Origin of the sequence: Prevotella sp. TCVGH, from assembly GCF_023522295.1 — a bacterium.
Taxonomy (GTDB): Bacteria; Bacteroidota; Bacteroidia; order Bacteroidales; family Bacteroidaceae; genus Prevotella; species Prevotella timonensis.
On record NZ_QFFX01000022.1, the window covers coordinates 1 to 46,214 of the forward strand.

Annotated in this window: 33 protein-coding genes; 14 read left to right on the forward strand and 19 right to left on the reverse strand. The window is 42.2% G+C overall.

Annotated elements, in window-relative coordinates:
* Positions 1–376: 376 nt before the first annotated feature.
* Positions 377–4,393: a glycoside hydrolase family 2 TIM barrel-domain containing protein gene (locus DEM91_RS05815; RefSeq protein WP_249858298.1), complete on the reverse strand. Its 4,017-nt coding sequence runs from the start codon at positions 4,391–4,393 to the stop codon at positions 377–379.
* Between the two features lie 250 nt (positions 4,394–4,643).
* Between DEM91_RS05815 and DEM91_RS05820 the strand changes: the two genes are divergently transcribed.
* The 3 genes from DEM91_RS05820 (at position 4,644) to DEM91_RS05830 (ending at position 10,544) form a co-directional block, all read left to right on the forward strand.
* Positions 4,644–5,504: an urea transporter gene (locus DEM91_RS05820; RefSeq protein ID WP_249858299.1), complete on the forward strand. Its 861-nt coding sequence runs from the start codon at positions 4,644–4,646 to the stop codon at positions 5,502–5,504.
* A gap of 4 nt (positions 5,505–5,508) precedes the next feature.
* Positions 5,509–8,127 (forward strand): C10 family peptidase, encoded by a 2,619-nt coding sequence (locus DEM91_RS05825; protein WP_249858300.1) that lies wholly within the window; start codon positions 5,509–5,511, stop codon positions 8,125–8,127.
* A gap of 197 nt (positions 8,128–8,324) precedes the next feature.
* Positions 8,325–10,544: a BamA/TamA family outer membrane protein gene (locus DEM91_RS05830; RefSeq protein ID WP_249858301.1), complete on the forward strand. Its 2,220-nt coding sequence runs from the start codon at positions 8,325–8,327 to the stop codon at positions 10,542–10,544.
* 145 nt (positions 10,545–10,689) lie between these two features.
* Here DEM91_RS05830 and greA read toward each other — a convergent pair whose 3' ends face one another.
* Positions 10,690–11,154: a transcription elongation factor GreA gene (gene greA, locus DEM91_RS05835; RefSeq protein ID WP_008125714.1), complete on the reverse strand. Its 465-nt coding sequence runs from the start codon at positions 11,152–11,154 to the stop codon at positions 10,690–10,692.
* Between the two features lie 399 nt (positions 11,155–11,553).
* On the opposite strand from greA, the gene DEM91_RS05840 reads away from it, so the two are divergent.
* The 3 genes from DEM91_RS05840 to DEM91_RS05850 are packed head-to-tail and all read left to right on the forward strand — an operon-like array spanning position 11,554 to position 12,463.
* Complete coding sequence (locus tag DEM91_RS05840) at positions 11,554–11,778, forward strand: DUF3791 domain-containing protein (RefSeq protein WP_249858302.1); 225 nt, start codon at positions 11,554–11,556, stop codon at positions 11,776–11,778.
* Positions 11,775–12,245, forward strand: a complete 471-nt coding sequence (locus DEM91_RS05845) for a DUF3990 domain-containing protein (protein WP_249858303.1) — start codon at positions 11,775–11,777, stop codon at positions 12,243–12,245. Before DEM91_RS05840 ends, DEM91_RS05845 begins: the two co-directional genes overlap by 4 nt.
* Complete coding sequence (locus DEM91_RS05850; RefSeq protein WP_249858304.1) at positions 12,242–12,463, forward strand: hypothetical protein; 222 nt, start codon at positions 12,242–12,244, stop codon at positions 12,461–12,463. The genes DEM91_RS05845 and DEM91_RS05850 overlap by 4 nt, the downstream gene beginning before the upstream one ends.
* A gap of 941 nt (positions 12,464–13,404) precedes the next feature.
* On the opposite strand, the gene DEM91_RS05855 is transcribed toward DEM91_RS05850, so the two are convergent.
* Genes DEM91_RS05855 through DEM91_RS05865 form a run of 3 tightly spaced genes read right to left on the reverse strand, consistent with a single transcriptional unit; the run spans position 13,405 to position 15,819 of the window.
* Entirely contained in the window at positions 13,405–14,709 is a 1,305-nt protein-coding gene (locus DEM91_RS05855) for an outer membrane beta-barrel protein (RefSeq protein ID WP_249858305.1), read from the reverse strand.
* Positions 14,706–15,257 carry an RNA polymerase sigma factor gene (locus DEM91_RS05860; protein ID WP_249858306.1) on the reverse strand — a complete coding sequence of 184 codons (552 nt, stop codon included), beginning with the start codon at positions 15,255–15,257 and terminating at the stop codon, positions 14,706–14,708. The genes DEM91_RS05855 and DEM91_RS05860 overlap by 4 nt, the downstream gene beginning before the upstream one ends.
* Entirely contained in the window at positions 15,247–15,819 is a 573-nt protein-coding gene (locus DEM91_RS05865) for a hypothetical protein (RefSeq protein WP_249858307.1), read from the reverse strand. Before DEM91_RS05865 ends, DEM91_RS05860 begins: the two co-directional genes overlap by 11 nt.
* 131 nt (positions 15,820–15,950) lie before the next feature.
* On the opposite strand from DEM91_RS05865, the gene DEM91_RS05870 reads away from it, so the two are divergent.
* Together DEM91_RS05870 and DEM91_RS05875 are read left to right on the forward strand one after the other, a co-directional pair.
* The gene (locus DEM91_RS05870; RefSeq protein WP_249858308.1) at positions 15,951–16,580 is read left to right on the forward strand and encodes a hypothetical protein; all 630 of its coding nucleotides are present in this window, start codon (positions 15,951–15,953) and stop codon (positions 16,578–16,580) included.
* Between the two features lie 98 nt (positions 16,581–16,678).
* Complete coding sequence (locus DEM91_RS05875) at positions 16,679–17,575, forward strand: hypothetical protein (protein WP_249858309.1); 897 nt, start codon at positions 16,679–16,681, stop codon at positions 17,573–17,575.
* 19 nt (positions 17,576–17,594) lie between these two features.
* Here the strand turns inward: DEM91_RS05875 and DEM91_RS05880 are convergent, their stop codons facing one another.
* The 3 genes from DEM91_RS05880 to DEM91_RS05890 form a co-directional block, all read right to left on the reverse strand.
* On the reverse strand, positions 17,595–17,978 hold the full coding sequence (locus tag DEM91_RS05880) for a hypothetical protein (RefSeq protein ID WP_036928646.1): 384 nt from the start codon (positions 17,976–17,978) through the stop codon (positions 17,595–17,597).
* Between the two features lie 93 nt (positions 17,979–18,071).
* Positions 18,072–18,548: a 6,7-dimethyl-8-ribityllumazine synthase gene (ribH, locus tag DEM91_RS05885; protein ID WP_249858310.1), complete on the reverse strand. Its 477-nt coding sequence runs from the start codon at positions 18,546–18,548 to the stop codon at positions 18,072–18,074.
* A gap of 4 nt (positions 18,549–18,552) precedes the next feature.
* Positions 18,553–19,254, reverse strand: coding sequence for a tetratricopeptide repeat protein (locus DEM91_RS05890; RefSeq protein WP_249858311.1), 702 nt, complete (start codon positions 19,252–19,254; stop codon positions 18,553–18,555).
* Positions 19,255–19,467: 213 nt separating this feature from the next.
* Here DEM91_RS05890 and recF point away from each other — a divergent pair, with 213 nt between their 5' ends.
* Together recF and DEM91_RS05900 are read left to right on the forward strand one after the other, a co-directional pair.
* Positions 19,468–20,580, forward strand: a complete 1,113-nt coding sequence (gene recF, locus DEM91_RS05895) for a DNA replication/repair protein RecF (RefSeq protein WP_249858312.1) — start codon at positions 19,468–19,470, stop codon at positions 20,578–20,580.
* A gap of 113 nt (positions 20,581–20,693) precedes the next feature.
* Complete coding sequence (locus DEM91_RS05900; RefSeq protein WP_025072251.1) at positions 20,694–20,984, forward strand: DciA family protein; 291 nt, start codon at positions 20,694–20,696, stop codon at positions 20,982–20,984.
* A 127-nt stretch (positions 20,985–21,111) separates the two neighbouring features.
* Here DEM91_RS05900 and DEM91_RS05905 read toward each other — a convergent pair whose 3' ends face one another.
* The 6 genes from DEM91_RS05905 to DEM91_RS05930 all read right to left on the reverse strand — a co-directional run bounded on the left by DEM91_RS05905 (position 21,112) and on the right by DEM91_RS05930 (position 32,918).
* Positions 21,112–25,002: a TIM-barrel domain-containing protein gene (locus DEM91_RS05905; RefSeq protein WP_249858313.1), complete on the reverse strand. Its 3,891-nt coding sequence runs from the start codon at positions 25,000–25,002 to the stop codon at positions 21,112–21,114.
* 31 nt (positions 25,003–25,033) lie between these two features.
* Positions 25,034–25,582: a 5-formyltetrahydrofolate cyclo-ligase gene (locus DEM91_RS05910; protein WP_249858314.1), complete on the reverse strand. Its 549-nt coding sequence runs from the start codon at positions 25,580–25,582 to the stop codon at positions 25,034–25,036.
* Between the two features lie 56 nt (positions 25,583–25,638).
* Positions 25,639–27,336 carry a S41 family peptidase gene (locus DEM91_RS05915; protein WP_249858315.1) on the reverse strand — a complete coding sequence of 566 codons (1,698 nt, stop codon included), beginning with the start codon at positions 27,334–27,336 and terminating at the stop codon, positions 25,639–25,641.
* Between the two features lie 108 nt (positions 27,337–27,444).
* Positions 27,445–27,867 carry a deoxycytidylate deaminase gene (locus tag DEM91_RS05920; RefSeq protein ID WP_008125741.1) on the reverse strand — a complete coding sequence of 141 codons (423 nt, stop codon included), beginning with the start codon at positions 27,865–27,867 and terminating at the stop codon, positions 27,445–27,447.
* A 73-nt stretch (positions 27,868–27,940) separates the two neighbouring features.
* Complete coding sequence (locus DEM91_RS05925; RefSeq protein ID WP_249858316.1) at positions 27,941–30,019, reverse strand: M3 family metallopeptidase; 2,079 nt, start codon at positions 30,017–30,019, stop codon at positions 27,941–27,943.
* A 1,726-nt stretch (positions 30,020–31,745) separates the two neighbouring features.
* The gene (locus DEM91_RS05930; protein ID WP_249858317.1) at positions 31,746–32,918 is read right to left on the reverse strand and encodes a porin; all 1,173 of its coding nucleotides are present in this window, start codon (positions 32,916–32,918) and stop codon (positions 31,746–31,748) included.
* A gap of 271 nt (positions 32,919–33,189) precedes the next feature.
* On the opposite strand from DEM91_RS05930, the gene DEM91_RS05935 reads away from it, so the two are divergent.
* The 4 genes from DEM91_RS05935 (at position 33,190) to carB (ending at position 40,420) form a co-directional block, all read left to right on the forward strand.
* The gene (locus tag DEM91_RS05935) at positions 33,190–33,987 is read left to right on the forward strand and encodes a polysaccharide biosynthesis/export family protein (RefSeq protein ID WP_249858318.1); all 798 of its coding nucleotides are present in this window, start codon (positions 33,190–33,192) and stop codon (positions 33,985–33,987) included.
* Positions 33,988–34,138: 151 nt separating this feature from the next.
* Positions 34,139–36,025 carry an amidophosphoribosyltransferase gene (locus tag DEM91_RS05940; protein WP_249858319.1) on the forward strand — a complete coding sequence of 629 codons (1,887 nt, stop codon included), beginning with the start codon at positions 34,139–34,141 and terminating at the stop codon, positions 36,023–36,025.
* Between the two features lie 82 nt (positions 36,026–36,107).
* Complete coding sequence (gene carA, locus DEM91_RS05945; RefSeq protein WP_249858320.1) at positions 36,108–37,184, forward strand: glutamine-hydrolyzing carbamoyl-phosphate synthase small subunit; 1,077 nt, start codon at positions 36,108–36,110, stop codon at positions 37,182–37,184.
* A 5-nt stretch (positions 37,185–37,189) separates the two neighbouring features.
* Positions 37,190–40,420, forward strand: coding sequence for a carbamoyl-phosphate synthase (glutamine-hydrolyzing) large subunit (gene carB / locus DEM91_RS05950; protein ID WP_249858321.1), 3,231 nt, complete (start codon positions 37,190–37,192; stop codon positions 40,418–40,420).
* 256 nt (positions 40,421–40,676) lie between these two features.
* Here the strand turns inward: carB and DEM91_RS05955 are convergent, their stop codons facing one another.
* From DEM91_RS05955 to DEM91_RS05975, 5 genes are all read right to left on the reverse strand, one after another.
* Positions 40,677–40,889, reverse strand: a complete 213-nt coding sequence (locus DEM91_RS05955) for a hypothetical protein (RefSeq protein WP_025072260.1) — start codon at positions 40,887–40,889, stop codon at positions 40,677–40,679.
* Positions 40,890–41,260: 371 nt separating this feature from the next.
* A complete protein-coding gene (locus DEM91_RS05960; protein WP_249858322.1) occupies positions 41,261–42,136 on the reverse strand; it encodes a neutral zinc metallopeptidase in 876 nt (291 codons plus the stop codon).
* A 966-nt stretch (positions 42,137–43,102) separates the two neighbouring features.
* Positions 43,103–43,618, reverse strand: coding sequence for a hypothetical protein (locus DEM91_RS05965; RefSeq protein ID WP_025072835.1), 516 nt, complete (start codon positions 43,616–43,618; stop codon positions 43,103–43,105).
* Between the two features lie 810 nt (positions 43,619–44,428).
* Positions 44,429–44,872 carry a hypothetical protein gene (locus DEM91_RS05970; RefSeq protein ID WP_249858323.1) on the reverse strand — a complete coding sequence of 148 codons (444 nt, stop codon included), beginning with the start codon at positions 44,870–44,872 and terminating at the stop codon, positions 44,429–44,431.
* Positions 44,850–45,977, reverse strand: coding sequence for an RHS repeat domain-containing protein (locus DEM91_RS05975; protein WP_249858324.1), 1,128 nt, complete (start codon positions 45,975–45,977; stop codon positions 44,850–44,852). Before DEM91_RS05975 ends, DEM91_RS05970 begins: the two co-directional genes overlap by 23 nt.
* Positions 45,978–46,214 lie beyond the last annotated feature (237 nt).

The window sequence follows — 46,214 nt, forward strand, 5'->3', positions numbered from 1 at the left end:
GTTGTTTCATACTATAAAGGTACAAAAATATGATGAAATGAGCAAACTTTGAACAATGAGTTTTGCAGAGGTCTCAAAGTGAGATTTTGAGGTTGTAAACAGCGTTGAAGAAATGCACAACGAAATCAACAGAAAAACGAAAATATGCGTGCGATATCAAGAAACCAAAGAACGTAGCCGTGCTGTTGAAAAGAAAGGGTCTTTGCATAGCTTGAAACTAATGAACGCTAACGTTCACCGAACGAAACGGATTTGGCAGCGACACACAGCGTGTTGATGTCGGCAGAGCTGTTTCTTTCGAAGAACGTTAGCGTTCATAGATTCCAACTGTCGGATTCGTATTCGATGTTCAGTTGGTTAGGGCATTGCCTGCAACTTAGTTGAGAATTGTAAATTCTGCACAAGTAGCAAAGTCTTGTCCATCGTGTGAATGAAGTGCGGTGAAGCGGAGATAACGTGCTTTGACGGGCTTGTTAAACATTACTCGCTGTAGTGCTTTTGTTTTTGGGAATGTTCCGTCACTTCCTATTTGCGTCCACGTCTTTCCGTCTTGGCTAACTTCGACACGATAGTCCTTTACCAGTCCATTCCATGAATCTTGGCGAGGCAGGTAAGTAAAGCCGGTCATTGTCTTGACGGCTCCTCCATCCAATTCAAACCAGTGCGGATAGTTTGCCACAGTAACGCTGTACATGGTGTGCCAATACGTATTTGGATTACCATCAATGAGGTGTTCTGCGTCTCCCTCACCGCTTTCTACGCTGGATGCAAACTTCAACGTCACAGGAACGTTTTTCATTTTCTCGAACTTCTGTGTATATCGAAGTGCAGAACCGCTTTGCCATGCAGTGACTTGTCCTCCTTGGGGTAGGGCAAAGGCGTTTGTATATTTTAGGGCTTTTCCCTTTCCGTTGAGTTGGTAATAGATAGTAGTGGGGTGTTGACTACTAATAGTTACCATTCCCGTATTGTTGCGCACCATGGTTAGCGGCAATTCTGATGATGAACGGATGAGTCCCATGGCATTTAAGTGTTCCTTGCTCATATCTTGGATAGGACGTATCACGTAACCAAATGTGTGCGTACCAGCCTTCACTCTGTCTTTCTCTAATGGTCCACCTTGTCCACAGCTATTTCCTCCCAGTCCTGTGATAGCGACATCGAGGTGTAGATAGATACCGTCAGAAGTGGGTAGTTCGTGTGGATGATTTGCCATTGCCAATTGTTGAGCAGAGTAGGGAAGGGCAGAGAAGACCATTCCTTGCTCGTTGGTACTTGCAAAGAGTACACCTTGTCCGTCTTCGCTCTGCAGTGCAACCCAGCGAGTATCTAAGTGGTTCGCCATATCCTGTGGTTTCGGGAAGCTAACCATTTCGTTGTTTACATCCGGTTGGGTATAGATACCGATGTGCTGTGAAGTCTTGCGGTCGGGATAATTGCCCACAGGTCCACGCCCATTGTACATCATTTTGCGGAAACTTGAAGGCAGTTTTAGCACATATCCCAATCGTGGAAGTGTGAGTTGTGGGCGATTGGAAGAGATGCTGCTTTGACTTTCAATGCTTCCGTCTGGATAGATGGTATAAATGACATCAGTCGTAAATTTGAAATCAGGTCGTTTATCCTGTTCCACGAGCTTCTTCCAGTTCTTATCAGCACCCTCCAGTTTTGCACAATGTGCGCCTTGGCTCTCTATATTGAAATAGAGGGATATGGTAGCATCTTTATGTTTTACCATCTTATAGCTTAACGCCTTGTGCTGTAAGTCGTGGAGTCCATTCTCATACCATGCCTGATAAGCCCAGTTGTCATTGTTCACCCATGCACGGAACGCATCCAATTGAGGTCCGTTGTCCTCTTTGATAATGGGCTTGCCTTGGTAGGACAAACGGCAAATAGAGCCTTTGGCTTTGTCGAATGCTACAGAGAAGTTCTTGCCTGTGACGGTAATTTGGGTAGCTTGTTCGTTTACTTTTGGTGCTTGTTGAGACACACCAATGGTAGAAGTTAAGAGCGGACGTTGTTGTGCTTTCTGAACTTCTAACTGTTGGTCGGCTTGAATATATCCCGCCTTAGCCCATGGCATGTCTTCTTTCAATTGGAAGCGCACGATGAGTTGATAATTCTTGTTGGCGTCCAACGACTCTCGAAGTCCTGTGAGCTGTACCAGTTGATGGTGACGTGGCTGTACCTTGCCCAAGTTGATGACACCATGTTTTACTTCTATGCCGTCCTCATATAGCGTCCAACCAACATTGTAGGAAGACAAATCATCGGAATAATAATTCTTGTTGAAGATATCCAGCACGTCTGTCTGACCCTCTGCCCATGTAATTCCTACATTTTGGTAAACCTTTTTAACCTCAAAATATTGTGGTTTAGGTTTCATATCTCCAAAGATGATGCCATTCATCACAAATTGTCCATCGTTGGGCGTGTCTCCAAAGTCGCCACCATAAGCCAAATAGCGTTGACCGTCCTTGGTATAGTTGTACATACTTTGGTCAATCCAGTCCCAGATAGCACCTCCCATGAAGTAATTAGACGATTCGATAGCGTCCCAATAATCTTGCAAATTGCCCACTGCATTACCCATGGAGTGTGCATATTCAGAGATATGGAAGGGGTATTTGATGTTCATCTTCCCCTTCACAGCTGTTCGAACCCAGTCTATAGAGGGGTATTGATTCGACCCCATGTCTACAATGTCATTATTGCGCTCGTATTGGACCGGTCGAGTAGTGTCGAATGCCTTCAGTGCTTGGTATGCTGCCACAAAGTTTTTCCCCGGTCCTGCTTCGTTCCCTAAGCTCCAAATAGCAATGCTGGGTTCGTTGATAAACGATTGTATCATCTCCATCACCCTTGCCACATGCGCCTTGCGCCATTCCTTTGGATGAGAAAGCGACTCTTTTCCATAAAAATACTCATGGCTTTCGATGTTCGCTTCGCTTTCGAGAACGATACCATATTTATTGCATAGATAATAAAAATAAGGGTCGTTGGGATAGTGCGATGTTCTCACGTGGTTGATGTTGGCTCGCTTCATCATCATGATTTCCTGAAACATCTGTTCGCGTGAAATAGCATGACCTGTTGTAGGGTTGGTGTCATGGCGATTTACCCCCTTCAACTTCAGCGGTTGGTCATTGATATAAAAGTATCGCCCAGCCATGTTAAATTCGTCTGCACTGGCGGGTGTGTCCTTGATTTCTACGGTGCGGAAGCCTGTTTGAACACTCACAACCTCTGCTACCTTATTTTTCTTATCCTTCAGTAACGCCACCAAAACATAGACATTGGGTTCTTCGGGTGTCCATGGCTTGATATTATTGAACTCAAAATCATCGTTCACCGACATACAAGCGCCACTCTTTAGGTTCATTGGCTGGCTCGCCAACATGGTGGAAACCAATTTGTTTTCGTCACCAAACAATTTGTTTTCGTACAATTGATACGAAATGTTGTAGTTCTTGGCAGCTTTCTTGTTCAAGTTTTCTACCGTTGTTACAATGTTTAATACTCCCTTGCCATTTTTGAAAGTTGGCTTCACTACTAAGTTCTGGATGTGAACTTTTGGCGTTGCATATACGGCGACACTGCGGAAGATGCCCGGTAAACGAAACATGTCTTGAGCCTCAAGGAACGATCCATCACTGGAGCGATATACTTCGACGGCAATATCGTTCTTTCCAGCATGTACATAAGGTGAGATGTCAAAGCGAGCTGCATCACGTGAGTTCTTTGAGAACCCGACATATTGCCCATTTATCCAGAGATAAAAGAAGCTGTCAACACCGTCAAACGACACAAACACCTCGCACCCATCCCATTGGTTGGGAATGGTAAATGTGCGCTTATACGAGCCCACTTCATTGCGATATTTGTACGTGGTATAGTTCTTGGGCGGCTCTCGCATCACTCCAAGGCGCCAGTCGTCAACAGCTATATTGTATTTGAAAATCACCCACTGGTTCACATAAATGGGCACACCGTATTTCAAACTTCCATCTTTTTGGAGACCTTGCAAATTCCAAGAGCTTGGAACTTTGATATTATCCCAGTTTTGAGTAGAATAACTCGTTTTATAAAAGTCGACTGGGCGTTCGTCTGGGTTTTTAGAAAAATGAAATTTCCATTCCCCATCCAAGCTCATTCTATAAGACGAATTTTCTGGAAGGAACTTACGAGCTTCTTCTACGGTGGCGAAAGATGCAAAATTGGCACGCGGTTGCAACTTATTATAGCTCAATTGCTCTGGCGATTGCCATTCCTTCCCCGTTGGTGAAGACGCATTTCCATATTCAAAGCCTTCAAGCAGCTGGTTGTCTGCCATGGAAGAAAGCCCCAAAGATGCGAATAAACACAAAATGATAGTTCTCAATTTCATCATAAAGTAGGTTTTAATTATCAACGTTTGGTTATTGGAACTACAATATTACAAAGAAAAATTGAGAAAAAGGAAGCGTAATGAAATATTCAACAATAAAATGTACACTTTTACTCCTATTTCGTGAACAAGGAGAGTCATTAAGGATTATATTCCCGTTTTTTAGTTCTCTTTTACGTATATATTGTAACTTTTACGTAATTTTGTGCGCTGAAACGAACAAAAACACTTCTTAAGTGACAACTCAATGCAGATGATGAAAAGTATATTCCGTGGTGTGGGACAAGTGATGTTTCAAGGCAATGCGCTGTCGGGTGCACTGATGCTTGCAGGTATTGCTTGCAACTCCCTCCTCATGTGCTTGTTTGCCTTGGCTGGAAGTGCTATTGGCACATGTACGGCTGTTGCCCTTCGATATGACGGGGGGCGCATCCGCGACGGCTTGTATGGCTTCAACGCTGCGCTGGTAGGTATTGCCGTGCCCTGTTTCATGCCCATCCATGCCGCCTCTGTTTTGCTCATGGTAGTGTCATGTGTGCTGTCTGTGCTGGTGACGCAACTGTTCGAGCGGCAACGGCTTGTCCCTGCGCTCACCGCACCCTTCGTACTCATCACCTGGGCGATGCTGCTGTTGAGTCACGTTTTTCCCCAGTTACAGCTGCCAGCAACGACAGCTGCCGATACTGCGGAAAGTTTCTCGCTGATTAGAGCCGCCTCACTGAGCTTTGGACAAATCATGCTTCAAGGCAACAACCTGCTCACTGGTTTGTTGTTTCTTCTTGCTATTTGTGTCAATTCACGCAAGATGGGCGTGGAGTCGCTTGTCGCCTGTGCGCTGTGTCTCGCCGTGGTGTGTGTGCCGGGTGTCGGTACCACCTCGGTGAACAACGGTATGTATGGCTACAATGCCATACTTGCGGTTTTGGCAGTCGCCAACATTCTTGGCGTTGGCTCGTGTACTTACGTCAAAGCATTGATAGCCCTGCTACTCTCGTTGCTGATGCAGTATGCAGGTTTGCACATGGGGTTTGTCACGCTCACCGTACCTTTTGTATTGTCGGTGTGGTTAGTGGCTTTGTATCATACTTTCGTAGTTCAAACCAAACAAGACTAACAAAATGAAAATTAAAAGATGGTTAAGCCCCACCTTATGGGGCATTGTGCTTGCTGCGACGGTGAGCATTCCCACCTTGGGCAAGATAGTAACAGTGGACAAGTCGATAAGCATTGCCCGCAAATATGTCAATGTGAACCTTTCGGAACGTCCTGCAACGAGGGCTTCGCATGGTACCCCACCTTATTATATTTACAACGACCGTCACGGACGAGGTTTCGTAGTAGTGGCAGGCGATGATGACATGGGACAAGTGTTGGGTTACTCGCACACAGGAACGCTCGACACGTTGCGTGCAAGCGAGGAACTTAAATTCTTGCTGAGTGCCTATCGTGACGCCTTTCACCAAATACAAAGACAACCCAGCACAAGAGCTACCGTTACCACTACGCCTCCTTACCGAAAGGAGGTGGCTCCGTTGCTCACAACGGAATGGAATCAAGACGACCCTTACAGTCGTCTTACGGGGTACAACTACACAGGATGCGTGGCTACGGCAGTGGCACAAATCATGTATTATCACCGCTGGCCGGAGCGTGGAAAGGGCAGCTACTCGTATGTAGTGCGCTCTGACAACCGCACGATGAACGTGGACTTCAGTCAGTCGGTATACCAATGGGACAAGATGTTGCCCAAATACAACACACACATGGCACTTGCCGATGCGAAGGCTTGCGATGCCGTGGCGCTGCTCATGCGTGATGTGGGCGTGTCGGTGAACATGCAGTACACCTCTACATCCAGCGGTGCACAAACCTTTATGGCTGCCAAGGCACTGCAAACGTATTTCAATTATTCCACCTCCATGCTCAACAAGTCTGATGAGGGTGCAGCTGCTTTCACCCAGATATTGCGCAAAGAGATAGAAAACGGCTTCCCCGTGTACATTAGCGGCAGTGTGAAGTCGGGCGGTAGCGGACACGCATGGGTGGTAGACGGTGTGGATAAGGACAACCTGTTTCACATGAACTTTGGTTGGGGAGGCGGTGGCGATGGCTACTTCTCCGTCACAGCACTCAATCTTTCCACTACAGGGCAGGAGTTTGGCGGTAAACCGCTCTCCTTCAACAAGCAGGTGCAGATTGTCTTGGTGCATCCCAATAAGCCTGAAAGCGCACCCATTGATGCCGAACTTGCTGACGATGCCCCCAATTTATGTTTCAACTCGGAGGGCAACATGACCGTAGTTGGCAACATGCCCACCAACAAACAGCAGCCTGTGACGGTTAGCTATCAATACTTTAAGAACCAAGCCGACGGAACGTTTGCCGGAGATATTGGTTTGGGCGTGTACAACGAGCAGGGCGAACAACTAAAAGTAGTGCCATCGGAATGGCACGACAAAGGCGGATACACCGCAGAGCGCGGCAAGTACAATGGTGGCGTGCTGCAATCGGGACAGCTGATTGATGATGCTTGCACGTTTACGATGAATCTTAAAGACCTTGTCGATGGACGCTACTATTTGCAGGCTGTATGCGCCAGTATTAAAAATAATGCCACCTATGGGGCATGGTGCAAGATGAAAACGGCACCACGCATAGCCTTTCAGGTGCAAGGCAACGATGTGCGCCTATTTGAGAAACCCGATGACAAGGCACCTTTCGCATTGGCATCACATCCCTATACGCTCAAACCGTGTACTGCCGGCAACAAAACTATGCTGTGTTTGAGCATACGCAAACTCACAGGTACGCCTTTCGATGGTACGGTGAAGGTGTCGCTCGTAGATGATGACACTCATGTGGTTGCTATGGGACAAACTGTAGAGGCTGTGGATTTTGAGATGTTTGCCGAGACCGAGGTAAGGGTGGACATGCACTTGCCCGACCATCTGCAGTCCAAGGAATACAAACTGAGGGTGGAGGTAATCAAGCAATATGATGCCGGCAACATTGCCACGGTGGGCATGGTGCATGGCAACGAGCCGTCTACGTTGCAAGTGGAGGCCGCTAAGCCCAGCGACAAGCTTTTCGTAAAACTCCAAGGAATGGTGCAAGACAACAGTGGCTCTTCCATACCGCCCACGAACGTAGACCTCAGTGGCAATCCATTGCTCAAGATAGGAGTGGTGATGACGCTCGCACCTCAAGCCACCTACAACGGCACATTGACGCTTTGCTTGATTGATACGAAAACTCAGCGACGCATATCCTTGGGCAGCAATGCTCAAAAGCAATACAACTTGTTAGGTGGAGGGGATGATGAAATATTTGTTACAGGATGGTTGAAGAACAATGATAACTTATGCGTCATCAACAACCGTACCTACCGATTGGCGTTGATGGGCATGGTAGACGGTGTGGAGTGTGATTTGTGGAACGAGAATTGCGCTCCCTTTGAAGTGTCGTTTACGAACAGTATTTACAATAATTATCCTGGCGAGACCGCACATATAGACGCAACACAAAGCTCGCTACGCATGGTGAGAGGTGGTAACTGGATTGACGTGCAGGGTGAGGACTTGGCACATGTGCAGGTGTTCGCACTCGACGGAACCCTGATTGCCGCCTCCGATGCCCACGGACAACATACGGTGAGGTTGCACGTTCCTTCTAAGCAAGTGGTTGTAGTGCGGGTGAAAACCCTTCATGGCAGCACCTTGACGAAGAAGTTAAGATAAGAGCATTGAAAATGCTGCTTCAGTATCAGTCTATTCTGTTCAAACTCAACGAGGTTGCCGTCAAAGTTATACATACTTTTTGTTCCAACTGACTTATAATTCGGGAATTTTATCTACATTTGCATTCATTCTCTACACGTGGCTTCTTTCCCTCATGTTTAGAAAACCTGATTTGAAAGCGAACAAGAACATCAATCATGCAACTCTTGAAACAGATTAGATTAGCGATATATTTTGCTATATTCATTTTGATAACCAGTTGTTCCTCAACACGTTTTGTGCCACAAAATGAATATTTGCTGGAAGAGGTGCAAATCAAGTCCGATCAAAAAGGATTTGATGCAGCTTCATTGGAGCCATACATTCGCCAGAAAGCCAACTCCAAGTGGTTCTCTCTTTTCAAAATTCCAATGGGAACTTATGCGCTTTCGGGTCGAGATACCACGAAATGGGTGAACAGGACGTTACAAAAGATTGGTGAAAAACCTGTTATTTTTGACACGTTACAGGCACGTCTGTCCCAAAAAGATTTGAAGACGGCACTGCAAAATGCGGGTTATATGCATGCAGAAGTGTCTTTTGATGTGAAAACCAAGGGCAAGTCGCTAACGGCTATTTACACGCTTCACCCTGGAAAACCTTATTATATCAACAGTGTAACCTACGACATTCAAGACCAACAAATTCAGCGAGTTTTGGCATTGGATAGACCCCAGAATGCTGCGTTGGGTCTAAAAGCTGGTTCGCGCTTTACTGTCGATCGTTTAGACGAAGAACGTGAGCGAATCACCAAACTATTATTGGATAGTGGGTTCTATAAATTTCATAAGGACTTTATCGTATTTGAGGCAGATTCCACTCGTCAGCGAACGGGAGTGAATCTGATAGTCAAGCTGTTAAAATATCGTGCCAATAGTGATGCCCCTATCACCAATCATCCACGCTACACCATTAGAGCGATTTACTATACCTCGAAAGACAGCACAAAAATCAATCTGCGCCCTTCTGTTTTAATGTATAATACTGCCCTCATTGAAGGGGAACCGTTCTCTGCGAGCAAACTTCAGCAAACCTATCTTAACTTTGCAAAACTACAAGCTATCCAATATACCAATATAAGATTTCGGGAATTACCCGATACTACCTTGCTTGACTGTGACATTCAGTTAAGTCAACAAAAGCCAAGAACCATCTCTTTTCAGCCTAAAGGTACCAACACGGCAGGTGATTTGGGAGCCGCTGTGCTGTTCACTTACGAGAATAGAAACCTTTTTCGAGGGAGTGAGGTGTTGAGTCTCCAGTTACGAGGAGCCTTTGAGGCCATCACGGGGTTAGAAGGTTACAATGATCAAGATTATCAAGAATATAATGCAGAGGCAAAAATTCTGTTTCCACGATTTTTGGCACCTTTCCTTTCCCATTCTTTTCGTCGGCAACGGAGTGCTTCTTCCGAAATTTCGTTGAGTTATAACTTGCAGAACCGACCAGAGTTTCATCGGCGTGTCTTTTCTTCTGCCTTTAGGTATCGCTGGAGTGAGCCTCATCATCACTTGTCCTATCGTTTAGATTTGATAGATTTGAACTATGTCCACATGCCTTGGATTTCGGAAACTTTCAAGCGAGACTATTTGGACAGTGTGAGTAATCGAAATGCCATTTTGAGATATAATTATGAAAATCTGCTTCTCATGAAGATAGGTTTTGGGGTCACCTATAATGATGGTCAGCATGCTGTCATTGCCAATATTGAGACGGTGGGCAACATCTTAGGTGGAGTGGCAAAGCCCTTGGGGTTCAAAAAGAATGAGGAGGGACAATACAAGCTGTTTAATACCGCCTTTGCGCAATTTGTCAAAGGCGACATTGCTTATACTCGTTTGATAGCATTCGACCCCAATAATTCGTTAGCATTGCATGTAGGTCTCGGCATTGCTTATCCTTATGGCAATTCAAAAGTGTTGCCTTTCGAGAAGCGATATTTTTCTGGAGGTGCCAACTCGGTGAGAGGGTGGAGTGTTCGCGAGCTTGGGCCGGGAAGTTTTAGAGGAACAGATGGACGCATTGATTTCATCAACCAGACTGGTGACATGAAGTTGGATATGAATGCAGAGTTTCGCACCAAGCTGTTTTGGAAACTGAATGGCGCTGCCTTTATCGATGCAGGCAATATTTGGACTTTGCGAGCCTATGAGGAGCAGCCTGGGGGGCAGTTCAAATTAGACCAATTTTATAAACAGATAGCAGTGGCTTATGGTTTGGGACTTCGATTGAATTTCGGTTATTTCATCCTTCGATTTGACATGGGCATGAAAGCCATCAATCCAGCTTATACAAGCAATGAGGAGCATTATGCTTTTTTGCACCCTAATCTTAAACACGACTTCGCTTTCCACTTTGCGGTGGGTTTACCTTTCTAATCGTGTTCTTGTGTTTTCTCAAGTGGCTATCAGTTTAATTGCTATTTCTACACAAGATAAATCCATTTATCCAAGCTGTAAAAGCTAACCGAAAAAGTAGTCATGAGTGCAGAAAGTAGAAAAGACTCCAACCGCATCAATTCTTTTATAGTTCTACCTCGTCAATGTGAAGAGTGATAGTACCAGCTGGCACACGTACCGTTACCTCATCTCCTTGCTTCTTGTCTAACAAAGCTTGGGCAATGGGAGAGTGAATAGATATCTTTCCTTCTCGCATATTAGCTTCGTGTGCGCTTACAATGCGATAGGTCATCTTGGCTTTGTTTCCTAAATTTGTTATCGTCACTTTGCTTAGCAATCCTACTTTATCGGCTGACAAACGAGAGGTGTCAATCACACGAGCAAACTCCAAGACTTTCTGCTTAAATCTTATTCGGCTCAGCAAGCGACCTTGTTCGCGTTTGGCAGCATGATATTCGAAGTTTTCGCTCAAGTCGCCTTTGTCTCGCGCCTCCGCTATGGCGTCTCTAACTCGTGGTAGTTCTATCGTTTCAAGTTGTTTTAATTCAGCCACTAACTTGTCGTAGCCTTCTTGCGACATATATTCCATGATGTACTTTCGTTTTAATTTTTCATCTTTATTTAATAGTAAGACGCCCCTGCATGAGGTTGAATATAAAACGCAGGAAAGCATTTTTTAGTATTATTGCTGTCCGCTAAAACTTATCTATAGCCTTCTTTGTAAGAAAAGAATCCTTCCTGGGACTGTCAACACAGTATAAGTCAGTTAATTACTACCTCTTTTTGGACAGAATCAGGTATGCGGAAGATTTTAACAAGTAGAGGAAGTCTGCAAGCTGTTTGTGACTTTTATATAAATTTATCGGCAAAAAAATTGGCATTGTTTACTAATTCGTTATCTTTGTGACAAATAAGATGAGAAATAATGCTCCAACGAGAATATATCAGGCAATTCTTCCCCGAACAATATAAATAAGGAGAACGCACTATGGAATACAGCAAGGAAGAAAAATTGGAATGGACGATGATATTCATTCATGAGTTCAGTAAGAAGTTTGGTCTGACGATGAAACAGGCTTTTGGCTATCTGAGCCGTTTCAAGGGTATTGACTTCATTGACAAGCATTACGGTTTTGTACACACGCAGTCGTTTGAAAGTATGGTGGACGACATCGCTGGATTATGCAAAAGAATGGGAGGGCAATTGGGATGAGACTCTATCATGGCACAAACGTGGATTTTGACAACATCGACCTGACGAAATCAAGACCTAACAAGGACTTTGGGAAGGGCTTCTACTTGTCGGATAACCGAAGGCAGGCAGAAGAACTGGCAGCCGCACGGGTGGAGCTGACAGGAGGTGAAGCTATCGTTCTTGAATATGATTTTGACGAAGCGCTGCTTGATAGTGGTGCGCTACGAGTAAAACGCTTTGACAACTACACGGAGGAATGGGCTAAGTTTATTCTGTCCAATCGAAACGGCAATGAATACGTACACGACTATGATATCGTAGTCGGACCAATAGCCAATGACCGTGTAGGACGCCAACTTTGGCGTTTCCGTAACCACGATATTGATATGAAAACGCTAGTTAAGAATCTGAAATATATGAAAGGTGTTACTATTCAATATTTTTTTGGTACAGAACAAGCTATCAAACATCTAAAGAAGCTATGAGTGAGACAGAAGAGATGAAAAATGAAATGGCGAGAGATCTCGCCAGTCTGCTAATGGACCAGGATTCTACTCTTAGCATGGAGCAGGCATTGAATATGGTTTTTAACTCGGAGACATACCAGAAGCTGCTCAATGACAAGACGCGGTTGTATTACCAAAGTGTGGGTTACGTATTCTCGTACTTACAGCAGGAGTTGCGGACAGGAAAAATAGAATAAAGCTTATAGCGAGACTTGACAACAATTTTGTGAACTATGGCATGCGGCATGATGACTGATGTATCACAACAGAATTTTTGTCATTTTTAATCAAGGCATTTGTAGTTTTTGTCCTATTATTTTACCAAAAAACGACCATCTAAAATCTTCAAAATAGAAAAATTTAATAGGCAGGTGATGGACAAAAATACGCTGATTTTAACAAAAGAGACGTCTCTTGAGGCTGGAACATTGAGTTTATGGTCTTGGAAACATGTTTTAGAGGTGTTATTCACATGCTTCAACCCCATTAAAGCATGCAAATAACAGGCTTATCTCAATGCTTTAGCTGTCAAAAGACGGTAAAAATAGGAAAGAAGAGTGGTGGCAAAAGCGTAACAATCTAAATAACAATGGATTACAAACCTTGCTCATAATTCGCGTATTTGCGACCCACTTTGCTGTTGGTGATTTACACGCGAGTTATCAGAGGCACTTTGTAAAGAAAATTCAGCATTGATAATCCTCCCATATCGTGTGCCACTCATTCTACCTATGTTGCCTTTTAAATGTGTTTTGTGGTGCAAATACACAGCTCATTCGTTTAAGGGAAAAATTGTTGAACAACAAATCAAACCAATAAAACAAATAAACTCAGCAAGGCAATGAACGCAAGCGTTCTTCGAATGGCACAAATTTGCCAACAATAATATGTTGTGTGTTTTACTAAATTTGTTTCATTGGGTGAACGCTGGCGTTCATTGAATCCAACAATAGGATTCGTTTTATTGGTTAAATTCGTTGTTGGTACAAAATATCATGATTGTTTTTGGCATCAAACGACCATGTTAATGAAACACTTGTGGTGCAAATATCTTTCTTCACTAAATGACTCGTGGGCAATAGCAGGCAGCTGTGCAATTGATAGCGTGTAGTGGGGGAGAGGGATTTGCGGTTGAAGACTAATATTGCCAACGCACTCCTATTTGCAAGTTGAATTGTAGTGGCTTGTCTTTCCAGTACGTGTTGAGTGGTTGATGTTGCGGAATGTAATATTTAAGTCCCGGCTCCAAGTAGGCTCCAAGATGAGGCGTAACGTTGTATTGTATGCCAAGAGCCGCTTGCGTTGACCATTGCTGGGCGGTTTTCTTTATGTCTTGTGTCACTCCCTCTTTGGTGTTTTGTGCCTTCACGTTGAAGTCAACCTGCCCACCAGCCATGACATAAGTGCGAAGATGCTTGTTTTGCCAAAACGAGTAGCTGATATTCAGGGGCACGCCTATGTAATGGAGCGTCTGTTGCGTCGTGAAGCAAGTTGTGCCCATTGTCTGAATAAAGTCAGATTGCAGTTTGGTATATACCACTCCTGTAGAGATAGATAAACGAGAGTGCAACGGAATGCTGAATGAAAGTCCTAACGAAATGGGTTGATGATGTACTACTTCCTCATGCGTTTGGTTCAGGATGGGCGATACATCATCCGCAAAAAGCGTGTAGGCTTTTGACATGAAATAGTCATTGTACATCATTACGGGTTGGGCTGCATGAATGGGATTACTGGTAGAATAGCTCATGAGCGCATTGCTGGCATACAAATTCATGGATAAGGTGGAGTTGTGTCCTGAAGTTGTTGTATGGTGATGCGTTGCGTACGTGTGTGAACGCTGTGCTGCTTGCTTGTCCGTTGCTTGGGCAGTTGGCGTTGTTGTGACGCTCTGTGCCTCCGTATTTGGCTGCTGCGTGGCAGGTTCAGCAGTGGAAAATGTCTCGATAGAGGGTTGGGAGGTGCCACTATTGTCAGCCGAGGCAACATCTTTTGAGACGTTGGCGAGTAAGGTTTCCTCGCATTGTGCTTGCTGCTTGGCTTGTGATGCAGCAACAGAAGACTGGCTTGTGCTTGTGCCGGTCGTTGCTATCAATGGCGTTAAAGCAGTTGTGGGTTGCTGTTCTTGTGCCATAGAAGTCGCTTTAGACTCCATGTAGGTTTGTTGATTGGCATTTGCGGACGGTTGTCGAGACGTTTGTACCGCGAGCGAAGGTGTGGAGGTTTGCTGATGAAACAGCACATAAGCGGCTCCACCCAATAAGGCAATACAGATGACAGCTGCGGCAGCATATCGACGCCACAGCCTGATGTGGGTTGTGTGTTTGGTATATGGAGGGTTGGTGAGCTGTTTTTCGATGCCAGTCCACAAGTCGGTCTCAACAGGTTCTTGGTGTTGAGCCATGCGCTTTTGTAAGTCGTCAATCCAATTATCGTGTTTCATAAGTTACTCTTTCTCTTGTAATCGTTAATCATGCGAGCCAACATGTTTTTTGCTCGAAAAAACTGTGAGGCTGACGAATTTTCCTTGATACCCAAGGTATGGGCTATTTCTTGATGACTTTTTTGTTCAAAGACAAATAAGTTGAATACCGTTCGATACCCATCGGGCAATTGTTGTATCATTTTTAGCAGCACATCTATGGGAAGCTGTCGTGTATCTACCTCATCTTCGCGTTCATCATCGGGCACGTCTATCAAGTCGTTGGTAAGCTGTAGCCGCTGGTTCTCACGCAGATAGGTCAGCGACTGGTTTGCCACAATGCGCATGAGCCACGCTTTGAGAGAGCCCTCGCCCCGATACTTAAACCGCTGGATGGCAGAAAAGGCTTTGACAAAACTGTCTTGCAGCACATCTTGCACCGCATCACGATCGGGGATGTATCTTAGTGCAACGGTCATGGCATAGCCACAATAGCGCTCGTACAACTGTCGCATGGCTTGCTGGTTGCCGTTGAGAATGGCTGTCAGAAGTTGTTTTTCAGTTTCCACCAGTGGCACTTTTCTTGAGAGTATGAAATTGAACGGCTTGAGGTTCTTTGTAGTTAACGATGGTACTGTTGTCCACTTTGACCGCCTCTATGTAAAATACCGATGAGAAAGTCTCGTTTTGTTCGTTATAGGCACTTGCTGCATTCCCTTTTTGAATGATGATTTGAATGAAGTGGCTCTTGCCATTCGCCGTGAAGGAATAAGTGAAATCGCTGGGTAGTGCCACCATATAAATGGTGGTTGCCGAATAGCCTGTCTCTTGATAGAGTACATGGTAGGTGTTAGTTGGTACGACTTGAAACGAGGTGAGTCCCAATTTGCGCATGATAGCCACTTTGGCATCAGGCAGAAGAGGAATGTAGTCGTAGCTTTGTTGTACACCTAATTCTAATTGGGCTGAGCCTATTTGCTTCCCTTGATAAGTCCAAATGCCCTGATATTTCCCGAAATAGGACGGTACTTGTCTGTTTGAGCTATATAAGGATTCGCTTAACGGGTCGTCGTTGTATGAGGTACATGCCGTCAACAATATCCCTATGAAAAGATAGAAGAGTGGTCTCATTTGCAAAATCGTTTTATACTCTAATAACGTTAAAATAAAAAAATCTTGCATGCGAAATGCAAGATTTTTACTTTTTCTTCATTATAAACACAGTAAGGCATTCAAAATAATAAAAATAAATACCAAAAAAGATGTTTAGATATTTAGTCACGATGTTACTACTCATGGGGATTCGGTTGGGCGTACAAGCGCAGGAGACCCCTCAAAAAGGGTATCCCTACGAGCGTACCGAACTTTCTGTGGGCATCGCTTTGCACAATAGTTATGGAAATGACTATGATAGTAATTATCCCTCATCGTTATTAAATCGAGAAACCCCAATGGACGATTATCATGCAGGAAAATTTTATATCGATGAAATGAAATCGAGTCCAACGGTTTGGGTTAACATTTTTCATCATATCAGCAAACATTGGGCTGTTGGTCTACAGGGGTGTTACGGATATAGTATGTGTCAACGATATCGATCGCTAACAGCGCAAAAAGACGGAAAGTTAGATTTGCATGACTTCATTGCATTGTGGAGTTTGCGCTACTATTATTGCATACACCAAAAATATAGCTTTTATAGCGGCATATCGTTAGGATTCAACAAACAGTTGTATAAGCATTATGATGCTTCCGAGTACACCGCAAAAACATATATGATAGAAGATGCCACCATTTTTGGTTTCTTGGTAGGTACAAAATTTTATGGATTCAGTGAAATAACAACGAATGTCCGTGGATTAGTAAGGGCAGGTGTTGGATATCGCTGGTAATTAGATATACGAAAACAGTACATCCTTGGGAAAAAACAAGAGGCACTTCATGGTTAGGAAAATGTAATACAACCACATACAAAATAAACAATACGCAGATGAAGACAAAACTATTTATAAGCATACTTATGGTAATGGCAACTATCTTGGCAGGATGCCAAAGGGAGGAAGAAGACTATGACCAATGGCATAAGACGAAGGCAGGTAGAACAGCTTATCTATATATGGAAACAAATATGAAAAGTTTGACGAATATCGTTGCCTATACACAAATGTTTAGACAATATATAAGGCAAACCACTGTTGAGGGTCGAGACTCTGTCAATGCTCTTTACTTTAGAAATATTAAAATATTAAGGGAACGTGACCTACAGCACAGTCAGTTTTTTTATAATATGTTGGTAAAAAATGAATATGGACAGATTCTCTATATCATCTCTTTTTTCAACACCTCTTCGACTGATTGGAAAATTGATGCTGCTGTTTCAAGTGGTGATGGTAAACTGTATTATCATTTACAAATAAAGGATGTTGATTCTAATCAGTGGACGATTGAAAAGAGTTGGAGTGATGCGAAGGAGTCAACAGTAGTAAAAAGTGATAGTACAGACGCAACCAATGTTTGTAATCGCCTTTCCCGTACGGCTTTCTTCTTGAAAAACAAGCCGTTGACAGTAACATGGAGTAGTTACTCGGGTTATCCACACTTTGCATTAAAAGGAGAGGGAGAGTTGGAGAGTTGTGCAACTCCTCAACTAAAATTGCTGTATTCTATTACTCAGCCATTCGAAGTTATCACCTTGCCCAAGTATCTTGATGCAAAGAATTTAAGGAGCAGTGATGCAAATCAGACCTATGTATCGAGTTACGAAGGTGATTTGAGGCTTATTGCCATAGACACGATTGACCGAACGACAGACACCTATGATATTACGTTGACATATGACGAGATTTATATCAAGATGAATGATATAAAAGAGAGTTGGCAACGGTAAAGAGGGATAAGGTGTTTTTTCAGCCTTTCAATAGTGTTTGGTGATCCTTTTCGAACACTTTGGGATACTTAGCTTGTAAGCATAAGTTGACCAAGCTATTTGCTACCAATTCAATATCGCTGAGATCCACCCCACGTTCACGAGACACGTCTTTTCCTAAACATACCTCCCACGTGGCATTGAAACAAGTATCTTCGGCTCCAACGTACGAGTGATTGGCAGTGTCGCCCGGTAATATCTTGTAACGAATGGCTTTTTTCGATGCTACTGGCTGCATAGATAGTAGCAAATCGTAAGCGTGTTTGAGTTCGGGACGAAACTTACTGGTGCCAGGAAACATGTCATTGATAACGGGCATGAGTTCGTCAAAATCGTAAGCTTGAAGCAATTGGTATAGTTTCATGATAGGGTAGGGTTGGTAAGAGGTTATTTGTGGGTGGATTGATAAGCCCATGAACACAATCATGGAATGGGCTTATCAAACATAATTTGTGCGTTAAAACTTTGCCATCTTGATAGCCACTACCGCACACTCGTCGCCTTTGTTTCCTAATTTTCCACCACTTCTATCTCTGGCTTGTTGCAAATCGTTAGTGGTGAGCAGACCAAAGATAATAGGAATCTCGCTTTTACTATTTAAGGTAGCTATCCCATTGGTGACTCCTTGGCAGATATAATCAAAGTGGGGCGTTTCGCCTCGAATGACGCATCCTAAGATAATCACGGCATCATAGCCGCCATTGAGTACCATTTGGTGTGCGCCATATACCAGTTCGTAACTGCCTGGCACCGTCTTCACATGGATGTTCTCTGGCAATGCTCCATGCTTTTCGAGCGTGGAAACCGCTCCATCGAGTAATGCTCCTGTGATTTCAGGATTCCACTCGGATACCACGATGCCAATACACATGTTACTGGCATCGGGTACTTTGCTGGCGTCATAGTCGGATAAATGATGTAATGTAGTCGACATAAGCTTATCTGGACGCACGTTCAATGTACTTATCTATCTCGGAACTTTGTACAACTGCCGAGTTGATATACTTTTTCTTGATGTCTTGATAAATCTTGAGTGCCTCTTCTTTTTTGTTTTGACTTTCTAAGATTTCTGCTGCTTGCATCATAAAGGTTGGTGCAAGACTGTAATTTACCTTTCCTTCAGCTTTGCTGTCGGCTTTCTCCGCAGCTTTCTTGAGGGTGCTAACGGCTTTGTCTAATTGGTTGATGTGTGCGTAGGCATTGCCTAATGCAGCTAACGCAGCAGGACTAATCATGGCATCGTCTTTTCCATTGAACTTGTCAAGATACTGTACTGCTTCGTTCCATTTGTCCATATTGGCATAACACAAGCCAGCATATAGGTTGGCTAAGTTTCCTGCATCGGTGCTACTGTAATCGCTTGCGATTTTAAGAAAGCCATTATAATTAACTTTATCACCATTCAATGCCTTTTCAAAATCGCCTGCATTGAAGTATTGTTGTCCTTTTCCCAATTCGGTACTTGCTTTTTCAGCACGTGGCTTCTGTACATAAGCATTGTACAAGAAAATACCAACAATAATAACTACAATTGCTGCAGCAGAAATGATAATAGCTTTTTTGTTCTTAACGAAGAAAGCTTGTGATTTGGTGAGAGCTTCATTCGTTTCTTCTACTCCCTTCACTTGTTTGTTTGCCATTTTATAATAATATTTATATTTATTTTTTCGGTTTTCATTCTTTGACATGAAACGTGCTAAGATGACATCCCAAGCCATGATGCGTTGCAAAATTAAAGTATTTATCCGATATATTGAAATTTATTACTTACTTTTTTCGTTTTTGACTATCAAATAAGGTAACTTTGCAAAACTTATCGATTCATCAGCTTTTCGATTTATAAATGCTTGTTCATGCTTTTAAAGAAGATTTCAATCCTTAATTACAAAAATATAGAAGTGGCAGATTTGGAGTTCTCCTCCAAGTTGAATTGTCTCATAGGGCATAATGGAGAAGGAAAGACTAACTTATTAGATGCTATCTATTATTTATCGTTTTGTCGGAGTGCCTTTAATCCCAATGATTCGCAACTAATTCTTCATGGACGAGATTTCTTTTCTTTGCAGGGAACTTATCTGCGAGACGACGGTGATGAGGAACTGATTCATTGTGGATTGATGCGTGGAACAAGGAAGCGATTTAAGCGAAATGACAAGGATTATAAGCGACTTTCGGAGCATATTGGATTGATACCGCTGATTTTTGTGTCGCCTTCAGACACGATATTGATTGAGGGTGGGAGCGAAGAGCGCAGACGCTTTTTGGATATGGTCATCTCGCAATTAAATCGAACCTATATAGAACATTTGAGCAGATATAATAAAGCTTTAGCTCAACGTAATGCTCTTTTGAAGAAAGAGGATGCTCCCGATGTGTCTCTCTTGGAAATTCTTGAGCAAGAAATGGCTGTTCAAGGCGAAGCAATCTTTGCAATAAGGCAATCGTTTATCGAAGAGTTTATTCCTGTTTTTCAATCTATCTATGACAGCATTTCAGAACATCATGAAGAGGTGTCATTGCAGTATATATCGCACGCACAAAGGGGACCGCTATTGGACGTTATTCAGCGTGATCGTATGAAGGACAGGGCTGTGGGTTATTCGCTGCATGGTGTTCATCGAGATGACCTGCAAATGATGATAGGGGATTATCAGATGAAGCGTGAAGGGAGTCAGGGACAAAACAAAACTTATGTCTTAGCGCTGAAGCTTGCGCAGTTTGATTTCTTGCAGCGTACGTCTTCTGCCACTCAACCATTACTGTTGTTAGATGACATCTTTGATAAGTTAGATGCAGAGAGGGTAGAGCGTATTGTGGATTTAGTGACCGGTACGACTTATGGACAAATTTTCATGACTGATACCAATCGGGCTCATTTAGATAGAATATTAAGCAGTCATTCGTTTGATTATAAATTGTTTGTGGTGAATAATGGGGATATTGTCGAAAATAGAGGGAGTAAGTAGTTTACAGAAATAGATTTTAAGGAACAGTTCGCTGTGATTATTTATTTTCCTCCATATACTCAAGCACAAACTTGTTATGGTTTGATGAAGAAACTTCACTTTTTATGTAAAATATGTTTAAGCGTCAGGTACAATCTTTAGATGAAATATTGCAAAAGGCATTGCGTGAGGGTGGACTTGAAACCCCGCTTCGCCAACGACGACTCATTGATGCGTGGTCTGAAGTTGTTGGACAGACTGTCAATGCTTATACTGGCGAGAAATTTATTCGTAACCAGACGTTGTTTGTAAAAATAAAAAATCCTGCACTAAGGCAGGATCTTTCTATGATGCGCTCGCAGCTGGTGAAGAGACTCAATGCTGCAGTGGGGGCTTTTGTCATCAGCGATGTAAAGGTGTACTGAGGTTAGTTGACGAGTTCACGAGTTTACAAGTTGACGAGTTTTTAAGTTCTTGAGTTCTTAAGTTCATCAGTTGACGAGTTTACAAGTTGACGAGTTGACGAGTTTTTAAGTTCTCAAATTGACATTATCAGAATGATACGCAACCTAAGTTTCTGTCTACCAACATGCCGTCGATGGCTTTTAGATTGAATGTACCCGCTCTCTTTGCTTTCAGCTTGATGATAAATAGTTCTACATCGCCTTCGTCTAATAAGAAGTTGTTGCCACTATTGACGAATGTTGGCGTTAGTTCTTTTTGTCCATTGGTGTGCAGACGGTCGTAGGTAAGGTTTACCATCTCTTTCATGTTCAGTAATTGTGTACCTACGTATTCGTATTCATTGGTGTTGTAGGGTAGGGCAAAGCTCAATGCGTTGACGTAATGTAAGCCTTTACCTACGACTTTAACTTCAATGATATCACCTGCTTGGAATCTTTTCTTGTTGGGAACTAACACCAATTTCCCGTCTACCTTGTCGTTAGAGTTGCGTACTCCTCCGTCCAGTTCCGTAGCTACGCACGAGATATCGTAGGCGTCAATAAGTCCGTTGCCGTTGATGTCACCAATCTTGATGTAGTCGAAATCGCTATCGCCCTTGCGTAGTCCCGTGTAGTTCATGTACGATGTGAGGTCGTTTTCATCAATGAACTTGTCACGATTGATGTCGCCTTGCAATGTACTTTCTGTGCCAGGCACCTTAAACACGTACATTTCTTTTCCTGAAGCGAAGTTGCCAACGGCTTTGGTGAGTTGTAGTTTAAGATATCGAGCCTGCGGTGTTTCTTTGAATGTGAATGTTTTACATTCTCCGTCTTGTTTCCATTCAAAGGCTGTGGGTTTGCTCCAGCTCTGTCGGTTGGTGGCATAAGAGATAGTGCCTTGTAGCAACGTTCCATTGCCTGCATCCTCGCGAGGCAGGTATTCTAATTTGTCAAGGGTGTTCACAGACTTTAAGTCAATGATAAGATCGGCAGGTATGGCTTCGCCCTTTCCCCACTTGGAATGCCATGAAGTTTTCTCATCGAAGTCGAACAATTTATCCGTGCCTTGTCCTGGCTGATTGGCGCAGGTAGCTTGTGCCTTGATGCCCTTGATGGCAAATTGCAGCGGATCGGCTTTTGTTTTCCCCATGAAGTCCTGCCATTCAGATTGATTGTCTTTGTTGATAGCTCTAATTTTGAACGAGTAGGTTTGTTCTGGTTGCAATCCGTTGAAAGTAAACTGGTTTTGACGAATCGTTGAGTAAGTCATTCCATTGAACAATATCTCGTAATAGTCTGCATTGGCTGTCTTTTCCCATGTTGGTGTAAGTGAGAAGGCGCCAATTGACTTTTGTGCTATTTGTGGGAGAGGAGCCTTTAAGGCACCAGTGTGTTGAGCCAGTGCGGGTAAGGTGATGTTAAAATCAAATCCTTTAACTTTCACCACCATCTTATTTTGGCTTACATTAGTCTTGGCAATCTTTACCAATAGTTGTGGATTCTTTGTCATTTGCACGTGTTGCATTTTACTACCCACTGTGGAAAACTGGTTCAGATTGGGTTCTTTTAGGTAGAGACAAGCATTGTCGCTGGCATCGAATTCTTGAAGATTGTTTACCCATTTCAGCTTTATGTTTCTGTTATTCACCTTTGCTGAAACCTTCTTTGGTTGCTGGCTCACATTGATGCGCAACAGTGTTTGTTTATTGGGCTCGTATCCTTTGAATGCGCCCTTGCTGAGGTCCATGGTGATGGTAAGATTTTGTTTACCGTCAGTCTCTGCATGAATGTCGGTGGTGACATATTCACCGTATTTGTATGCCTGTGTATTGCCATCATCATCGTACTCTTCAAAGTGACTTTCGTTGTTGGGCGTTGCATATATTTCATAAATGCGCAAGTCCTTCCTTATTTGTGTAGGATTGTTGTTGGCATTGGTCATGGGAATGATAGCGTTGGCTTTTACAAATACTGGCAGCTTCCAAATGGGTGCTTCAAAGTTATTGATAATGCATCCTCCTTGGTAAGTGTGTCCTGTAAAGTAATCTACCCATTTTCCTTCAGGCAAATAAATTCGATTACGAATGTCATTTCCCTCCTTGTCCATTTGAGTATCTTTATAAATAGGTGCTACAAGCAATGAAGGACCATACATAAATTGGTACTCTGTGCTGGTGCCGAGCGTGTAAGGGTTCGGGTCATCCAAGAACATAGCACGTATCATTGGCTTACCATCAATGGCTTGATGAGCTATAGAATAAGTGTAGGGCATGAGTTGACTTTTCCATTTCAGGTAATGTCTGTTGATGCTTGTCGCTGGTTCACCAAGTGCATCAGGATATTTAGGATTGCTTCCCCAACCGTCCATATTGAGTCCCATAGGATTGAACGTCTTCCATTGAAATTCGCGGATGTTCACAATAGGGTTCTTTCCCCCGAAGATACCGTCGAGGTCGGAGGTAATATTGGGCTGTCCTGACAATCCTGAGCCAATGAAAGTAGGAATGTGAAAACGAATATACTCCCAATCACCTCCTGTTTGGTCACCGCTCCATATCGTAGCGTAACGCTGTGTTCCAGCCCAACCATCGAGTGAGATGATGAAGGGGCGTGCATTATTTCCGTAGTAAGGCATGATGTGAGCGACATCAGCCACACCATTGAGACCAAATGAGTAGCCGTTGCCTACCCATGCTACATCAGTCTTGAGTACACGTACCCCAGCATTTCGCACTTCTTTTACGATGTCACGTTGCAACAAAGGCTCAATGCCAGGTTTTGGATGTAGGTCGCTTTGTGTCCATAGTCCTATCTGTACGCCATTTGCTTTTGCATAGTCGCCAAACTTCTTCAAGTTCTCAATATTTCCATCAAGCGTATTTGTTTGTCCGTAGCCTGCCCCGTAGCCATCGTTGGGTAAGAACCAACCTAAGGGCATATCATTCTTCACATATCTATCTATGGCAGCTCGTGCCGAGAATTGGTAATTTCCTTTTTCTCCGTTGAGACTTTCCTTGATGCCTCCGTTGTCTTTTTGGCTTTCTTTGTATGTTTTCCCATCGGGCATAAGGATTTTTCCCTTGGGGTCGTCTTTCCAATAGTCGCGGTTGTATGCGTTGAGATGACCCTCGTAAAATCCAAACTTAGGCATCAGTACTGGGTGTCCCGTTAGTTGGTAAAAGTCATTGAGCAGTGCCACAGGTGTTTCGTCTACCATGACAAACATATCGAGGTAGGCTTCTTGATGATGTAGTTTCACTTGTTGTGGTTGTGCTGCAGCAAAATCGTATCGCCCAGGTTTGAAGGTATGCCATAGTACGCCATAGCCTTTGTTACTCCAATAGAAAGGTGTCGGTGATGCTACACCTCCGTCAACCCAATTGTTGGTGTTTTCTATGGCGATACTTCGTCCTCTGTGTGAGAAGCGTCCATTTTGAACACCTCCGCCAAAGAAGTATTCATCTGTATGCGCCTTCATCGTAACAGTGGTACCTTGTGCGTTGATATCTGCCACCATGAGGTCTTCGAGTGCATTCTTTCCGTTGAGGTTATTAGTAACGTTCATCTTACCATTTTTTTTGTCAATGCTTAGTGTGACGTTACGTGTAGAGATTATGATGTTGTTTCCCTCGTCTTTTAAGGTAAAGTCAGTAAGAGGCAGACGTGGATTGTTCACCAATATGTCCGCAGGTGGTGTAGCTTGTGGATTACGAACAACAGGGTTCGTGTCGTCTCTAAAAAGACGAAAGATGTTGTTAGCGTAAAAATCAATGGTGATATGCTTGCCGTCGGTGTCATAGACTTCTACCGTCGTTGGATTTATCTGCACGGCTCGAGAAATAACTGCATTTTTGTTGGTAGACACATTTGTTACCGTTTGCAGCGCTGTTAGTGGTTTGTTCCCAGCGCAAATGGTATTGTCTTTACTTCCAGTGATGAGCAACGCTATTGCTAAGGAGTATCCTAATAAGTGCTTCTTGTTTTTTAGAATATTCATATTTTATTTTTAATAAGTCCTTTTTTGGAGGTTAAATATTATTTGTAGATACAACGACTTCGTCCATGCGGATGTCGTTTTCGTCAGCGGGAACTTCCGTTACCTGTTGAAATGGAAAGCATACACCTATTTTATATAGGTGGGGCACGGTACTCAAGAAACGATCGTAGTAGCCTTTTCCACGTCCCAATCGATTTCCTTGCTTGTCGAATGCCATGCCAGGAATGAGTGCCACATCAATTTCATCAAATGCTGTAAAGGCATCTGCCTGCGGTTCCATGATGCCAAACGGTCCTTGAGCAACTTGAGAAGATGGCTTGTAAGGGCATATTTTCAAGTCATGATCACCAACCACAACAGGTAGCAGAATGTTTTTCCCCTGTGCCAGTAGCTGTTCCATCAGGCAATGGGTGTCAACTTCGTCTGGCAAAGATGCATATAGCAGAATGGTGTTGGCTGCCTTTATGCGAGGATGTTCGAGCAAAGTTGCTGTAATGGGTGTCGACATTTCGCGCAGTTGTTCAGGTGTGAATGTGCGTTTCAATTGCCGTATTTGTTTTCTTAGCGTTTGTTTATCCATAACCATCATGATTTTTTTTAGCCAGTTTTACTTACAAGAAGACTCGGTGTCTTCGTTTATGCTTGATATATTTGTGGCATTTGTCTTATCTCAGGCTGGCGTTGCAGCGATGTTGCTTTGGCTACTCGTTTTGCTGGAGCCTTTGGGAAGGCTGCATTGTTTCTGAAAGTCTTGAGTGCCTCACGTATAGTTGCGTCATCTTCATTGACATACTCCAGCCAAGCTTGTTCGTCAAGCATGTTATAGATGATGCGACTATTGATAAATCTGTCGAGCAAATAATGAGATTTGCGTATCATGAGGTTGCGCCGTTTCAGTCCCTTGTCGTTTGCATAGGTGGCAAACTTGTCAACAAGATTTTGTTTTTTAAGATAGTCTGCCAATTCCATCATCTCCTTGAAGTTGTTCAGTTTTGGACGATTATCATCAGTGTAGGTAAATGCGAATTGTAAGATGAGTCCACTCATCGTGGCTTGTTTATAATACGAAGTAAAGCCTGTGGTGTCTTCAGGAACGAAGATGTCAGGCGTGATACCTCCTCCGCCATACACTACACGTCCGTTACTGGTATGATATTTTGGCCCCGTGTGCTTGATAGAGTCTTGTGAGAAGAACTCTCCGTGTTCGTATCGGCTCATCAAATCTTGTGCATAATCATCTGTTTCACCGTGTACATAGGGCTTTTGGATACATCTTCCCGAAGGAGTATAATAGCGTGCAATCGTGAGTCGAACCATACTTCCATCCGAAAACTCTATTTGTTTTTGAACTAATCCTTTGCCAAACGAGCGACGTCCAATGACTGTGGCTCGGTCGTTGTCCTGCATTGCACCTGCAAAAATTTCACTTGCTGAGGCAGAACCTTCATTAATCAGTACTACCAATGGCGTTTGTTTGTAACTGCCACGACCATCCGAACGAAAATCTTGTCGAGGAGATTTGCGTCCTTCGGTGTACACAATCAGTTTGTTTTTAGGTAAAAACTCATTCGCCATTTGTACTGCCGATTGTAAATAGCCGCCCGTGTTATCGCGCAAGTCGATGATTAAGTTCTGAAAGCCTGACTCTCCAAGCTTTGCTAATGCTACCAACAGCTCTGCATAGGTCGTTTCTCCAAAGCTTTTTATGCGGATATAGCCCGTTTTGTCGTCAATCATATAAGTGGCTGATACGCTTTTAATAGGGATGTCGCCACGCGTTACGACAAACGATTGTGGCTTGCTGTGCCCATATCGTAGCACTCCAATCTTTACTTTTGTGTTCTTTGGTCCCTTGAGTCGCTTCATGGCTTCTTGGTTGGTAACCGCTTTTCCAACAAAAGTCTGGTCGTCTACCATTACAATCTTATCGCCAGCCAAAATACCAGCGCGTTCAGCAGGTCCGTTCTGAATGACATTTTGTACATGGATCGTATCTTGTCGTATCACAAACTGAATGCCAACGCCAGAAAAAGAACCTTGCAAGTCTTGATTGGCTGCTTCCACATCTTTCGCACTGATGTACACACTATGTGGGTCGAGTTCGGTTAATATCTTTGGCATTGCGTCCTCTACCAAGGAATCCAGATTAACCTTATCTACATACTGATCGTCGATGATGTGCAGTAAGTTGTTAATACGGTTGGTTCCCGTATTGATGATGCTCAATCGATTGCCAGAAAAATGGTTGGAGTAGAATGAGCCAACGATAATTCCAATGACCACACAGAGTGCCATCATGAGCGGCATAAAACGATTTGACTTCTTATTATTCATTGGTGAGTTGATGAGTTATTGAGTTGAGTTAATGAGTTTATGAGTTACTTAGTTGATGAGTTATTGAGTTGAGTTCTTGAGTTGATGAGTTTTTTAGTTATTGAATCATTATTCCAAATACTCAACTTTAATGTTGGCTTTCTTTAGTAAGTTAAGACCATCATCTAAACGGTATTTCTCTCCATAGACAACTCGTTTGATGCCTGCTTGGATAATGAGCTTTGCACACTCAATGCAGGGAGAGGCAGTGACATAAAGAGTTGCTCCGTCGCTGTTGTTCGAACTGCGTGCCAACTTGGTAATGGCGTTGGCTTCAGCGTGTAGCACATAGGGATGGGTAACGCCTTGTTCGTCTTCACATTGATTTTCGAAACCGCTGGGGGTGCCGTTATATCCGTCGCTGATAATGCGTTGGTCCTTAACTACCAATGCGCCCACTTGTCGTCTCTGACAGTAAGAGTTCTCTGCCCAAATACGTGCCATGCGTAAATAGCGTTGATCTAATTGGTGTTGCTTGTCTTTTGTTATCATCAGATTTTATATCGCCTGTCGCAAGAGTCGTATCTCTATGACGATTCTTGCAAAGATTGTTTTGTTGTTCTGTTTATTTCTTGATACCGTTGCGCTCTAAGAGTGCATCAATGGTCGGTTCTTGTCCTCTAAATCGCTTGTAAAGTGTCATCGGATGTTCCGTGCCTCCTTTTGAAAGGATGTTTTGACGGAAACTTTCTGCCGTCTTGTGGTCAAAGATGCCGTTTTTCTTGAACACGCTGAAAGCGTCTGCATCCAGTACTTCTGCCCATTTATAACTGTAATATCCAGCCGCATAACCGCCTGCCATGATATGCGAGAATTGGGTTGTCATGCAGGTGTTTGGTAACTGCTTGCCAAGTATCGCCTTCTTCCAAGCTTCCTTTTCAAAGGTGATGATATCCTCGTGGAAGTCTTTACGCTGCGTGTAATAAGCCATATCCAACAGCCCAAAGCTCACTTGCCGCAAGCATGCCATGCCTACCATGAAGTTGCGACTCTTTCGTATTCGTTCGATGAGTTCATGGGGTATCACTTCGTCTGTCTCGTAATGGAAAGCAAAGGTCTGTAAAAACTCGGGTTCTACCGCATAATTTTCCATGAATTGCGAGGGAAGTTCTACAAAGTCCCACCACACATTGGTGCCAGACAAGCTTTCAAAGCGTGTGTTGGCAAACATGCCATGCAGTGCATGACCGAACTCGTGCAAGAAAGTCTCTACTTCACCCAAGGTGAGTAGGGCAGGTTTCGTAGCGGTAGGCTTGGTAAGGTTCATGACAATCGAAGCATGTGGCCGCACGTTCTTCCCTTTGCGGTCAATCCACTGACCTTGAAACTCCGTCATCCATGCACCGCTCTGTTTGCCTTTTCGTGGAAAGAAATCCGCATAAAGCACTGCTAAGTACGAACCGTCACGATCGAATACTTCGAAAGCTTTTACATCAGGATGATATACCTTGATGTCTTTGTTCTCCTTGAACGTGATGCCATAGAGTCGGGTAGCCAATCCAAATACACCCTTGATTACATTCTCCAACTGAAAGTAAGGGCGCAACATCTCTGCATCTAAGTTGTATCGCTCCATTTGCAATTTGTGCGAATAGTATGCGGTGTCCCACGGCTGCATCTCAAATTCGTTTCCTTCTAATCGTCTTGCCAACTCTTCTAAGGACTTCTTTTCTTGCATCGCCGTAGGCTTATAGGCTTCTATCAAGTCGTTAAGAAGTTGGTACACACGGTCAGTATCCGACGCCATTCTGTGCTTCAAGATATAATCGGCATAGGTGTCGTAGCCCAAGAGCTGCGCAATCTCTCGTCTCAAGTTTACCAATTGTTGGCAAATCTTTAGGTTGTTCTCTGGGTTATCGTGCGTACCTACCGTGTTGTGTGCCATGTACATTTGGTGTCGCAAATCACGCTGTGTAGAGTAGGTCATGAAAGGCGAATAACTGGGCGCGTCCAACGTAAACACCCAACCTTGCAGGTTGCGCTCTTTGGCAGTGTGGGCAGCGGCGTCACGTGCCGTGTCGGGTAAGCCGTCCAACTGTTTTTCGTCGGTGATATGCAGTGTATAGGCTTTGTTTTCCTTGAGTAAGTTTTGTGAGAATTGCAGTGTTAGCATGCTCGCTTCCTCCGTTAGTTTCCTTAGTTGTGCTTTCTCTTCATCGTTGAGGAGTGCACCGCTGCGTACAAAGCTGTCGTATGTCTTCTCGAGCAGCATTTGTTCTTCGGGCGTCAATTCACGATGATGATGGTACACCTGTTGGACACGTTCAAACAAGCGTTTGTTTAGTTGTACATCGTTGGCGTGCTTTGTCAGTATAGGACTGAGCTTCTGAGCCAGTTCATCCAATTGGTCGTTGGTCTCAGCGGAGAGCATACACGAAAAAACCGTTGAAACTTTGTCTAATAAGTCATAATATTCCTCGCCCTTTGATACGTCTACACGTGCGATAGTGTTTTCAAAGGTAGGTTCTTCGGGGTCGTTAATCGTCTTTTCTATGATTTCATTGTCCCGTCGTATTCCTTCCATGAAAGCTTCTTCGTAATCCTCAAAACGTAGCTTGTCAAAAGGAAAGGTATGGTGTAATGTGTGATAAGTTTCAAAAAAAATATTCTGTCGTTTCGCTTTCTCCGTCATGCTTTCTTTCATAAACATACAATCTTCTAATAATTATTGCAAAAGTACGAAAAATATCACAACACCTAATTATAAAAATAACATTTAACAATCGTTATCACACCCGCTGTTTCGTTGGGGAATAATCTTTCTATTTTTGTATACAGCGCAGAAGAAATCAACAGCGAAATTAACAGGAAAGACGGAAATGGGCGTGCGATATATGGAAAATAAAGAATGGGAGGGTCTTGCGTGAAATATCTTTGGCGGCACCGTATTTTTGTTTCTTTTGTGTTTTTCGTTGTTAAAAAATGGGCTGTTATGCTGTTTTTATGTTGATACACAAGAAGCTCAATAGGATGATAGTTCAAGGAATTGTGTGGCAGTTGCAGTGATGAGCAAAGACGGGGCGAAGCCCCAACAGGAATATAGCCCAGGGCAATCGCCCTGGGTAACCGTTCGTTGTCTCGTTGGCGCGCTGTAAGCGCAACAGGTGTCAGTGAAGTTCCCTTTTCTTCTTCCTTTTGCGCTTACAGCGCGCATATTTGTTGGAATATCTTTACCCAGGGCGATTGCCCTGGGCTGTATTCATCTTGGGCTTTCAGCCCGTCTTTGCTACGTACAAACCCTTCATACAAAAATTGTGAGGATTGATACATCTTTGTGTTGTTGCAGTTCTTTCTTTAAGAATAATCTTTCTATTTTTGTACACAACGCAGAAGAAATCAACAGTGAAATTACCAGAAAAGACGAAAATGGGCGTGCGATATATGGAAAATAAAGAATGGGAGGGTCTTGCGTGAAATATCTTTGGCGGCACCGTATTTTTGCTTTCTTTTGTGTTTTTCGTTGTTAAAAAATGGGCTGTTATGATGTTATTTGATGCAGGTTTCGATGCGTATTTTGTTCGAAAAAATGACAAAAAAAGAGCTGTTTGAAAAAGATGAAATAGAGAAAAAAGATAGGTAGATGATCAACTTTTTTTAGATATTTTGTCTCGTTTATGGTCGTTTTTTGACAAAAGCAATGAATTAAGGCTGCTGAAAACATGACTTTGAGGTGTTATGAACATGTAGTAAGGGGATTAAAGTATGTATCTAACGGTCTTAAAGTAATGCTTTAACACGGAAAAAGGGCGTTTTGCGGTCTTGAATTATCATGCAGTTTTCGTAGTGTATTGATTGATAAAAAGTTACAAAACTTTCGCAAAACTCTCGTATTTGCGAGCTAAAGCAAGGTTGTTTGAAAATATGCGAGTTATGAGACCCTTGTTGTAAAGAAAATTCAGAAATACGAATGGCTTTTTGTCTTGGTGTTAGTCATGAGCTGTCGAACAGATTTTTCGTTTATAAGGTCACTTGTTGCCAACAGCAATTATGTTCTTTTGTTTTAACAACGAATTGAAAAAAAAACAAATCCGATTGCTGGAATCAATGAACGCTGGCGTTCACCGAATTAAACGAATTTGGCAAAGACACACAACATGTTGATGTCGACCGATTTGTTTCATTTGAAGAACGCTTGCGTTCATTGTCTTGTTTGGCTCATTTGTTTTGTTTGTTTCATTTGTTGTTCAATCCTATTACCCTTAAGTGTAAGAGCCGTGTGAGCTGTCGAACAGGCAAACCAACTCGTATTTGTTCAATGACGAAACATTTTCCAGCGTATGCGGTCAGTAAAACAGATGAACGTTGCTAAAAAAACAAATGTTCATAGTTCGTGCGAACTATGAACATTGTAGATAGAGGAGCGTCTATGCTTAGAATCTATAGTCTACCTGTATGTCAACGACAGAATAGTTGTGGCTGTCCTCTTTCAGAGAACGATCGTTGACGAGGGCATATTCTGCGCTAATGAGTAGATTTTTGGTACACCAGTAGTTCATTCCTACTTCGTATTGGGTTTTAGATTGGTTCCATTCTCCTGTAGGACGATACATGTCATAGCGTGCTTTTGCGTGAAGTTTTGATTTTACTATGGGGGCTATCACCAATGCGTAAGCACCGTCAGCTTGGTCGCCAGCCTTGTAATTGATGTTGGCATCGGTAGCCGTGGCAGCCGACTGCTCTGTCTTTGCAAAGCTCCAACCCGTAGAGTGTAAATACTCTGTTCTAAATGTCCAATCGTTAACAAGGTATTCTGCCGAAAAGGCGTAACGATTTTGGCGCAAAGAACGTATGCCAGATTGTGTCTTATGCACAGGGTTACCCTTATCGTCAACCGTCATGATGGGTTGCTGATGCTCATCAACTTCGTTCCATGTTCCTTTTCTTGCGTATGTTCCCGTCCAACCAAAGGCTCCTATTCTCAGTCCAGCAACAGGCATTACCCACATACCTCCAATGATATCTTTCTTCTGGTCGACATCTTTCATGTTGATGCCCTGTCCGTTGAATACACCTATTTGATAATGTAAGAGGTTGCGTCCATGACTATTGCGCAAGAAGTCGCCCTGAACTTGCAGTCCTATGTCTCGTCCATTAGAGGCATGTCCGCCAGCCCTGTCGTTAAATCCTGTTAGTTTTAAGATGCTTTGGGCATAGCTCATAAAACCTTGAGCCATAGGGTGCATTGGGTTCTCAAAGCTGATAGGACGCTTGAACTGTCCGATTTTTACTCGAAAGCAATCGTATTTCTGCCACTCGGCAAATGCGTCAACAATGCGAGGACTGCTCCCTAAGGAATTGGTATTGCCATTGAACTGGAGTTGTGTCTTCCAATAAAAGTCGTTCTTAATTCTTCCGTCTAAAGATAAGCGTACCATTCGGATATTAAAGGAATTGGATTCCGCATTTTCTTGTGACCGGTATTGGTATTGAGTCATACCATATCCAGAAAGTTTAACATTGTTGAGCCATGTTGGCATTTTGGTCTGAGCACCTGACGAGATAGCAGTCGCTACAATCAGGGTTGTGATAAAACCTCTTTTCATAGATTGAAATCGTTAGATATTAAAATTTACAGTTTGCAAAACTAATATATTTTTTCGATTCGTGACATTTTTTTTGTTAAAATATACACTTTCCATCATTTTTGTGTTGAATAGGAAGGAATGAACTGACTGAATTTTTTGTAGAGAAAGGATAGCTTCGTTGAAATTCTGAAGTAAGTATATTTTAATAGCAATTATTATTTAAATTATTTGTCAAATTCAAAAAATAGAGCTATTTTTGCCGTTGTTTACAAACATATAATCAAACCGTATGAAGAATTTCTTGGTCTCGGTGATTACACTTTGTGTAATTCTACTTTTGGGAAGTTGTGCCAGTGGAAAGAAAGTTCCCTATTTCCAAAATATCGATGAAATTAGTTTAGCAGGGTCTAAAGGCCTCTATGATGCCAAAATTATGCCAAAAGACATGCTTACCATTACTGTAAGTACTACCGATCCGGCTGCTGCGGCACCCTTTAATCTATCGGTTGGTTCTTCGGTAGGGGGACAAGGACAGTTGTCTTCTGGTGCAGGAAATCTCCAAGGATATTTGGTTGACAATGACGGCAACATCAATTTTCCCGTCATAGGCAGACTTCATGTGCAGGGACTGACGAAGACTCAATGTCAGGACTTGGTGCATAAAAAGTTGTTACCTTATATGGCTGCAACAGAAAATCCTATTGTTACGGTAAGAATGTCAAGCTACCGAGTGACTGTCACGGGAGAGGTAAACAGACCAGGAGTTATCCCTGTGTCTACAGAAAAGATGAGTGTCATCGAGGCATTGGCGCAAGCAGGAGATTTAACCGTTTACGGTAAGCGCGATAACATTATGTTGATACGTGAGGATGAGACAGGACAAAAAAGCATGGTCCGGCTGAATTTGAATGATGCTAACTTGCTTAACTCTCCTTATTATTATTTACAACAAAACGATATTCTATACGTTGAACCCAACAACGTGAAAGCCAGAAACTCAGGTATCGGTCCTTCAACCTCTTTATGGTTCTCCTTTGTGGGCATAGTTACTTCAGTAGCATCACTCCTGTTCAATGTATTAAGATAATTGGTGAAACGAGAAAAATGTTGAAATATAAGAATGAAGAATAGCAGAATATAATTTTGGTATTCTTCATTTTTTTACTTTATATATATTACCCAACTTCGTTGAAAGAGGTGAAAATACGAACTTTAGGGAAAAAAACGACAAACGATAGATGGAACCTTTAAAGCATGAGTGTGGTGTTGCAATGATTCGATTGCTCAAACCCTTAGAATATTATCAAAAGAAATATGGTACATGGCAATATGCGCTCAACAAATTGTATCTCATGATGGAGAAACAGCACAATCGAGGACAAGAGGGTGCAGGTATGGCATGTATTAAATTGGGTTCAGAGCCTGGCTATGAACACATGTTTAGAGAGCGAGCAGAAGGGAAAAATGCTATCACCGAGATTTTTGGACATGTTAGAAAGCAGTTTAAGGATGCTTCTGCAGCGCAATTGTCAGACATGGATTACATCAAGAAAGAGCTCCCTTTCGCCGGTGAATTGTATATGGGGCACCTCCGTTATTCGACAACAGGCAAAAAAGGATTGTCTTATGTTCATCCTTTCATGCGTCGCAATAATTGGCGAGCCAAGAATCTATGTCTATGCGGCAACTTTAATATGACCAATATTGATGTCATTTTCGAGAAACTAAAGCAGCAAGGACAGTGTCCACGTATCTATAGTGACAGCTATTTGATGTTGGAGTACATGGGCCATCGATTGGACAGAGAGGTGGAACGCAATTATGCCAATGCGAAAGCGCAAGGACTTGAAAACATGGATATAACGCATTACATTGAAAATAATGTGAAGATGAGTAATGTGTTGAAAACAACTATGGCAGATTTTGACGGAGGATATGTGGTTTGTGGCATTACAGGCTCTGGCGAAATGTTCTCCATGCGTGACCCTTGGGGCATTAGACCCGCCTTTTATTATAAGAATGAAGAGGTAGTTGTATTGGCAAGCGAACGCCCTGTATTGCAGACAACTTTCGATTTGAGCTGTGATGATATACAAGAGTTGCAGCCAGGACAAGCCTTGTTGGTGAAGAGAAACGGTGATTGTTCTATCGAAAAGATTCTTGACCAGTGTGGAAATTCGCCCTGTTCTTTTGAACGAATATATTTCAGTCGTGGTTCTGACCGCGACATCTATAAGGAGCGTAAAAAGTTAGGCGAACAGTTGACGCCGGCGGTTCTTCGGGCTATTGACAACGATATTAAGCACACAGTGTTTTCTTTTATTCCAAATACTGCCGAAGTAGCTTTCTATGGCTTGCTTCAAGGTTTTAAGAAATACGTACACCAAGATAAAATAAAGAAAATACAGAATTTAGGTCATATCCCCACCCAAGCAGAGTTAGAAGATATCTTATCCGAATCAGTGCGAATGGAGAAAGTAGCTTGGAAGGATATCAAATTGCGAACGTTTATTACGGAGGGTAACTCAAGAAACGATCTTGCCTCTCACGTGTACGATATTACGTACGAGAGCTTGGTTCCTTATCAAGATAATTTGGTAATTATTGATGATAGTATTGTGCGAGGCACAACCTTAAAGGAAAGTATTCTTCGAATATTAGACCGCTTACACCCTAAAAAGATAGTCATTGTCTCCAGTGCTCCACAAATTCGTTATCCTGATTATTATGGCATAGATATGTCCAGTTTGGATGAATTTTGTGTTTTTCGCGCAGCTATTCAGTTGTTGAAAGACGAAGGAAGGGAAGAGGAAATCACCGAGATTTATCGTGCCTGTTTAGGAGAAATGCAGAAGCCTGTTGAAGAAATGCGTAACTGTGTCAGAGATGTTTATGACGCTTTTTCAGTCGAGGAAATCAATAAAAAGATAGTAGAGATGCTTCGCCCAAAGGGAGTTACCACTCCTATCGAGTTGGTGTTTCAATCAATTGACGGATTGCACACTGCCATTCCAAACCATCGAGGGGATTGGTACTTCACAGGTAAATATCCAACACCTAATGGAATGAAACTTTGCAATCAGGCTTTCATCAATTACTACGAAAAGAATTATCAGCAGAAATAAAGAAAACCAAAGCAAATGAAGTTGACTTAATGTTTGCTGAAGTATCGCATATAGCTACCATAATGATAAAATGCTCAATATAATGAAGAATGTAACGCTTGTATTATCTGATGGAACTCGTTTTCACGGGAAGTCCTTCGGATATGATGCACCAGTTGCCGGAGAGGTTGTTTTTAATACAGCAATGATGGGTTATCCAGAAAGTTTGACCGATCCCTCGTACGAAGGACAGCTTTTGACACTCACATTTCCATTGATTGGAAACTATGGTGTGCCACCTTTTTCTATTCAGGAAAATAAGATTCCTACATTCATGGAAAGTGAGAGAATCCATGTCTCAGGTCTTATCGTGTCTGATTACAGTCAGTTTTATAGCCATTGGAATGCCGTTGAAAGCTTGGCTGACTGGTTAAAGCGAGAGAAAGTACCTGGCATCACAGGTATAGATACTCGCCAATTAACCAAAGTATTGCGAGAACATGGCGTTATGATGGGGAAGATATTGTTTGATGATGAACCAAACAACATTCCTGAAGCGAACTATGAAGGCGTGAACTTTGTTGATAAGGTTAGTTGTAAAGAGATTATTCACTACAATGAGGGGGCAGGTAAAAAAGTTGTCTTAGTTGATTGTGGTGTAAAAGCAAATATCATCAGATGCTTGTTGGAACGAGGGGTAGAAGTTATCCGAGTTCCTTGGAACTATGATTATACAGACATGGACTTCGATGGATTATTCTTAGGGAATGGTCCTGGCGACCCTAATATGTGCGATGAGGCTGTGGAAATTCTCAAAAAACAAATGAGCAAGTCCACAAAACCTATCTGTGGTATCTGCATGGGAAACCAACTGTTGGCAAAAGCCAGTGGAGCCAGTATATATAAGTTAAAGTATGGACATCGTTCGCACAATCAACCCGTGAGATTAGTGGGTACGAATCACTGCTACATTACCAGTCAAAATCATGGATATGCTGTGAATGGAAAGACCTTAGGCAGTGACTGGGAAGAATTATTTGTGAACATGAATGATGGAAGTAACGAGGGGATTCGCCACAAAACCAATCCTTGGTTCTCATCACAGTTCCATCCTGAGGCATGTTCGGGACCCGTGGATACGGAGTTTATGTTTGATAAGTTTATAGAAACATTAAAGTAAGAGACATGAAAGACGAAAATATAAAAAAGGTACTATTACTGGGTTCTGGCGCTTTGAAGATTGGCGAAGCCGGCGAGTTTGATTATTCTGGTTCGCAAGCATTAAAGGCTCTTCGTGAAGAGGGTATCCAAACGGTACTCATTAATCCTAATATTGCCACGGTGCAAACCTCAGAAGGGGTTGCCGATAAAATTTATTTCTTGCCAGTTCAACCCTATTTTGTGGAGCGTGTCATCGAAAAAGAGCATCCTGATGGCATCTTGTTGTCTTTTGGTGGACAGACTGCATTGAACTGTGGAGTAGAACTTTATAAGAAAGGAATCTTAGAAAAGCACCATGTTCGTGTTCTCGGAACTCCTGTGCAAGCGATTATTGACACCGAAGATCGTGAGTTGTTTGTAGAGAAACTCAACGAAATTGATGTAAAAACCATTAAGAGTGAGGCATGTGAAAACATCGAACAGGCACGGCATGCAGCGAAGACATTAGGTTATCCTGTTATTATTCGAGCCGCATACGCATTAGGTGGATTAGGTAGTGGGTTCTGTGATAATGAAGAAGAACTGAACAAACTTGCGGAAAAAGCTTTTGCCTTCTCTCCGCAGGTATTGGTAGAGAAGAGCTTAAAGGGCTGGAAAGAGATAGAATATGAAGTGGTTCGCGACCGTTATGACAACTGTATCACGGTTTGTAACATGGAAAATTTCGACCCATTAGGCATCCATACGGGTGAATCTATCGTGATTGCTCCGTCGCAAACGTTGACCAATAGTGAGTATCACAAGCTCCGTGCTTTGTCAATCAAGATTATTCGACACATTGGTATTATTGGCGAATGTAATGTACAATATGCTTTCGATCCAGAAAGTGAAGATTACAGGGTTATTGAAGTGAATGCACGTCTCAGCAGAAGTTCTGCCTTGGCAAGCAAAGCCACTGGTTATCCTTTGGCTTTTGTCGCTGCTAAACTGGGCATGGGCTATGGACTTTTCGACCTCAAAAATTCAGTCACTAAAACAACCAGTGCGTTCTTCGAGCCTGCACTCGACTATGTAGTATGTAAAATTCCACGTTGGGATTTATCTAAGTTCCGTGGGGTAGACAAGGAGTTGGGGTCTTCGATGAAGTCGGTTGGTGAGGTGATGGCAATTGGTCGTAACTTTGAAGAAGCGATACAGAAAGGTCTTCGTATGATAGGGCAGGGCATGCACGGCTTTGTGGAAAACAAAGAATTGGAAATAGAGAATATAGATGTTGCCTTGCGTGAACCTACCGATAAGCGTGTCTTCATCATTTCCAAAGCCATGCACAAAGGCTATACGGTGGATCAGATTCACGAATTGACGAAAATAGATAAGTGGTTCCTCCAAAAACTGAAGCATATCATCGATATAGATGAAGCGTTGAAGAGTTGTACCAGTATCAACGTGCTGGATAAAACCTTGTTGCGTAATGCAAAAGTGTACGGTTTCACCGATTTCCAAATCGCACGTGCCGTTGGTTTGGAAGATGAAATGGCAAACATGCACCAAGCCATGTTGGTGGTGAGAAATCTTCGCAAGCAGTATGGCATATTGCCTGTTGTGAAACAGATTGACACGTTGGCTGCCGAATATCCAGCTCAAACAAACTATCTCTATATGACCTATTCTGGTGTGAGCCATGATATAAGCTACGAACAGGACAAGCGTTCCATCGTTGTGCTTGGTTCTGGGGCTTATCGCATCGGTAGTTCGGTGGAGTTTGACTGGTGTGGTGTTCAGGCTTTGCACACCATACGTCGTGAGGGATACCGCTCTGTAATGATTAATTATAACCCAGAAACGGTGTCTACAGATTACGATATGTGCGACCGCCTGTACTTTGATGAACTGACTTTTGAACGAGTAATGGACATCATCGACTTAGAAATGCCGCATGGAGTCATCGTATCAACGGGTGGACAGATACCTAACAACCTCGCTATGAGGCTCGACGAGCAGCATGTTCCTATTCTTGGAACAGCGGCAAGAGATATTGACAACGCAGAAGATAGGGCTAAATTCTCGTCTTTGTTGAATGAGCTTGGCATCAATCAACCCGAGTGGAGAGCCCTCACTTCGATGGATGATATCAATGAGTTTGTCGAAAGAGTAGGCTTCCCCGTCTTGGTTCGTCCGTCTTATGTCCTTTCTGGGGCTGCCATGAACGTATGTTCTAATAAGGAAGAGTTAGAGAGATTTCTCAAGTTGGCAGCGAATGTCAGTGAAGACCACCCCGTTGTGGTGTCTAAATTTATAGAGTATGCCAAAGAAATAGAAATGGATGCTGTTGCGATGAATGGGGAGATTATGGCTTATGCCATCTCCGAACACATTGAGTTTGCAGGCGTTCATTCAGGAGATGCAACCATTCAGTTCCCGCCTCAAAAGCTATATGTAGAAACAGTGAGGAGGATTAAACGAATCAGTCGGCAAATTGCGAAGGCGCTGCACATCAACGGACCTTTCAATATTCAGTTCATGGCTCGTGAAAATGACATCTTAGTCATTGAATGTAACTTGCGCGCATCGCGTTCTTTCCCATTTGTTAGCAAGGTGTTGAAGCTCAATCTAATTGATTTGGCAACAAAAATCATGTTGGGAGCCAATGTGGAAAAACCTCAAAAGAATCTGTTTGATTTAGATTATGTAGGTATCAAGGCTTCTCAATTCTCATTTAATCGCTTGCAAAAGGCGGACCCTGTCTTGGGTGTCGATATGTCTTCTACCGGCGAGGTGGGCTGTTTGGGCGATGATACCAATCAGGCACTGCTCAAAAGTATGTTGAGTGTGGGACATCGCATCCCTCAACATTCCGTATTGTTGTCGACAGGAGGCGCCAAGCAGAAAGCAGAAATGCTGGATGCTGCCAAGATGTTGAAGGCTCATGGCTATGAGTTGTATGCCACAGGTGGCACAAGTCAGTATCTAAGTGATAACGGTATTGCAAACACCACAGTGTATTGGCCCAGTGAAGAGGGAAAGGAGCCACAAGCACTTTCGCTACTTCATGAGAAAAAAATTGATATGGTGGTGAATATCCCCAAGGACTTGTCGCCTCGTGAGTTGACCAATGGTTATAAAATTCGGCGAGCTGCTATCGACTTAAATGTTCCTTTGATTACCAATAGTCGATTGGCAAGTGCTTTTATTTCAGCCTTTTGCACACTCAGCTTGGATGATATTGATATCAAAGCTTGGGACGAATATAAATAGATACGCTGCGTAAACATCTAATTGTTCGAAGCGACCATTCGATATTGTTGCGATGAGAGGATGTAGACTGAATGGATGACACCGTGTTGTTGTTCATCATCTACATCCTCTCATTTGTTGAAGTCTAATGAATATGAGTTGGCAGTCCTTTGGTAGACAACTCTTGCTTAGCATCTTGACTGTTCAAGTAAGGACACAAAAAAACCATTACTCCCGAAAGAGTAATGGTTGTTCTCTCAATTTTTGTTCGTATTGATTACTGAGCGTTAGCTACTGAATCAACAGCACCTGTAACTGAGTCAACAGTTGCTGCAGCAGCAGAGTCAGCTGCTACCATAGCAGAGTCTACTACAGAGTCAGCTGTTGCTTCCAAAGAGTCAACAGCAGCGTCTGTTTGACTTGTTTTGTTACCACAAGATGCGAATGAGATAGCTGCTACAGCTACGAACATTAAAACTAATTTCTTCATTTCTTTGCTTTTTTAATCTGTAAAACAATCATTTGTTTATTAAAACATTGCAAAGGTAAGGTTTTTTTTGATACGTGATACAGCTTTTTGTGATTTTTTTTCTTTTTAACTGTAACTTTTTTGTAACATACTATCTACCAATCAGTTGCAGCGAGTAAAAATATGTTAAATATTTGTTTCTTTTGTTTGTCTCTACTCATTTTAGCGTTATATCAACGATTCTTTTGTGCAAATTCACCGCTTGTTGGTGTTCTTTTTGTGGATATATGGCGCTATTTCTTTGTGTCAACAGTCTTATAACTGTGAATTTTCCATCCTAACGCAATGCTTCAAGGGATATATATAAGGTGTACTTCTTTTTGCGCTTTTATTTATAAATCGCTTTCTGGCACATTGAACGTGCTGATGTTCATATCTCCCTTTTCTAACCCCAATTTTAGCCATTTCATTCGTTGAGCACTTGTGCCATGCGTGAACGATTCTGGTTGGACATAGCCTTGTGCTTTCTTTTGAAGGTAGTTGTCTCCAATCTTTTCGGCACAATTGATCGCCTCTTCAATATCTCCATCTTCTAACGAATTATACTCGGCATCATCGTGATGCGCCCACACACCAGCATAGTAATCTGCTAACAGTTCCAGTCGTACACTAATGCGATTGGCGTCAACCTTATTCGAGCGACTCATTTGTTGATGTGCCTCGCCAAGCGTCCCCAACAAATATTCTACATGATGTCCAACCTCATGCGCAATGACATAAGCATAGGCAAAATCTCCACTGGCACCGAGTTGCTGCTTCATGCTGGTAAAGAAAGATAGGTCGATGTATAACTTTTGGTCGCCCGAGCAATAAAATGGACCAGCAGCAGAAGAGGCGGAACCGCACGCACTATTCACTCTGTCGGTGAAAAGCACCAATGTCGGTGGGGTATAGGTACGTCCCATTTCCTGAAACACTTTACTCCAAACATCCTCAGTACTTGCCAAGATTTGTCTTGAAAACTTTGCCAGCTCTTCCTCCTCAGCAGTAAATTCTCTCTGTTGTGGAGCAACTTCTTCGCGAAGGGTATTGAGTCCACCTTGTTGAATCACATTTCCCACAATGTCACCAATGCCACCACCCTGCATAAGGGTGAATAAAGCGATTAACACAATACCTCCGATACCTCCAATACCAGCCTTGGTTCTTGTACTCATTCCTCTTCGGTCTTCCACATTATTGCTTTCTCTGCGTCCTTTTAATTTCATTGTATTTTATTTTTTATAGCCTTACCTTCTAAAATATTTCTACAAATATACGCATTTATTTGCTTTTTGGGTTCAATTTAGGGAAAAAATAAGCTCACCGCTCATGGCACTTTCATTTATAAAAGGTGGCTCCTTCTTGGCAAAGACGTACGTTACTTTTGTCTTGAAATTTTACCAAAAATCGACCATTGAAAATCTTCAAAATAGAAAATTTTAATAGGCAAATGTGCTACAAAAATGGGCTGATTTGAGCAAAATAAATGCCTTTTTAAGTTGAAACATTGATTTAACGGTCTTGGAAACATATATTAGAGGTGTTATCTACATGTCACAGCAGCCTTGAAGCATGCAAATAGCAGGCTTATCTCAATGGGTTAGTCGCCAAGAAAGGGTAAAATTAAGAATAAAAAACAGGTGTGTGAGCGTAATATCATCAATATCAAACAGTTATGAACCTTGCTCATTTTTCGCGTATTTGCGACCCACTTTGAAGTTGGTGATTTTCTTGCGAGTTTTGAGAGGCACTTTGTAAAGAAAATTCAGCATTTATTTTCGTTCCATGCAGCGTGCTGCCAATATTACAACTGCAATTTTTTGGCGGTAATTTGATGTTGGAATTTCGTGCTTCAATCAAAGAGCAGTGAGCAACTACGGTGTTCTTTTGTCTCAGAAATATGGAATAACAATGGAAAAGTTGACCAATCGTTCTTTGAGAGATTTGAACAGAATGGGCTCATTATCAATCGCTTCAGCGCTGATTGTGGGGTAAGGGGACATTGTAGGCAGAAGTGGGTGCTTCAAGTTCAAATTATCTGCAAATTCAGTAATGAGAGGACGTGTAAACGCAATAAGGACGTTCAAGGGCTTAGTTGCGGATTTGAGGATTATCAATCTCCCAATCATTTACCAAGATTTAATTACATTCTGAATTGTAGAAGGAGTTGCGAGATTAAGGAATAAGTAAAATTATTTTAATTGATTATTTTCTTTCCATTTTCGAATGCGTTCAAAATCAATGATAAGTTGACTATGTTCTCTGTCTATCCATATATCAAGTCGAACAAGAAAAGAATAACGATCTAAAGATTTAGAATAGAATTCCACAAGCTGATTCTTGAAGTCATATTCTTTGATAAAGTGAAGAATATTCTCAAAAGGAACATATTTGGGTTTAACTTGGTACGTGGTGTCCACAAGCCCCCTACTGTTCACAACAAAACCAATTGTCACAGTATCAGACACATAAACAAGTTCATCAACAAGTTTCTCTATTATGAAGTGAGCCAGCAAACTTGTAAACTTTTTCTTCCTTTTATTATATTCTTCCCACTTCTCCTCTGGTGGAAACTCCAAACTGAATTGTGGTTTTCTTATTAAAGTATAATCTATAGAGTCACAAGGACGTATTATTTCATTTAGAACTTTTGAAAACGACGGGAAGGCCAAATAAATAAAGATGGCTACTAATATTATTCTTTTCATTCCTTAATTATTATTTTAGAATCCTAGGTGCAGTAATCGTACTTTCTTCCAGGAGATATGCATCTCCACTTTTTAACGGTGCTCCTCTTCTTATGCCATCCCACCCAATTGCATATGTTTGAATAATATTTTGAAATGGGTCGTCAGGGGAAAGAAAAGTATTTCTTGGATGCGTATGTTACATTTTAAGCACTTCATATTGTTCATTTAGTCCTAAATCTAAGAATGGCTTATGGGTATCTTTATATTTTTTTGCACTTATTCTATCCTTAATTCCGCAACACTATTATAAATTAAACTTCTCAAGTACCTGAGCAACAAAAAGTTGCTCAGGATTTTGCCATGTCAGAATTTTCACTTATCTTAGTGTTGCAAAAAAAACAAGAGAATCCGATGATAGACATGGCGAAGATACAAATTAAATCTGAGAGACTCACTCCTTTTGGGGGGATTATTTTCAATCATGGAGCAATTTGACTCCACATTATCTGCAAATTCAGCAATGAGAGGACGTGTAAACGCAATAAGGACGTTCAAGGGCTTAGTTGCGGATTTGAGGTTAATGAAATACTCTTTTGAAGTGCTAATTTCTGTAACATCTCTAAAGGTAACTATTCAGCAATCAATATTTATTGAGTAATGTTGAGAATCAGCGAGTTACAAGAATAAATACATGAGAATTTTGGCAAATAGTATCATTTTTGAGTATTCTACTATAATAGTAAGTCTGCAAGTTGCTGATATTCAATGCCTATGATTGCTGAATAGTTACCATTCTTTTCCCTGAATTGCAAATTCATCAATTTTAATTCAATTTGTAAAATCTAACCGTACATAAAACGCTGATACAAAATTTATTGGTCTGTTATTTAACTTTGCAGGATTAAACTTAATAGTTAAGATTATTTTTTTTACATCATTCCAGGCAACTATATTGTCAGCAAAACTTTGTTTATTTAACAGTCTTATTTTTTTTACAACACCTGATTTGTTTATTTTTATTGTAACCAGGAAACGAAAAGATGTTCCATCATATCTCATAATTGGTAAATTATGTTCAATATATTGGCTTAGTGCTTTTTCAATTAAATGTCTGTTTTGGGAAGAGTTAAGAGTGAAAATACTATCATTTAACACGTACGAGGGCAATTGTAAACTGTCACTATCATTCCTTGCTGTAGTTGATAGGTTTAATGCCCATATGCTTATCAACAAAACAAGAAGTCTCTGCTTAAAAATTATCATTTGTTTCATTTGCTCTTTCTTTTAACCAAATTTCCAACTTCTGATTATCTGTATTTCTATCTGTACCATGTGTAGAGTCCCATCCCATCAGCATAAAAAGGATATGTCCGTAGAGTTCATGAGTAGTAGCTATTGCTCCATTCTTATAGGTTGCTTTATTGTTAAACATTGATGAATTTATCTGAATCTGATAGTTTTCATTTGGAGAGAACTGTTGTTGGTCATTCGAAAGCTTATTTCTATTTAGTTTATCCCATTGCGTAAATTGGTGACTCTTTGGAGCCAGACTTATCCCTGTTCCTCCCTGAGTCACCCATTCTGCCTTGTTACCCAAATTATCATCAGGGAAAAATTCTGTAGGTCCAAAATTTATTAAGTCAGTAGAGGGAGAGCCACTTGCATTAACTGCATTTGGCTTATCCGTAATAGAGAATTCTACAGTTCTAGAATCAGACACAATATTATACAACGCTTGATAATTTCCACTGATATTTCCATTCATAGTACTTAAACCTTTTTCTAAGAATTTTAAATCAATATAACCATCTTGTAGTCTCACATAAGATCTTAAACTTTGCGGAAGAGTTGATTGAATGGTTGCTAAACTCATAGTAATATTGCTAGTTAGCGCAAGCTTTCTTCCATCAGAATCTATCGCATTCACAGGATTATTCCCGCAAGACGCATACGGACTGACATCATAGTATTTCTCTGTGAGCGGATCCATGCACATCCATCTTGCCAATGCCGCATCATAGTGGCGGGCTCCATAGTCGTACCAATCCAAGCCGTGCATGCGATCGAGCTCCTTACCGTTGTATTTGTAAGGCTGCATCTCACCACCACTACTTTCACCCATCAATCCACCGAAAGCATAGTAGTGGTTTATCTGTTCCACGGCGCTATTTTCTTGTACTACCATGCGGTTGTTGCCCAAATGGTCTTGTAGGAAGTAATGGTACAAAGGTGGCTCACCACCAGAGTTTAAGGTGATATATCCCACATCAGTGAGTATTTTGCTCAATTTTCCATTCTCGTAAATCATGTTTCCACAATAATCGGTTTTCAAAGTCATGGCCACATTAGTCGCTTGCGGAGGGACGATGCTTCCCATCGGCACCATCAGGTTGATTTTTTGAGGTAGTATACGTCACGCTCAACTTCTTTCCCTCCGCATCATACCCGTATTCAGCCATGTGCCCTTCGCTGAACTGCAGCTTTGATGGTAAATAAAAAATGTCCAAACTGATAATTGATTACTTAAATTAATCGAATCCAATCAATTCCTACTACAAAACTAATTACTAAACAACAAAACAACCCCACCGTTGATTGTAAACGAGCAGTAGCA

Bases quoted from the DNA above. Each gene is read 5' to 3' on its own strand.
- DEM91_RS05890 (WP_249858311.1), bottom strand. From the start codon at position 19,254: ATGGCAAACAAACAAGTGAAGGGAGTAGAAGAAACGAATGAAGCTCTC.
- DEM91_RS05865 (WP_249858307.1), bottom strand. From the start codon at position 15,819: ATGAGACCACTCTTCTATCTTTTCATAGGGATATTGTTGACGGCATGT.
- carA (WP_249858320.1), top strand. From the start codon at position 36,108: ATGAAGAATGTAACGCTTGTATTATCTGATGGAACTCGTTTTCACGGG.
- DEM91_RS05975 (WP_249858324.1), bottom strand. From the start codon at position 45,977: ATGGGAAGCATCGTCCCTCCGCAAGCGACTAATGTGGCCATGACTTTG.
- DEM91_RS05910 (WP_249858314.1), bottom strand. From the start codon at position 25,582: ATGGATAAACAAACGCTAAGAAAACAAATACGGCAATTGAAACGCACA.
- DEM91_RS05970 (WP_249858323.1), bottom strand. From the start codon at position 44,872: ATGAAACAAATGATAATTTTTAAGCAGAGACTTCTTGTTTTGTTGATA.
- DEM91_RS05815 (WP_249858298.1), bottom strand. From the start codon at position 4,393: ATGATGAAATTGAGAACTATCATTTTGTGTTTATTCGCATCTTTGGGG.
- recF (WP_249858312.1), top strand. From the start codon at position 19,468: ATGCTTTTAAAGAAGATTTCAATCCTTAATTACAAAAATATAGAAGTG.
- ribH (WP_249858310.1), bottom strand. From the start codon at position 18,548: ATGTCGACTACATTACATCATTTATCCGACTATGACGCCAGCAAAGTA.
- DEM91_RS05955 (WP_025072260.1), bottom strand. From the start codon at position 40,889: ATGAAGAAATTAGTTTTAATGTTCGTAGCTGTAGCAGCTATCTCATTC.
- DEM91_RS05855 (WP_249858305.1), bottom strand. From the start codon at position 14,709: ATGAAACACGATAATTGGATTGACGACTTACAAAAGCGCATGGCTCAA.
- DEM91_RS05920 (WP_008125741.1), bottom strand. From the start codon at position 27,867: ATGATAACAAAAGACAAGCAACACCAATTAGATCAACGCTATTTACGC.
- DEM91_RS05870 (WP_249858308.1), top strand. From the start codon at position 15,951: ATGTTTAGATATTTAGTCACGATGTTACTACTCATGGGGATTCGGTTG.
- DEM91_RS05965 (WP_025072835.1), bottom strand. From the start codon at position 43,618: ATGAAAAGAATAATATTAGTAGCCATCTTTATTTATTTGGCCTTCCCG.
- DEM91_RS05940 (WP_249858319.1), top strand. From the start codon at position 34,139: ATGGAACCTTTAAAGCATGAGTGTGGTGTTGCAATGATTCGATTGCTC.
- greA (WP_008125714.1), bottom strand. From the start codon at position 11,154: ATGGAATATATGTCGCAAGAAGGCTACGACAAGTTAGTGGCTGAATTA.
- DEM91_RS05960 (WP_249858322.1), bottom strand. From the start codon at position 42,136: ATGAAATTAAAAGGACGCAGAGAAAGCAATAATGTGGAAGACCGAAGA.
- DEM91_RS05930 (WP_249858317.1), bottom strand. From the start codon at position 32,918: ATGAAAAGAGGTTTTATCACAACCCTGATTGTAGCGACTGCTATCTCG.
- DEM91_RS05880 (WP_036928646.1), bottom strand. From the start codon at position 17,978: ATGAAACTATACCAATTGCTTCAAGCTTACGATTTTGACGAACTCATG.
- DEM91_RS05935 (WP_249858318.1), top strand. From the start codon at position 33,190: ATGAAGAATTTCTTGGTCTCGGTGATTACACTTTGTGTAATTCTACTT.
- DEM91_RS05840 (WP_249858302.1), top strand. From the start codon at position 11,554: ATGGAATACAGCAAGGAAGAAAAATTGGAATGGACGATGATATTCATT.
- carB (WP_249858321.1), top strand. From the start codon at position 37,190: ATGAAAGACGAAAATATAAAAAAGGTACTATTACTGGGTTCTGGCGCT.
- DEM91_RS05900 (WP_025072251.1), top strand. From the start codon at position 20,694: ATGTTTAAGCGTCAGGTACAATCTTTAGATGAAATATTGCAAAAGGCA.
- DEM91_RS05830 (WP_249858301.1), top strand. From the start codon at position 8,325: ATGCAACTCTTGAAACAGATTAGATTAGCGATATATTTTGCTATATTC.
- DEM91_RS05875 (WP_249858309.1), top strand. From the start codon at position 16,679: ATGAAGACAAAACTATTTATAAGCATACTTATGGTAATGGCAACTATC.
- DEM91_RS05820 (WP_249858299.1), top strand. From the start codon at position 4,644: ATGATGAAAAGTATATTCCGTGGTGTGGGACAAGTGATGTTTCAAGGC.
- DEM91_RS05905 (WP_249858313.1), bottom strand. From the start codon at position 25,002: ATGAATATTCTAAAAAACAAGAAGCACTTATTAGGATACTCCTTAGCA.
- DEM91_RS05925 (WP_249858316.1), bottom strand. From the start codon at position 30,019: ATGAAAGAAAGCATGACGGAGAAAGCGAAACGACAGAATATTTTTTTT.
- DEM91_RS05850 (WP_249858304.1), top strand. From the start codon at position 12,242: ATGAGTGAGACAGAAGAGATGAAAAATGAAATGGCGAGAGATCTCGCC.
- DEM91_RS05845 (WP_249858303.1), top strand. From the start codon at position 11,775: ATGAGACTCTATCATGGCACAAACGTGGATTTTGACAACATCGACCTG.
- DEM91_RS05915 (WP_249858315.1), bottom strand. From the start codon at position 27,336: ATGAATAATAAGAAGTCAAATCGTTTTATGCCGCTCATGATGGCACTC.
- DEM91_RS05825 (WP_249858300.1), top strand. From the start codon at position 5,509: ATGAAAATTAAAAGATGGTTAAGCCCCACCTTATGGGGCATTGTGCTT.